Below are 57,671 nucleotides of genomic sequence, written 5' to 3' on the forward strand. Positions count from 1 at the left end.
CTGATCGGCCTCGACCGCGACAAGGAGGCCCTGCGGCTCTCCGGCGAGCGACTCGCGCCCTTCGGCGACCGGGCCACCCTCGTCCACGCGATCTACGCCGACCTCGCCGAGGTCCTGGACGGGCTGGGCCTCCCGGCGGTCCAGGGCATCCTCTTCGACCTGGGCGTCTCCTCGATGCAGCTGGACGAGGCCGACCGCGGGTTCGCGTACGCGCAGGACGCGCCGCTGGACATGCGCATGGACCAGACGACGGGCATCAGCGCCGCCGAGGTCCTCAACAGCTACGCGCCGGGCGAGCTGGTCCGGATCCTGCGCCAGTACGGCGAGGAGAAGCAGGCCAAGCGGATCGTGTCCGCGATCGTCCGGGAGCGGGAGAAGGAGCCGTTCACCAACAGCGCCCGGCTGGTCGAGCTGATCCGTGACTCCCTCCCGCAGGCTGCCAAGCGGACCGGCGGCAACCCGGCGAAGCGGACCTTCCAGGCGCTGCGCATCGAGGTCAACGGCGAGCTCTCCGGGCTGGAGCGGGCCATCCCGGCGGCGGTGGACAAGATCGCGGTCGGCGGCCGGATCGCGGTGCTCTCGTACCACTCGCTGGAGGACCGCCTGGTCAAGCAGGTCTTCGCGGCCGGCGCGACCTCCACGGCCCCGCCCGGACTGCCGGTGGTGCCGGAGAAGTACCAGCCCAAGCTGAAGCTGCTCACGCGCGGCGCCGAGCTGCCCACCGAGGAGGAGATCGCCGAGAACCGGCGGGCCGCCCCGGCCAGATTCCGCGGCGTCGAACGCATCCGGGAGGCGCGACTGTGACCAAGGCCGGGAAGGTCGCCACGCTGACCCGCGGGCAGGCGGCCCGCCTCGGCCGGGCGCTCGGCGGCCGCCCGGCCCGCCCACGCCCCGGCGGGCAGGCGGCCCGGATGCCGTTCGTCCTGCTGGTCGTGGCCCTGCTCGGCGGCGGCCTGATCAGCCTGCTGCTGCTGAACTCGGCACTGAACGAGGGCTCCTTCCAGCTCAGCAAGCTGAGGAAGGAGACCACCGCCCTCACCGACGAGGAGCAGGCGCTGCAGCGCGACGTGGACGCCTACTCCGCACCCGACGCACTCCAGCGCCGGGCGCACGAACTGGGCCTGGTCCCCGGCGGCAGCCCGGTCTTCATCGGCCAGGACGGCAAGATCGCCGGCAACCCGGCGGTGGCCGAGGCGCCGCCGCCCACCCCGACCGCCCCGGCGAGCCCGGCCGCACCCCCGGCGTCGGCCCCGGCCGCCTCCGGGGCCGCGGCCCAGCCGGCCCCGTCCGCCGCGCCCTCCGCGGCCGGTGGTTCCCCGCAGCCCAGCCAGACCCCCGGAAGGTGACGCCGTGATCCACCCTTCCCACCCAGCCTCGCCGGCGTTCGAGGCGCGGGGTCCGGGGCGGAGCCCCAGGATCCCCGCCCCGGCGGTGGCCGCGTGAGCCCGCAGGAGCCGCCCCGGCGGCGGGTGCCCGGACCGGCCAGGCCGCCCCGCCCGGGCGACCGGGCCAGGGCCGGCGCCCGCCCGGCCTCGCGCCCGGCGACCCGGCGGCCGACGGGCCCCCGTACCCCGCACACGATCCGGCTCGGAAGCCCACGACCCCGGCTGCGGCTGGTCAGCGTCGGTCTGACCCTCGTCATGCTGGCCTTCGTGGTCCGCCTGCTCCAGGTACAGGCCGTCGACGCCTCGGCCTTCTCCGCCGAGGCCTCCAAGAACCGCTACACCAGCGTCAAGCTGGCCGCCGAGCGCGGTGAGATCACCGACCGCCGCGGCGTGGCGCTGGCCACCAGCGTCGACGCGTACGACATCACCGCCGACCCGAAGATGTTCACCCCGCAGGACAGCAAGGCCCCGGACGCCCCGCAGCAGGCCGCCGCCCTCCTCGCGCCGATCCTCGGCAAGGACGCCAAGGAACTCACCCAGCGGCTGAGCACCAAGAACTCCCGGTACGTCGTCCTCGCCCAGCGCCAGACCCCGCAGGTCTGGAACCAGATCAAGGACCTCAAGCGGGTCTTCGCGGACAAGGCGGCGGCCGACAAGCGCAGCAACGGCCCCGGCGCCAACGTCCTCGCCGGCGTGTTCAAGGAGACCAGCAGCAAGCGCGTGTACCCGAACGGCGACCTCGCCGCCGGGATACTGGGTTACGTCAACGCCGAGGGCAAGGGCGCCGGCGGCCTGGAGTCCTCCCTGGACAAGAAGCTGTCCGGCAAGGACGGCGAGATCACCTACGCCCAGTCCGGCGGCCGCCAGGTCCCCACGGCCGACTCCAACGAGAAGCCCGCCGTCCCCGGCGAGGACATCGAGCTGACCATCGACCGGGACATCCAGTGGGCGGCGCAGAGCGCCATCGCCGAGCAGGTCCAGAAGTCCGAGGCCGACCGCGGCTACGTCATCGTCCAGGACACCCGCACCGGCGAGGTCCTGGCCATGGCCAACGCGCCCGGCTTCGACCCCAACGACCTGACCCGCGCCCGCTCCGCCACCATGGGCAACGCCGCGCTCCAGGACGTGTACGAGCCCGGATCCACCGCCAAGGTCATGTCGATGGCCGCCGTGCTGGAGGAGAAGAAGGCCACCCCGGAGACCCGGGTCGAGGTCCCCAACCGGCTGCACCGCGGCGACCGGTTGTTCAAGGACGACATCGACCACCCGACCTGGTACCTGACCCTCAACGGGGTCCTCGCCAAGTCCTCCAACATCGGCACGATCCTCGCCACCGGCCAGCTCGGACCCACCCAGCCCGAGGCCAACGAGGTCCTGCACTCCTACCTGACCAAGTTCGGCATCGGCCGGCCCACCGGCCTGAACTACCCGGGCGAGTCCCGCGGCATCCTCGCCGCCCCCAAGGACTGGTCCACCTCCCAGCAGTACACGATCCCCTTCGGCCAGGGCCTCTCCCTCAACGCCATGCAGGCGGCCTCCGTGTACTCGACCATCGCCAACGGCGGGGTCCGCGTCGAACCGACGCTCGTCCGCGGCACCAAGGGCCCCGACGGCCGCTTCACCCCGGCCCCGGCCCCCGAACAGAGCCGCGTGGTCAGCGCGGACACCGCCAAGACCCTCGCCGAGATGCTCGAATCCGTCGTCGACGACCAGGAGGGCACCGGCACCAAGGCACGGATCCCCGGCTACCGGGTCGGCGGCAAGACCGGCACCTCCAACCGGGTGGATCCGGCCACCGGCCGCTACAAGGGCTACACCGCCTCCTTCGCCGGATTCGCCCCCGCGGACAACCCCCGCATCACCGTCTACTGCGCCATCCAGAACCCCACGAAGGGCAGCTACTTCGGCGGCCAGATCTGCGGCCCCATCTACAAGAAGGTCATGGAGTTCGCGCTCAAGACCCTCCAGGTGGCGCCCACGGGAACCGCGCCCGCCGGGCTTCCCGTCACCTACGACGCCGCTCCTGCGCCCGCTCCCCAGCCCGCCCCGCAGCCCAGTCCGCAGCCCGGTCAGTGACCCATCGGCCAGGCCGGCCCGCCAGAAAAGCGTGAGGCACCATCAGTGACAACGATCACCCCGAAACCCGGGAACCCGACGACCGCCGACGCCGAGGCCGGGGCCTCACTTCGCGAGCGGCCCGCCGCGCCCGGTACGCTCACCGCCGTGTCCCACGCTGATCAGCCCAGAACGACCCAGAAAGCCCCGGCAACGCCGCCGGGAGCGCCCCGGCCCGCGTCCGCCAGCCCGAGCCCGCTGGGCGAGCTGGCCACCCTGCTGGGCATCCCGGCGCCCGGCGCGGCGCAGATCACCGGCATCACGCACGACTCCCGTGCGGTGCGACCCGGTGACCTGTACGCCGCCCTGCAGGGAGCCAGGACGCACGGCGCCGACTTCGCCGCCCAGGCGGCCGCCCTCGGCGCCGCCGCCGTGCTGACCGACCCCGCGGGAGCGGAACGCGCCGCGGTGACCGGTCTGCCGGTCCTGACCGTCGAGGACCCGCGCGGCCGGATGGGAGAACTCGCCGCCGCGATCTACGGGCGCCCCGGTGAGGACCTGCTCCAGATCGGCATCACCGGCACCTCCGGCAAGACCACCACGGCGTACCTCGTCGAGGGCGGTCTGCGCGCGGCGGGCCGCAGCACCGGACTGGTCGGCACCGTCGAGATGCGCATCGGCGACGAGCGCATCAAGTCCGAGCGGACCACCCCCGAGGCCACCGACCTCCAAGCCCTCTTCGCGGTCATGCGCGAACGCGGGGTCGAGGCCGTGGCCATGGAGGTCTCCAGCCACGCGCTGGTGCTCGGCCGGGTCGACGGCTGCGTCTTCGACGTCGCCGTCTTCAACAACCTGAGCCCGGAACACATGGAGTTCCACTCCGACATGGAGGACTACTTCCAGGCCAAGGCAGGGCTCTTCACCGCCCGCCGGGCCCGCCTGGGCGTGGTCAACCTCGACGACGAGTACGGCCGCCGACTGGCCAAGGAGGCGACGATCCCGGTCGTCACCTTCTCCGCCGCCGGCGACCCGGCCGCCGACTGGCGTGCCGAGGACGTGGTCTTCGGCGCGGCGACCTCCACCCTGACCCTGCTGGGCCCCGAAGGACAGCGCGTACGGGCCACCGCGCCGCTGCCCGGCCCGTTCAACGTCGCCAACACCGTCGCCGCGATCGTCACGCTCGCCGCCGCCGGCCTCGACCCGCAGACCGCCGCCGACGGCGTCGCCGCGGTCCCCGGGGTCCCCGGCCGGCTGGAGCGGGTGGACGCGGGACAGCCGTTCCTCGCCGTCGTCGACTACGCGCACAAGACGGACGCCGTGGAATCGGTGCTGCGCGCGCTGCGCGAGGTCACCGAGGGCAAGCTGCACATCGTGCTCGGCTGCGGCGGCGACCGCGACACCACCAAGCGCGGCCCGATGGGGGCCGCGGCCGCCCGGTTCGCCGACGTGGCCGTCCTGACCTCCGACAACCCGCGCTCCGAGGACCCGCTCGCGATCCTCGCCGCGATGTTCGAGGGCGCCGTGTCCGTACCGCCCGCCGAGCGGGGCACCGTCCTGGTCGACGCCGACCGGGCCGCGGCCATCGCGGCCGCCGTCGCCCGCGCCCGACCCGGTGACACCGTGCTGGTGGCCGGCAAGGGACACGAGCAGGGCCAGGACACCGCCGGTGTCGTACGCCCCTTCGACGACCGCACGGTGCTCCGCGCCGCGATCGAGCGCCAGGCCGTCCTCGACCGGACCGCCGCGCCCGACGAAACGACTCAGGTCCGACAGGCCGAGGTGAACCAGTGATCGCCCTTTCCCTCGCCGAGATCGCCGACATCACCGGCGGGCGACCCCACGACATACCGGATCCGTCCGTCCAGGTCACCGGCCCCGTGGTCTACGACTCCCGCGAGGTCCGGCCGGGCAGCCTGTTCGCCGCCTTCGTCGGTGAGCGGGTCGACGGCCACGACTACGCGGAACGCGCCGTGGCCGCCGGGGCCGTGAGCGTCCTCGCGACCCGCCCCGTCGGCGTACCGGCCATCGTCGTCCCCGACGTGGTGGCCGCCCTCGGCGCACTCGCCCGCGCCGTGGTCACCCGCCTGGGCACCGACGTCGTGGCCCTCACCGGATCCGCCGGCAAGACCTCCACCAAGGACCTCATCGCGCAGGTGCTGCAGCACCACGCGCCGACCGTGTGGACCCCCGGGAACCTCAACAACGAGATCGGCCTGCCGATCACGACGCTGCGCGTCACCGAGGAAACCCAGCACCTGGTCCTGGAGATGGGCGCCCGCGGCATCGGCCACATCCGCTACCTCACCGGACTGACGCCCCCACGGATCGGTCTGGTCCTCAACGTGGGCACCGCCCACATCGGCGAGTTCGGCGGCCGCGAGCAGATCGCGCAGGCCAAGGGAGAGCTGGTCGAGGCCCTGCCGAGCGAGGCCGAGGGCGGCGTCGCCGTCCTCAACGCCGATGACCTGCTGGTTCGTGAGATGGCCGGGCGCACGAAGGCCCGTACGGTCCTCTTCGGCGAGGCAGAGGACGCCGAAATCCGGGCCACCGAAGTCCGCATGACGGACAGGGGGCAGGCTTCCTTCACACTGCACACACCGACCGGGTGCAGTGACGTGACCTTGCGGCTGTACGGTGAGCACCACGTGTCGAACGCGCTCGCCGCGGCCGCCGTCGCCCATGTACTGGGCATGTCCGCACAGGAGATCGCCACGGCGCTCTCCGGGGCGGGCACGCTGTCCCGGTGGCGGATGGAGGTCACCGAGCGGGCGGACGGTGTGACGATCGTCAACGACGCCTACAACGCGAACCCGGAGTCCATGCGGGCCGCACTCCGCGCGCTCGCCGCGATGGGTGGTGCCGGCAGGGCGGACGGGGGACGCACGTGGGCGGTGCTCGGCCCGATGGCCGAGCTCGGAGACGACGCTCTCGCCGAGCACGACGCGGTCGGACGACTTGTCGTCCGGCTCAACGTGAGCAAGCTCGTCGCGGTCGGGGGCAGGGAAGCCTCCTGGCTGCAACTGGGCGCATATAACGAGGGTTCGTGGGGTGAGGAGTCGGTGCTCGTGTCCGACGCACAGGCGGCGGTCGACCTGTTGCGCAGTGAACTGCGCCCGGGTGACGTCGTGCTGGTGAAGGCTTCCAGGTCGGCCGGTCTGGAGCGGGTGGCCCAGGGCCTTCTCGACAGCACTGTCGAGGGCGAGGTCGCCGACCGATGAGGCAGATTCTGTTCGCCGGTGTCATCGGCATGTTCCTGACCGTCGTGGGCACCCCGCTGCTGATCAAGCTGCTGGCCCGCAAGGGTTACGGCCAGTTCATCCGCGACGACGGCCCCCGCGGTCACGCCGGGAAGAAGGGCACGCCCACCATGGGCGGTATCTCCTTCATCCTGGCGACGCTCGTCGCGTACGCCCTGACGAAGGTCCTCACCGGCTCGGAACCGAGCTTCTCGGGCCTGCTCGTCCTGTTCCTGATGGCGGGCATGGGCCTCGTCGGGTACCTGGACGACTACATCAAGATCGTCAAGCGGCGTTCGCTGGGTCTGCGGGCCAAGGCGAAGATGTCCGGCCAGCTGATCGTCGGTATCGCCTTCGCGGTGCTGGCCCTGCAGTTCAAGGACTCCCGCGGGCTGACCCCGGCCTCCACCAGGCTGTCGTTCGTCACGGACTTCGGCTGGTCGATAGGTCCGGTGCTGTTCGTGGTCTGGGCGCTGTTCATGATCCTGGCGATGTCCAACGGCGTGAACCTCACCGACGGCCTGGACGGTCTGGCGACCGGCGCCGCGGTGATGGTCTTCGGCGCCTACACCTTCATCGGCGTCTGGCAGTTCCAGGAGTCCTGCGCCTTCGCGGCGGACCTCACCAACCCGAACGCCTGCTTCGAGGTGCGCGATCCGCTCGACCTCGCGGTCGTCGCCTCCGCCCTCATGGGCGCCTGCTTCGGCTTCCTGTGGTGGAACACCTCGCCCGCCAAAATCTTCATGGGTGACACCGGCTCGCTCGCCCTCGGTGGCGCGCTCGCGGGCCTCGCCATCTGCTCCCGTACGGAGTTCCTGATGGCGCTCCTCGGCGGCCTGTTCGTGCTCATCACGATGTCGGTCGTCATCCAGGTCGGTTCCTTCAAGATGACCGGCAAGCGCGTCTTCCGGATGGCGCCACTTCAGCACCACTTCGAGCTCAAGGGCTGGTCCGAGGTACTCGTCGTGGTCCGCTTCTGGATCATCCAGGGCATGTGCGTGATCGTTGGTCTCGGTCTCTTCTACGCGGGATGGGCAGCCGACAAGTGAGTTCTTCCGAGCCGGCCGGCGTACTCGGCCCCGACGCCCTGGGCCGGTTCGGCCTGCCGGGCCGGATCACCGTGGCGGGGCTCGGCATCAGCGGCATCAGCGCCGCCCGCGCACTGGCGGGGCTGGGCGCGCGCGTGACCGTCGTCGACAACGGCGACGGTGACGCGCACCGGGCCAGGGCCGCCGAGCTCGTGGAGCTCGGCATCGAGGTCCGCCTCGGCTACCTGCCCGACGGCGCCCGGGCGGGCGAGACCCTGCCCGAGGGCACCGAACTGGTCGTCACCTCGCCGGGCTGGCAACCGGAGAGCCCGCTCTTCCTGGCCGCCGCCGCGGCGGGCATCGACGTCGTCGGTGACGTCGAGGTCGCCTGGCGGCTGCGCGGGGCCGGCGCGGAGCTCCGTGCCGCCCGCAGGGCCGCGGCCGGCGACGGGGACCCGGCCGGGCCCGCCGAATGGCTCGCGATCACCGGCACCAACGGCAAGACCACCACCACCCAGATGCTGGCGTCGATCCTGAAGGCCGCCGGGCTGCGCACCGCCGCCGTCGGCAACATCGGCACCCCGATCATCGACGTGGTGCTCGGCGAGCAGGAGTACGACGTGCTCGCCGTCGAACTCTCCAGCTACCAGCTGCACTGGGCGCCCTCGCTGCGCGTCCACTCGGCGGCCGTGCTCAACCTGGCCCCGGACCACCTCGACTGGCACGGCTCGATGCAGGCGTACGCCGCCGACAAGGGCCGGATCTACCAGGGCAACACGATCGCCTGCGTCTACAACGTCGCCGACCCGGCCACCGAGAACCTGGTCGAGGAGGCCGACGTCGAAGAGGGCTGCCGGGCGATCGGGTTCACCCTCGGTGCCCCCGGCCCCTCCATGCTCGGCGTCGTCGACGGCATCCTCGTCGACCGGGCCTTCGTGGAGAACCGGCAGAAGAACGCCCAGGAGCTCGCCGAGGTCGCGGACGTCAACCCGCCCGCCCCGCACAACATCGCCAACGCGCTCGCCGCCGCGGCCCTGGCCCGCGCCTTCGGCGTGGAGGCCCGTGCGGTCCGCGACGGGCTGCGCGACTTCCGCCCGGACGCCCACCGCGTCGCGTACGTGGACGAGGTCGCCTCGGTCACTTACATCGACGACTCCAAGGCCACCAACACGCACGCGGCCGAGGCCTCGCTCGCGGCCTTCGAGCCGGTCGTGTGGATCGCCGGCGGCCTCGCCAAGGGCGCGACCTTCGACGAGCTCGTGCGGAACGCCGCGAAGCGGCTGCGCGGCGCCGTGCTGATCGGCGCCGACCGGGCGCTCATCGCCGATGCGCTGGCGCGACACGCCCCCGAGGTCCCGGTCGTCGACCTCGACCGGACCGACACTGGGGCGATGCTCGCAGCGGTCCGGGAAGCCGCCGCGCTCGCCGAGCCCGGCGACACGGTCCTGCTGGCACCTGCCTGTGCCTCGATGGACATGTTCGCGAACTACAACAAGCGTGGGGACGCATTCGCCGACGCGGTGCGCGAACTGGCCGCCGAGAACGCTGCGGACACGGCCTAGGCCGGGGCTCCGGGACAGGTTCCCTCCGGCCGGCAGCTCGCCTCGTACGAGTGGAGGGGAAGATCACAGATGCCGGCCAAGCAGATGCTCCCGGGGCGGCGGCCGTCCGCCGTGAAGGCGCAGGGCCGCAAACGCCCTGCGGTGGGTTCGAAGCGGCCCACCGGGGGCGGGCCGCTGGCCCGCATCCGGCGTACGCGACAGCAGGTGCAGAAGGCCTGGGACCGCCCGCTCACCGCCTATTACCTGATTTTCGGTAGTTCCCTGCTCATCACCGTGCTCGGTCTGGTGATGGTGTACTCGGCCTCGATGATCAAGGCCCTCCAGCTCGGCCTCGGCGACGCGTACTTCTTCAAGAAGCAGTTCCTGGCCGCCGTCATCGGCGGCGTCCTCCTGCTGGCCGCCTCCCGGATGCCGGTCAAACTGCACCGCGCGCTCTCGTACCCGGTGCTCGCCGGCACGCTCTTCCTGATGGTCCTGGTCCAGGTCCCGGGGATAGGCGTCTCCATCAACGGCAACCAGAATTGGATCTCCCTTGGCGGTCCGTTCATGTTGCAGCCCAGTGAGTTCGGCAAGCTGGCACTGATCCTGTGGGGCGCCGACCTGCTGGCACGCAAGGGTGACAAGGGGCTGCTGAGCCAGTGGAAGCACCTGCTGGTGCCGCTGGTCCCGGTGGCCTTCCTGCTGCTCGGGCTGATCATGCTGGGCGGGGACATGGGCACCGCGATGATCCTCGGAGCCATCCTGTTCGGTCTGCTCTGGCTGGCCGGGGCCCCGACCCGGATGTTCGTCGGGGTGCTCGTCTTCGCGGGTGCGATCGTCGCACTGCTCATCAAGACGAGCCCGCACCGGATGGACCGGCTGGAGTGCCTCGGTGCGACAGAACCGGGCAAGAACGACCTTTGCTGGCAGGCCGTTCACGGGATCTACGCCCTCGCATCGGGCGGATGGTTCGGTTCGGGCCTGGGGGCAAGTGTGGAAAAATGGGGGCAACTACCCGAAGCCCACACCGACTTCATCTTCGCCATCACCGGGGAGGAACTGGGTCTGGCGGGGACGCTGTCGGTTCTCGCCCTGTTCGCGGCCCTAGGCTATGCGGGTATCCGCGTGGCCGGACGCACGGAGGATTCCTTCGTACGGTTTGCCGCGGGAGGCGTGACCACCTGGATCACGGCCCAGGCCGTGATCAACATCGGTGCGGTGCTCGGCCTGCTGCCGATCGCCGGAGTCCCGCTCCCGCTGTTCTCCTACGGAGGATCAGCCCTGCTGCCGACCATGTTCGCGGTCGGACTGCTCATCGCCTTCGCGCGTGAGGAGCCGGCGGCGCGCGCGGCCCTCGCGATGCGACAGCCGAAGACCGGCTGGTGGCGGACCGGGGTGAGATGGAAGTCGATGAGACGGCGCGTCAAGAAGCGTCCGTCCGGAGAGCGGTGAATTTCGGTGCATGTCGTACTCGCCGGTGGGGGGACCGCCGGCCACATCGAGCCGGCGCTCGCCCTCGCGGACGCCCTGCGCAGGCAGGACCCTTCAGTGGGCATCACCGCCCTCGGCACGGAGCGCGGACTGGAAACCCGCCTGGTGCCGGAACGCGGCTACGAGCTGGGCCTGATCCCCGCCGTACCGCTGCCCCGCAAGCCGACCCCGGAACTGATCACCGTCCCCGGACGCCTGCGCGGCACCATCAAGGCCGCGGAGGAGATCCTGCTGCGCACCAAGGCCGACTGCGTCGTCGGCTTCGGCGGCTACGTGGCCCTGCCCGGCTACCTCGCGGCCAAGCGCCTCGGGGTGCCGATCATCGTCCACGAGGCCAACGCCCGGCCCGGACTGGCCAATAAGATCGGCTCCCGCTACGCGCACGCCGTCGCCGTCTCCACCCCCGACAGCAAGCTGCGCGGAGCCCGCTACGTCGGCATCCCGCTGCGCCGTTCCATCTCCACCCTCGACCGGGCCGCGGTCCGCCCGGAGGCGCGCGCCGCCTTCGGCCTGGACCCCAACCTGCCCACGCTGCTCGTCTCCGGCGGCTCGCAGGGTGCCCGCCGCCTCAACGAGACCATGCAGCAGGTCGCGCCGACCCTCCAGCGCTCCGGGATCCAGATCCTGCACGCCGTCGGGCCGAAGAACGAACTGCCGCGTGTCGACAACATGCCCGGGATGCCGCCGTATGTGCCGGTACCGTACGTGGACCGGATGGATCTCGCGTACGCCGCCGCCGACATGATGCTGTGCCGCGCGGGAGCGATGACCGTCGCCGAACTCGCCGCCGTCGGGCTCCCCGCCGCCTACGTCCCGTTGCCGATCGGCAACGGTGAACAGCGGCTCAACGCCCAGCCGGTGGTCAAGGCCGGCGGCGGCCTGCTCGTGGACGACGCGGAGCTGACGCCCGACTGGGTGCTGGGTCAGATCCTCCCGGTGCTGTCCGACCCGCACCGCCTGTACGAGATGTCCCGCGCCGCCGGCGAGTTCGGCCGCCGGGACGCCGACGAGCTCCTGGTCGGCATGGTGTACGAGGCGATCGCGGCCCACAGGTCCCGCTGAGGCGGGTAGCGCAGACGCAGGAGGCACAGGAGTGGCCGGAGGGACGACCGCGCGGCGCGGAACACCGTTTTCTGATCGGTCCGGCCCGGCTGCCCGCGAGGGCACCGGCGCTCCCAAGCCCCCCAAGCCCCCGAAGGCCCCCAGGGGCTCCAAGGCCCCCAAGCCGCCGAAGTCGGCGCAGAGGCCCGGCCCTGGGGGTCCCGGCGTACGCCTGCGCCGAGGCCCCCTGCTGGCCCTGGTGGCCGCCGCGGTGGTCCTCCTCGCCGCGGGCGGCACCTGGGTGCTCTACGGGTCCTCCTGGCTCCGTGTGGAGAAGGTCGCCGCCACCGGCATGGACGTGCTCACCGCCGAACAGGTCCTCGGCGCCGCGGCCGTCCCGGTCGGCGCGCCCCTGGTGAGCGTCGACACCGAAGAGATCGAGGGCCGGGTCCGCGGCCGGCTGCCCCGCGTCGATTCGGTCGACGTGGTGCGCGCCTGGCCGCACGGGATCGGTCTGAAAGTGACGGAACGCAAACCCGTCCTGCTCATCGAAAAGGACGCCAAGTTCGTCGAAGTGGACGCATCGGGTGTGCGATTCGACACGGTTCCGAAAGCACCCGCGGGCGTTCCGGTCCTCGAATTGAACGCCGGTCGATCGCCGAGCGCCCGACGCTTCGACGAGGAACGGCTGCTGCACGAGGCCGTCCTCGTCGCGGGCGCCCTCCCGGAGTCGATCGCCAAGCAAACCGTGCAGGTCAAGGTGGGTTCCTACGATTCGGTCGTCCTGCAGCTCACCGGGGGCCGGTCCGTGACGTGGGGGAGCGGTGAACAGAGCGACGCGAAGGGGCGTGCTTTGAACGCTTTGTTGAAAGCCGCTCCCAAGGCCGCGCACTTCGACGTGAGCGTCCCCACCGCCCCTGCTGCGGCCGGGAGTTGACGTCCGGTCCAACAGCGGCGCACCCTGGTTGGCCAGCGATACGGGTGATCACATAGGGTGAAAAGAAAAACGGGAGGTTCGGCGTGTTCGTTGAACACGCGCTACTTGTCGACTTAGTGTCCTGTTCGGAAGAGTCCGAGGAACAGGCACACCCCTAACCCTAAACTTCAGGGTGAGGGTTCGGGTCGGCGCGTTCGGACCGTCCCTATTTCGGCATCAGTCGTCGCAACGCAGGCCCGCGAGGCGGCGACACGTAACTCGAGGCGAGAGGCCTTCGACGTGGCAGCACCGCAGAACTACCTCGCAGTCATCAAGGTCATCGGTGTCGGCGGCGGTGGTGTCAATGCCATCAACCGAATGATCGAGGTCGGTCTCAAGGGCGTCGAGTTCATCGCCATCAACACGGACGCCCAGGCGCTGTTGATGAGCGACGCCGACGTCAAGCTCGACGTCGGCCGTGAACTCACCCGTGGCCTCGGCGCCGGCGCCAACCCGGCCGTCGGTCGCAAGGCGGCAGAGGACCACCGCGAGGAGATCGAGGAGGTCCTCAAGGGGGCCGACATGGTCTTCGTCACCGCCGGTGAGGGCGGCGGCACCGGCACCGGCGGCGCACCTGTCGTCGCCAACATCGCGCGCTCGCTGGGCGCCCTGACGATCGGTGTGGTCACCCGACCGTTCACCTTCGAGGGCCGGCGCCGCGCGAACCAGGCGGAGGACGGCATCGCCGAGCTCCGCGAAGAGGTCGACACCCTCATCGTCATCCCCAACGACCGACTGCTGTCCATCTCGGACCGCCAGGTCAGCGTGCTCGACGCCTTCAAGTCGGCCGACCAGGTCCTGCTCTCGGGCGTCCAGGGCATCACCGACCTCATCACCACCCCGGGTCTGATCAACCTCGACTTCGCCGACGTCAAGTCCGTGATGTCCGAGGCCGGCTCGGCCCTGATGGGCATCGGCTCGGCCCGCGGCGACGACCGCGCGGTGGCCGCCGCCGAGATGGCGATCTCCTCGCCGCTCCTGGAGGCGTCCATCGACGGCGCCCGTGGCGTGCTGCTCTCCATCTCCGGTGGCTCGGACCTCGGTCTCTTCGAGATCAACGAGGCCGCGCAGCTGGTCAGCGAGGCCGCGCACCCCGAGGCGAACATCATCTTCGGCGCCGTCATCGACGACGCGCTCGGCGACGAGGTACGGGTCACCGTCATCGCGGCCGGGTTCGACGGCGGACAGCCCCCGGCCCGCCGGGACAACGTCATCGGCGCCGCGTCCACCAAGCGTGAGGAGCCGGCCCCGGCTCCGGTCCGCGCCGCCGAGCCGGCCCGCCCGGCCTTCGGCGGACTCGGCTCGGTCACCCCGCGCGAGGACCCCCCGGCTCCGGTCGAGCCGGCCCCGGTCGAGGTCCAGGCCCCCGCGCCGCAGGTCCCCACGGCCCGGCCGTACCAGGACAGCCCGGCCGAGGAACTGGATGTCCCGGACTTCTTGAAGTGACACCGGAGCAGCATCACGTGGGCGGCGCCCACTTCGCCTTCACCGACCGGTGGGGCGGAGTGAGCGCCGTTCCGTACGAGGAGCTCAATCTCGGCGGCGCGGTCGGAGACGACCCGGCCGCCGTTCTCGCGAACCGGGCCTCGGCGGCGAAGTCCCTGGGACTGCTGCCGGACCGGGTGGTCTGGATGAACCAGGTGCACGGCCGGGACGTGGCGGTGGTGGACGGGCCCTGGGGCCCGGACGAGGAGATCCCCGCGGTGGACGCGGTGGTGACCGCCCGTCGGGGGCTCGCCCTCGCCGTGCTCACCGCCGACTGCACACCGGTCCTGCTCGCGGACCCCGTCGCCGGGGTCGCGGCGGCCGCCCACGCCGGGCGGCCGGGACTGGTGGCCGGGGTGGTGCCCGCCGCCGTCGAGGCGATGGTCGCCCTCGGCGCCGACCCCGGGCGGATCGTCGCCCGTACGGGACCCGCGGTCTGCGGACACTGCTACGAGGTGCCCGCCGAGATGCGGGACGCGGTGGCCGAGGTGGTGCCCGCCGCCCGGGCCGAGACCAGCTGGGGGACACCGGCCGTCGACGTGGTCGCCGGGGTGCACGCCCAGCTCGTGGAGGCGGGGGTGGTGAACAGCGGCCGATCCGCGGTCTGCACACTGGAGTCGCGGGACCACTTCTCGTACCGCCGCGACCGGGTGACCGGCCGGCTTGCGGGATATGTCTGGTTGACGGAGCTTTCCCGGGGGACGACCCCCGGACCCCCGGGGGAACAGAAGAATGACGGATCGTAAGTCGGAGCTCGCCGAGAACCTGGCGCGGGTGGAGGAACGTATCTCGTCCGCCTGCGCCGCGGCGGGGCGCGGACGGGACGAGGTGACGCTCATCGTGGTCACCAAGACCTACCCCGCGAGCGACGTACGACTGCTGGCGGACCTGGGCGTCCGTCATGTTGCGGAGAATCGTGACCAGGATGCCGCCCCCAAGGCTGCGGCCTGCGCGGATCTGTCCCTCAGCTGGCACTTCGTCGGTCAGTTGCAGACGAACAAAGTCCGTTCCGTGGCGGGATACGCGCACGTGGTGCAGTCGGTCGACCGGCCGAAACTCGTGACCGCCCTCTCGGCGGCCGCGGTGAACGCCGGCCGCGAGCTCGGGTGCCTCGTGCAGATCGCCCTCGACGCCGAGTCGGGGGAGCGCGGCGCCCGCGGCGGCGCGGCGCCGGAGCAGCTCGCGGAGTTGGCGGACCTCGTCGCCGAGGCCCCCGGACTGCGCATCGACGGCCTGATGACGGTGGCTCCGTTGTCCGGCCACTACGCGGGACGCGAACAGGCCGCTTTCGAGCGGTTGGTGGAATTGTCATCCCGCGTGCGCGTGGACCATCCGGCTGCCACGATGGTGTCGGCCGGGATGAGCGCAGACCTGGAACAGGCCGTGGCGGCCGGTGCGACACATGTACGCGTCGGCACTGCGGTACTCGGCGCGAGACCCCGGCTCGGGTAACGTCGCGAAGAAAGTCGGACCACAGCAGAAAATATGGTCATTCCCGCTGATGGGCGGGCAGACCTAGTGGATCGCGGGCAGTTGGTGACATTCGTGACACGGCGGCACCTGCGACAGGGCGATCCACCACAGAGCGGAGGACTCGGAGAATGGCCGGCGCGATGCGCAAGATGGCGGTCTACCTCGGCCTCGTGGAGGACGACCGGTACGACAACCCGGGGTACGACCCCGACGACGAGTTCGAGCCCGAGCCGGAGATGGAACGGGCTCGGGAACGGGATCGCCGACAGCAGCCCGTGCACCAGGCGCCCGTTCCGGACGAACCGGTACGAGTCGCACAGCCTCCGGCGCAGCGCGAACCTATCCCAATTCCGGTGGAAAACGGACGTCCTGCGCGAATCGCCCCCGTGGCATCCATCACACCTGATCGCACGAACCTGGAGAAGAACGCCCCCGTGATCATGCCCAAGGTCGTCTCCGAGCGGGAGCCGTACCGCATCACGACGCTGCACCCCCGGACCTACAACGAGGCCCGTACCATCGGGGAACACTTCCGTGAGGGCACTCCGGTGATCATGAATCTCACGGAGATGGACGACACGGACGCGAAGCGTCTCGTGGACTTCGCCGCCGGACTCGTCTTCGGTCTGCACGGCAGCATTGAACGCGTGACACAGAAGGTGTTCCTGCTGTCGCCTGCTAACGTCGATGTCACGGCGGAGGACAAGGCCCGCATCGCGGAGGGCGGGTTCTTCAACCAAAGCTAGACCGATCCGTCAGACACGGGGCCGGGAACACAGCGGGAGCAGGGGAGAGGGAAGCGCGGGATGGGTGTCGCACTGCAAGTGATCTACTTCGCCTTGGGGTGCTTCCTCGTCGTGCTGATCTTCCGCCTGGTCATGGACTACGTGTTCCAGTTCGCACGTTCCTGGACACCCGGCAAGGCGATGGTGGTCGTACTCGAGGCCACCTACAGCGTCACCGATCCACCACTCAAGCTTCTTCGGCGGGTCATTCCGCCGTTGCGTCTCGGGGGCGTGGCACTCGACCTGTCCTTCTTCGTTCTGATGATCATCGTTTACATCCTCATCAGTTTCGTGCGCACCGCTGCGAGCGGCTTGTGAACGATGTGCTTCCCCGCGGGCGCGGGGACAGTCCCGATACGGTCTTGCCGACTGCCGACGACTACGTAGAGGTGAAGAAGACATGCCGCTGACTCCCGAGGACGTGCGGAACAAGCAGTTCACGACCGTCCGCCTCCGAGAAGGCTATGACGAGGACGAGGTCGATGCCTTCCTCGACGAGGTCGAGTCCGAACTGACGCGCCTGCTGCGCGAGAACGAGGACCTGCGCGCCAAGCTGGCAGCCGCCACGCGTGCCGCCGCGCAGAACCAGCAGCAGCAGGGCATGCGCAAGCCGGAACCCCAGGACCAGCGAGGCCCCGGCGCCCCCGTGCCCGCGGCCATATCCGGCCCGCCGCAGCAGCAGCAGCAGATGGGCCCGCCGCAGCTTCCGGGCGGCGCCCCGCAGCTTCCGCCGGGCCCCGGCGGCCAGGGCCAGCAGGGCCCCGGCCCGATGGGCGGCCCCATGGGCGGTCCCATGCAGCAGCACCCCATGGGTGGACCCCAGGGCATGCAGCAGCAGCCCATGGGCGGCCCCCAGGGCATGCAGCAGCAGCAGTCGATGGGCGGCCAGAACCCGCTCGGCCAGCAGATGCAGCCCATGGGCCAGCAGATGCAGCCGATGGGGCAGCAGATGCAGCCCATGGGTCAGCCGATGCACCAGCAGCAGCCGCAGCTCCCGCAGCAGGGCCCCGGTGGCGACAGCGCCGCCCGCGTCCTGTCGCTGGCGCAGCAGACCGCCGACCAGGCGATCGCGGAGGCCCGCTCCGAGGCCAACAAGATCGTCGGCGAGGCCCGGTCGCGCGCCGAGGGCCTGGAGCGCGACGCCCGCGCCAAGGCCGACGCGCTGGAGCGGGACGCGCAGGAGAAGCACCGCGTCGCGATGGGCTCCCTGGAGTCCGCCCGCGCCACGCTGGAGCGCAAGGTCGAGGACCTGCGGGGCTTCGAGCGTGAGTACCGTACGCGTCTGAAGTCCTACCTGGAGTCGCAGCTGCGCCAGCTGGAGACCCAGGCCGACGACTCGCTGGCTCCGCCGCGGAACCCGGCCGGTCCCGCGCTGCCGCCGTCGCCGTCGCCCTCGATGGCTCCGGCCGGTGCGATGGGCCACTCCATGGGCGGTCCCTCGATGGGTGGCCCGTCCCCCATGGGCGGTCCCTCCCCGATGGGTGCCCCGTCCTACGGCGGCAACCAGCAGCAGATGTCCCCGGCGATGACCCAGCCGATGGCTCCGGTGCGGCCGGCTGCGCCGCAGCCGATGCAGGCGCCGTCGCCGATGCGGGGCTTCCTGATCGACGAGGACGACAACTAGGCGCCGCCGCGGATTCTGCGGTCGGCAGCCGCGCTCTACGGGCCGGGCCCGGTTCCCCTTCGGGGGCACCGGGCCCGGCCCGTTCCCGTACCCGGGCGGTGGCCCTGGCCGGGCGGTGCCGTGGCCCTGGCCGGGCGGTGCCGTGGCCCTGGCCGGGCGGTGCCGTTGCCCTGGCCGGGCGGTGCGGGTTGGTTTCCCGGGTGCGGCCCGGTGGCCGCGCCTCAAACGCCGGCGGGGCTGGGTTTGGCCGCGGCCTCGGTGGGTGGGCCTCAAGCGCCGGCGGGGCTGGGTTCGGCTGCCGGCGGGGCTTGGGTTGGGCTTCGGGTGGGGCGGGGCCTCTCCGGGGGCTCTCCTCGGCTCGCGCGGCGCGGCCATGGTTGTGTTGTGCGGCCCAGGTTGCGCGCTCGTCCTGCGGGGAGCCCCCGGAGTGTCCCCGCCCCACGGCCGCGGGCAGGCAGGTGGGGGTGCGGGGACGGTGGGGGGTGTCCCCGCAGGACGAGCGCGCACCGCCGGGTACAGCCGAGACCCGGGGTATCGCGCGAGCCGAGGAGACACCCGCCGCCGGCCCCGCACCCCCACCCCACCGGCCCGGCGGCCCAACCCCAGCCCCGCCGGCGCTTGAGGCGCACCCACCGGGCCGCAGCCGAACCCAGCCCGGCCAGGGCAAAGGCGCACCCACCGGGCCCCACCCGGGAGGGGACGGGCAGACGAAAGCGGCCCGTCCCCCCACCCGGGAGGGGACGGGCCGCTTCGGCCGGGGTTACGCCTTGCGGAGGCGGAAGGTCAGGCCCAGGGGCTCGTCCGTGAACGGGTCACCGTACGCGGCGTCCGCCTCGCCGGACGCGAAGTCCGTCGCCAGGACCTCGTCCGCGATCAGAGACGCGTGGTCCGTCAGGGCCGTGACGACCTCCGGGTCCGCCGAGGACCAGCGCAGCGCGATGCGGTCGGCCACATCGAGGCCGGAGTTCTTCCGGGCCTCCTGGATCAGGCGGATCGCGTCACGGGCCAGGCCCGCCAGCCGCAGCTCCGGGGTGATCTCCAGGTCCAAGGCGACCGTCGCGCCCGAGTCGGACGCCACCGACCAGCCCTCGCGCGGGGTCTCCGTGATGATGACCTCCTCGGGGGTGAGGGTGACCGGCTCGCCGTTCACCTCCACCGAGGCCTCGCCGGACCGCAGCGCCAGGGACAGCGCCGCCGCGTCGGCCGCGGCCACCGCCTTCGCGACGTCCTGGACGCCCTTGCCGAAGCGCTTGCCCAGCGCCCGGAAGTTCGCCTTGGCCGTCGTGTCCACCAGGGACCCGCCGACCTCCGACAGGGAGGCCAGGGAGGAGACGTTCAGCTCCTCCGTGATCTGCGACTGCAGCTCCGGGGAGAGCGCGTCGAAGCCCACCGCGCCGACCAGGGCCCGGGAGAGGGGCTGGCGGGTCTTGACGCCCGACTCGGCCCGCGTCGCCCGGCCCAGCTCCACCAGGCGGCGGACCAGCTGCATCTGCTGCGACAGGGTCGGGTCGATCGCCGAGGTGTCCGCCGTCGGCCACGTCGACAGGTGGACCGACTCCGGGGCGTCCGGGGTGACCGGGACGATCATGTCCTGCCAGACCCGCTCCGTGATGAAGGGGGTCAGCGGGGCGAGGAGCCGCGTGACCGTCTCCACCACGTCGTGGAGGGTGCGCAGCGCGGCCGCGTCGCCCTGCCAGAAGCGGCGGCGCGAGCGGCGCACGTACCAGTTGGACAGGTCGTCCACGAAGGCGGAGAGGAGCTTGCCCGCGCGCTGGGTGTCGTACGACTCCATGGCCTCGGTGACCTCGGCCACCAGGGTGTGGAGCTCGGAGAGCAGCCAGCGGTCCAGGACCGTACGGTCGGCCGGGGCCGGGTCCGACGCGGACGGCGCCCAGTTCGAGGTACGGGCGTACAGGGCCTGGAAGGCCACCGTGTTCCAGTACGTGAGGAGGGTCTTGCGGACGACCTCCTGGATCGTGCCGTGGCCCACGCGGCGGGCCGCCCACGGGGAGCCGCCGGCCGCCATGAACCAGCGCACCGCGTCCGCGCCGTGCTGGTCCATCAGCGCGATCGGCTCGAGGGTGTTGCCCAGGTGCTTGGACATCTTGCGGCCGTCCTCGGCGAGGATGTGGCCCAGGCAGACCACGTTCTCGTAGGAGGACTTGTCGAAGACCAGGGTGCCGACGGCCATCAGCGTGTAGAACCACCCGCGCGTCTGGTCGATGGCCTCCGAGATGAACTGCGCCGGGTAGCGCTTCTCGAAGATCTCCTTGTTCTTGTGCGGGTAGCCCCACTGCGCGAACGGCATCGAGCCCGAGTCGTACCAGGCGTCGATGACCTCGGGGACGCGCACGGCCTCCAGCGAGCAGCCCTCGTGGGTGCAGGTGAAGGTGACGTCGTCGATGTAGGGGCGGTGCGGGTCCAGGGCGGAGAGGTCCGTTCCCGTCAGCTCGCCCAGCTCCGCGCGGGAGCCGACGCAGGTGAGGTGGTTCTCCTCACAGCGCCAGATGGGCAGCGGGGTGCCCCAGTACCGGTTCCGGGACAGCGCCCAGTCGATGTTGTTGTTCAGCCAGTCGCCGAAGCGGCCCTGCTTGACGGAGTCCGGGAACCAGTTGGTCTTCTCGTTCTCCCGCAGCATCGCGTCCTTGACGGCGGTGGTGCGGATGTACCAGGACGGCTGCGCGTAGTAGAGCAGGGCCGTGTGGCAGCGCCAGCAGTGCGGGTAGCTGTGCTCGTAGGCGATGTGCTTGAAGAGCAGGCCGCGGGAGTCGAGATCGGCGGTCAGCTTCTCGTCGGCCTTCTTGAAGAAGACGCCGCCGACCAGCGGGACGTCCTCCTCGAAGGTGCCGTCGGGGCGGACCGGGTTCACGACGGGCAGGCCGTACGCGCGGCAGACCGCGAGGTCGTCGGCGCCGAAGGCGGGGGACTGGTGGACCAGACCCGTGCCGTCCTCGGTCGTGACGTACTCGGCGTTCACGACGTAGTGGGCCTCGGCCGGGAACTCGACGAGGTCGAAGGGGCGCTGGTAGGTCCAGCGCTCCATCTCCTTGCCCGTGAAGGTCTGGCCGGTGGCCTCCCAGCCCTCGCCGAGGGACTTCTCCAGCAGCGGCTGGGCGACGACCAGCTTCTCTTCGCCGTTCGTGGCGACGACGTACGTGACCTCGGGGTGCGCGGCGACGGCCGTGTTGGACACCAGGGTCCACGGGGTCGTCGTCCAGACCAGCAGCGCGGCCTCGCCCGCGAGCGGGCCGGAGGTCAGCGGGAAGCGGACGTAGACCGAGGGGTCGACGACCGTCTCGTAGCCCTGCGCCAGCTCGTGGTCCGAGAGGCCGGTGCCGCAGCGGGGGCACCAGGGGGCGACGCGGTGGTCCTGGGTGAGCAGACCCTTGTTGAAGATCTCCTTCAGCGACCACCACACGGACTCGACGTACTCGGGGTCCATGGTCCGGTAGGCGTCGTCCAGGTCGACCCAGTAGCCCATGCGGGTCGTGAGCTCGGTGAACGCGTCGGTGTGGCGGGTCACGGACTCGCGGCACTTGGCGTTGAACTCGGCGATGCCGTACGCCTCGATGTCCTGCTTGCCGTTGAAGCCCAGCTCCTTCTCGACGGCGAGCTCGACGGGCAGGCCGTGGCAGTCCCAGCCGGCCTTGCGGGCCACGTGGTAGCCGCGCATGGTGCGGAACCGGGGGAAGACGTCCTTGAAGACGCGGGCCTCGATGTGGTGCGCGCCGGGCATGCCGTTCGCGGTGGGCGGGCCCTCGTAGAAGACCCACTCGGGGCGGCCCTCGGACTGCTCCAGGGTCTTGGCGAAGGTCTTGCTCTCGCGCCAGAAGTCGAGGACGGCGTGCTCGAGGGCAGGCAGGTCGACCTGGGCGGGTACCGGGCGGTACTGCGGCGGTGTGGTCATGAGGCTGAACTCTTCCTCCGGCGGGGTGTCATTCCGTCCGGAGGGACGAGAGTCGCTCCTGAAGATCCAGGACGCCTGCTCCCGCGGTACCACCCTCCTTGGCCGCCGGACGGATCCGGTGGCCCCCTCATTGGGGTGCGAAGCCGGTTCTACTCGCCGTCCTGGGATCCGGGGATCCCGCGCGGGCTTTCTTCCGGCGGCTCAGGGGTGATCCTTCGCATCGCGCTCGCCCCCGGGCTCTCACCGTCCCCGGGTCGCTCCTGGCTGCGTACGACGCTACTCGTCCCCGTCCATGCCTTTCGCTGGGCCCAGTGTACGGGCCCGGGGGGCGCTCGGCAGACCGGTTTACGGGGGCCCGTGCGGGGGCCGCCGGCCCGGCGTGGCGGGGCCGGCGGGAGGGTCCGCGCGCGAGCTCCGCGGGCCCCCGGCGTGACCCGAATGGGCCTGCGGCGGCGGTGACGACCCGGGTGGGGCGGGAGTGGCGGATTACCAGGGCTCCTGATGGGCACAACGGATGCAGGTTGACCTCGCCGGATGCGTGCCCCGTTGCCGCGGGGCCGGTGTCGATTTATCGTTCCGGCACGATTCGCGAGCAAAGATCACAGTATGTGAAGGGGCCGCGGCCATGGTGGCGAAGAAGACCGCCGGGAGTACTGCCAAGAAGGCTGTCGGGAAGGCCGCCGGGAAGGCGGCGGACTCCGAGGACGCGGCCCCCGCCAAGAAGGCGACCGCTGCCCGGAAGACCGCCACCGGAGCGCCGGCTCCGGACGGGAAGGCGACCGCCGTCAAGAAGACGACCGCCGTCGAGAAGCGGACGGCCACGGCCAAGAAGGCCGCGGCCGAGGGGGCGGCACCTGCCGCTGAGAAGACGGGAGTCCGGAAAGTGGTTGCCAAGAAGAGCACAGGTACGGCGAGGAAGACGGCCGCGGCCGCCACCAGCGGGCTCCCCAAGGCGCGGGCCACGGCGGGCCTGGCCCCCGGCGAGCTCGCCGTACGGCCCGGGGAGGACCCATGGACCCCCAAGGAGGTCGAGGACGCCCGTGCGGAGCTCCTGTCGGAGGTGCTGCGCCTGCGGGCCGAGCTAGACGCCTCCGAAGCGGCGATCACCGGCCTGATGCGGGACTCCGGGGACGGCGCGGGCGACGACCAGGCCGACACGGGCACCAAGAACATCACGCGGGAGTCCGAGCTGGCGCTCGCGGCGAACGCCACCTCGATGCTGGAGCAGACCGAGCGGGCCCTGGAACGGCTGGAGGCGGGTACGTACGGGCTCTGCGAGAACTGCGGGCAGCCCATCGGCAAGGCCAGGATGCAGGCCTTCCCACGGGCCACGCTGTGCGTCGACTGCAAGCAGAAGCAGGAACGGCGGCACTGACGGCACCACCCGCGAGGTCGGGGAGGTGGGGCAGGCGGTCCGCGGGGGCCCTGACGTACCCTCGTGTTCCGTCAGGGTCCAGGAGGAGCCTGGTTCGAGCTAGTTCGAGGGACTCACGTGGCAGAGGCGGAGCGCATCATCGGTACGCCGGAGGTCGGGGACGACACCCAGCCGGAGTCCGCCGGGCCCAAGGGGCGCCGTCGGATCACGGCTCTGCTCGTCGTGGCGGTGCTCGCCTACCTGCTCGACCTCGGCAGCAAGATGCTGGTCGTGGCGAAGCTGGAACACCAGCCGCCGATCGAGATCATCGGTGACCTGCTGAAGTTCGAGGCCGTCCGCAACCCGGGCGCCGCCTTCGGCTTCGGCGAGGCCTTCACCATCATCTTCACCTGCATCGCGGCCTCGGTGATCGTGGTGATCGTGCGGCTGGCGCGCAAGCTCTACAGCCTGCCGTGGGCGATCGCCCTGGGCCTGCTGCTGGGCGGCGCGCTGGGCAACCTGACCGACCGGATCTTCCGTTCGCCCGGCGTGTTCCGCGGCGCGGTGGTCGACTTCATCGCGCCCGCCCATTTCGCCGTCTTCAACCTCGCGGACTCGGCGATCGTGTGCGGCGGCATCCTGATCGTCCTGCTGTCCTTCAAGGGCCTGGACCCGGACGGGACCGTCCACAAGGACTGATCGAAGGCTGATCGCGGAACGGTCCGACCGCCCCGTCCTGCATACTCGACGGGTGAGTACGATTCCCGAGATCCGCACCCTGCCCGTTCCCGATGGCCTCGAAGGCGAGCGCGTCGACGCCGCCATCGCCCGTATGTTCGGTTTCTCCCGGACGAAGGCGGCCGATCTCGCGGCCGCGGGGAAGGTGTCGGTCGACGGCAGTGTCGTCGGGAAGTCCGAGCGTGTGCACGGTGGCGCCTGGCTCGAAGTCGAGATGCCCGAGCCGGCCCGGCCGGTCGAGCTCGTCGCCGAGCCCGTCCCGGGCATGGAGATCATCCACGACGACGACGACATCGTCGTCATCATGAAGCCGGTGGGCGTCGCCGCCCACCCGAGCCCCGGCTGGACCGGCACCACCGTCATCGGTGGCCTCGCCGCGGCCGGCTACCGCATCTCCACCTCCGGCGCCTCCGAACGCCAGGGCATCGTGCACCGCCTCGACGTCGGCACGTCCGGCCTGATGGCCGTCGCGAAGTCCGAGCGCGCCTACACCTCGCTGAAGAACCAGTTCCGCGAGCGGATCGTGGACAAGCGCTACCACGCGCTGGTGCAGGGCCACCCGGACCCGATGAGCGGCACGATCGACGCGCCGATCGGCCGCCACCCCAGCGCGGACTACAAGTGGGCCGTGATCCAGGACGGCAAGGCGTCCGTCACCCACTACGACCTGATCGAGGCCTTCCGCGCCGCCTCGCTGCTGGACATCAAGCTGGAGACCGGGCGTACGCACCAGATCCGCGTCCACATGTCCGCGCACCGGCACCCCTGCGTCGGCGACCTGACCTACGGCGCCGACCCGACCGTCGCCAAGCGGCTCGGCCTCACCCGGCAGTGGCTGCACGCGGTGCGCCTCGGCTTCGAGCACCCGGCGGACGGGCAGTGGGTCGAGTTCGAGAGCACCTACCCGGCGGACCTGCAGCACGCGCTGGACGTGATCCGGGCGGAGAGCGAGTGACCTCGCCGGTCGCGGGCACGGTCGAGGTCCGGGTCGCCGTCTCGGAGGAGGACCTGACGTCCTGCTTCGCGGTGCGGTCCGAGGTCTTCGTGGTCGAGCAGTCGGTACCGGAGTCGATCGAGTACGACGCGTACGACGCGGACGCGGTGCACGTCCTGGCCGTGGACGCGGACGGCGTGCCGCTGGGCACGGGCCGGCTGCTGTACGGACCGGCGGCCCTCGGCAAGACGGGCGACCTGACGGTCGGCTCGCTGGGCCGGCTGGCCGTGGCCAAGGCCGCGCGCGGGCTGGGTGTGGGTGTGGCGCTGGTCCGCGCGATCGAGGCGGAGGCCGCCCGCCGGGGGCTGACCGCGGTCGACCTGGGCGCGCAGACGCATGCGCTGGGCTTCTACGAGCGGCTCGGCTACGTGGCCTACGGCCCGGAATTCCAGGACGCGGGCATCCCCCACCGGGCCATGCGCCGCCCCCTGCCGTAGCCGAGGCGACGGTGCGTGCAGCCACTGCCGGGGCGCCGCTCCGGACCCCGCGCCTCAATCGCCGGCGAGGCTGAAGAGAGCGTCGGCCGGGCCATTCATAGCCCCGCCGGCGTTTGAGGCGCGGGCGCGGAGCGCCCTAGGGGTTCGGGGCGCAGCCCCGACACGGCCCCCACCCGCACGAGCCGAGCGCAGCGGACTGGCAGGGTGGGGGAGTGGATCAGCTTGCTCTGCTGTTCGTGCTCCTCCTCGGGGCGGTGGTCACGGTGCCGCTCGGGGACCGGCTCAAACTGCCCGCGCCCGTCCTGATGACCGTCGGCGGGGTGATCCTCGCCCTGGTGCCGGCCGTGCCGAACGTCGAGATCCCGCCCGAGTTCATCCTGCCGCTGGTGCTGCCGCCCCTGCTGTACGCCTCCGTGCAGCGCACGTCCTGGCGGCAGTTCGCCGCCAACGTCCGGCCCATCCTGCTGCTGGCCGTGGCCCTGGTGTTCGTCACCACCGCCGCGGTGGCGGCCGTGGCCAACGCCGTCGTTCCCGGGCTGCCGATCGCCGCAGCCCTCGCCCTCGGCGCGCTCGTCGCCCCGCCGGACCCGGTGGCCGCCACCGCCGTCGCGGGATCGCTCGGGCTGCCCCGCCGCATGGTGTCGATCCTGGAGGGCGAAGGGCTCTTCAACGACGTGACGGCGATCGTGCTCTACCACGTGGCCGTCGCCGCCGTCGTGAGCGGCAGCTTCTCCTGGCCGGACGCCCTCGGGGAGTTCGTGCTCTCGGCCGTGGTGGCCGTGGCGGTCGGGCTCGCGCTCGGCTGGGTCACCAACCGGCTCATGGGGCGGCTCGGCGACGCCACCCTGCAGATCGGGCTGACCCTGTTGGTGCCGTTCGTCGCGTACGTGGTGGCCGAGGAGCTCCAGGGGTCGGGGGTGCTGGCCGTGCTGACGACGGCCCTGTTCCTCGCCGAGTACGCGAGCGACGCCGACGACGTGCTGGGGCGCCTCGCCGGGCACACCTTCTGGGAAGTCGTCGACATGCTGGTCACCGGCGTGGCCTTCGGGCTGATCGGGCTGGAGCTGCACAACGTGTTCGGCACGGCCGAGGACCGGGTGTGGGAGATGGCCGGGTGGGCGGCGATCGTGGTCGCGGTGGTCGTCGGTGTACGGCTGGTGTGGCTGCTGCCGGCCGGCTGGCTCGCCCAGAGGCTGCACCAGCGGCGCGACTACGACGAGGAGATCCCGCTGAGCTGGCGGGAGAGCGTGGTCATGTGGTGGGCGGGGATGCGCGGGGTGGCCTCGGTGGCCCTGGCCCTGGCCATTCCGCTCAAGACGGACGCCGGCGATCCCTTTCCCGGGCGGGACCAGATCATCTTCATCGCGTTCGCGGTGATCATGACGACCCTGGTGTGTCAGGGGCTGACCCTGCCGTGGCTGGTGCGACGGCTGGGGGTGGAGGCCGACACGGACGCAGACCGGGACGCGGAACGGCGGCTGGCGATCCGCGCCGCCAAGGCCGCGAAGCAGCGCCTGAAGGAGATCGAGGCGGTGGAGGACCTGCCGGAGGACCTGGTCGAGCAGTTGTACCGGCGCGCGTACGACGTGGGGGCCAGGATCAGCCCCGACATGGTGGACGAGGAACGGCGTGAGGCGTACGCGAAGCGGGTGGAGCGGCTCCACGACATCCAGCGGATCCAACGCGAGATGATGTCGGCCGCCCGCCACGAGGTCCTGGCCGCCCGCAGCGAATCCGGCTCCGACCCGGAGATCGTGGACCGGGTCCTACGACACCTCGACGTACGCAGCCTGCGGGCCCCTTGAGGCGGTGCGGCCCGGGCCGGTCACCTCGGCGTCCCCGGCGCCGACCCGTCTCCCGCCGCCGGGCCGGACTCCGCGGCCGGGGCCGTGGCGATGCGGGGGAGGGCGTGCGGGTGTTCGGCCACCAGCCAGGTGATCATGCGCTCGCGGACCGCGCAGCGCAGGGTCCAGATGTCGTCCGCGTCCTTCGCCGTGACCACCGCGCGGATCTGGATCGTGTGCGGTGTGGTGTCCGTCACGGCCAGCCCGCCGCCGCGGCCGTCCCACTCCGGGAGTTCCGCCAGGATGTGCCGGAGCCGCTCCCGCATCAGGTCGACCGGGGCGCCGTGGTCCAGGTGCCAGAAGACCGTGCCGGTCATCTGCGCGCCGCCGCGCGACCAGTTCTCGTAGGGCTTGCCGGTGAAGTAGGACACCGGCATCGTGATGCGCCGTTCGTCCCAGGTGCGGACCGTCAGGAAGGTCAGGGTGATCTCCTCGACCCGGCCCCACTCCTTGTCCACCACCACGGTGTCCCCGATGCGGACGGTGTCGCCGAAGGCGATCTGCAGGCCGGCGAAGAGGTTGCTCAGCGAGGCCTGGGCTGCGATGCCCGCCACGATGCCGAGGACGCCCGCGGAGGCCAGCAGCGAGGCGCCGAGCGCGCGCATCGGCGGGAACGTCAGCAGCATCGCCGCCGCCGCGACCACGACCACCACCGCCGTGACCACCCGATGGATCAGCGTGACCTGGGTGCGGACCCGGCGTACCCGGGCCTCGTCCTCGGTCACCGCCGCGTAGCGCGCGTACGTGGAGTCGACGGCGGCCGTCGCGATGCGTACCGCGAGCCAGGCCGCCGAGGCGATCAGCACCAGGGTCAGGAACCGGCCGACGCCGAAGGCGTGGTCGGGCAGGATCCCGGCGCGTCGGTAGGAGGCCCGGAGCAGCGAGGCGCACAGGACGACCTGGAAGGGCAGCCGGCAGTGGCGCAGCAAGCCCCACAGGGGGGTCTCGGTGTGCCGGGCGTCGGCCCGGCGCAGCAGCAGGTCCAGCAGCCAACCCGCGATCAGGGTGGCGACCAGGGCGCCGCCGACGACCGTGACGGGGCGCAGGACGTTCTCCATCTCCATGGGAACGAACGTAGTGCGTGGCGGCCGGCACGATGGAGGCATGAACATCATGCTTTTCCATTCGACGTACGGGCTGCGGCCCGCGGTGCACGCGGCGGCCGACCGGCTGCGCGCGGCCGGGCACCAGGTCCAGGTGCCGGATCTCTTCGAGGGACGCACCTTCGGGACCGTCGAGGAGGGCATGGCCCACCGGGACGAGATCGGCCGTGACGAACTGCTGAAGCGCGCGGTGCTGGCCTCCGCCCCCCACTCGGACCAGGGACTGGTCTACGCGGGCTTCTCCTTCGGCGGTTCCGTCGCCCAGCACCTGGCGATGGCCGACGAGAAGGCGCGCGGGCTGCTGCTCCTGCACGGGACGGCGGACCTGGAGGACGGCGCCTCGGTGGACGAGCTGCCCGTCCAGCTGCACATCGCGGACCCGGACCCCTTCGAGCCGCACGACTGGCTGACGGCCTGGTACCTGCGGATGCAGCGCGCGGGGGCCGACGTCGAGGTCCACAGCTACCCCGGTGCCGGGCACCTGTTCACCGACCCGGATTTGGACGACTACGACGCCGAGGCCGCCGAGCAGCTCTGGAAGGTCGCCGTCGGCTTCCTCGACAGTCTGTAGGCGCGCGAACGACGAGGGCCCGGCCCGGCGGATGCCGGACCGGGCCTTCGTCGTCGGTGCGTCAGCCCGCGCGGTAGGCGGTCCAGCTGCTCGACATGCGAGCCACCTGGCCGGCGGTGAACTGGTACATGCAGGAGTCGTACGTGTAGTCCATGAAGTTGCGGATCGGGTCCACGCCCGGCTTGCTCGCGCAGCTGTCGCGCCCGGTCGGGCACTCGTACGCGGCGCTCTTCTCGGCCGGGGTGTCGGAGACGTAGTCGCCGTTGCCGTTACAGCCGCCCTGGAAGGTGTGGTAGAGCCCCAACCAGTGGCCGACCTCGTGGGTGGCGGTGTCACCCTCGTTGTAGTTGGCCGAGGAGCCGCCCGGCAGCGAGCTGTCGAGCACGACCACGCCGTCCATCTTGGGGCTGGAGGCGTACGAGGTCGGGAAGGTCGCCCAGCCCAGCAGGCCGCCGGAGAGCTTGGCGGTGTAGAGGTTGAGCGCGCCCGGGCCGCCCTTGCGCAGGGTGTTCTTCATGTCCTTCTCGGCCTGCGAGCCGGAAGCCAGGTTGTACCAGGTGCCGTTGTCCGTGTAGTCGGTGGCCGCCAAGGTGAACTGGAAGTTCGTGTTGACGTTGCCGGTGCCCTGGCCGCCGTAGGCCGCGTTCAGGACCGCGAGCTGCTTGCCGACGTCCGTGGCCGTCAGCTTGCCGGTGGTGCCGGAGTGCACGACGTGGACGTACACGGGGATGTTCACGACGGCCTCGGCGGCCGTCAGGCTGCGCTGCGGCTGGTTCTTGAGTGCCTTGTCCAGCTTCGCCTTGAGGTCTGCGTCCATCGACTTCGCCTGCGCGTCGCTGATCGCGTTGGGCTCGTCCGCGTGCTCGTCGTGGGCGCGGGCGACGCGGGCGTTCGCGGCGCCGGAGGAGGCGGGCTGGTCGGCGCAGACCTCGGCGGGGGACTTGGCGGCGGCCGCGAGCGTGGTGGGGGCGGCGAGCGGCGTGAATGCCAAGGTTCCGGCCAGGACCGCCGTGCCCATCAGGCGGCGGCAGAGAAGGGGGGATATGCGGGCAACTGCGCGCACGTGTGCTCCTCGCGTGGGGGGTTGTGGGGGGTGGTGGCCTGAAGGATCTTCTTCAGCTGGCGCGAAGCTTATGTGTGCATGACATATTCAGGTCAAGTGCCTTACGTAAAAGATTTGTTGCCTCTGATGCACATGGGGCGCCTGGTATGTACCAGGCGCCCCATGTGGCCGGAAAATCGACGGTCGATCAGCGGACGGGCTGATGCACCCGCTCCACCTTCTGGGTCCCGTTCAGCGTCCGGTACGACCGGCTCCACGCGGAGGTGGCACCCTGCTGCCGCTTGTCGGACACCACGAAGTAGTCCATCTGCGAGCGCTCCGCCGTCACGTCCAGCACCCCGTAGCCGTGCGCGTCCATGTCGAGCCACTTCACGTGCCAGTTGGCGGCCTTGATGGCCGACTCGGCCACCAGTGAGAGGGTGTCCGGCAGGACGTGCAGCATGTCGTCGAGGTTGTCGGAGGTCACCGAGGTGACCACGAACTCGGTCGCCGCCGTCCCCGAGCCCGGGTAGGTGGCCATGTTCATCGGGACCTCGTTCGCCCACGCCATGTGGATGTCGCCGGTCAGGAACACGGTGTTCTTGATGCCCCGGTCCTTCAGGTGGCCGAGCAGTTCCTTGCGGTCGTCCGTGTACCCGTCCCACTGGTCCACGTTGATCGCGAGGCCGCCCTCGGGCAGGCCGAGCAGCTTGGCCAGCGGCTTCAGCAGGTGCGCGGGCAGCGAGCCGAAGGCCACCGGGGAGATCATCACCGAGGTGCCGACCAGCTTCCAGGTCGCCTCCGACCCGGCGAGGCCCGACTTGAGCCAGTCCAGCTGGGCGCGCCCGGTGATGGTGCGCTCCGGGTCGTCCACCGAGCCGCTGCCGACCTTGGTCTGCTGCGAGCGGAAGGAGCGCAGGTCCAGCAGGTGCAGGTCGGCGAGGGTGCCGAAGCGCAGCCGCCGGTAGACGGTGCCCGCGATGGAGGCGCGTACGGGCATCCACTCGAAGTAGGCCTGCTTGGCGGCGGCCGCGCGGGCCGCCCACTCGCCCTCGGCGCCCGGCGTGTGGTTCTCGGCGCCGCCGGCCCAGGCGTCGTTGGCGAACTCGTGGTCGTCCCAGATGGCGATGATCGGGTGCGCGTGGTGCAGGGCCTGCAGGTCGGCGTCCGTCTTGTACTTGCCGTGGCGGGTGCGGTAGTCGGCGAGCGAGACGATCTCGTGCTTCGGCTCGTGCGGGCGGACGACGTACTTCGCCTCCGGGTATCCCCCGGACTGGTACTCGTAGATGTAGTCGCCCAGGTGCAGGATCGCGTGCAGGTCCGTGCGGGCCGCCAGGTGGCGGTAGGCGGAGAAGTAGCCGGACTCCCAGTTGGCGCAGGAGACCACGCCGAAGCGGACCCCGTCGGTCGTCGCCTCGTGGGCCGGGGTGGTCAGGGTGCGCCCGACGGGGGAGACGGTGGCGCCGGCGGTGAACCGGTACCAGTACGGCGTCTGCGGCTGGAGCCCGCGCACGTCCACCTTGACCGTGTGGTCGGTGGCGGCGCTCGCGGTGACGGTGCCGGAGCCGACGATGCGGGAGAAGCCCTTGTCGGCCGCCACCTCCCAGTTCACCTGGGTGGCCGAGCCGAGCCCGGAGCCGGGTACGGCCTCGGGGGTCGGGGTGACGCGGGTCCACAACAGGACCCCGTCGGGCAGCGGGTCGCCCGAGGCGACGCCGTGGAGGAAGGCGGGCGCGATGCCCGCCGCGTGGGCGGCCGAGGCGCCCAACGAGGTGAGGGGAGCCAGCGCGGCCGTGGCCGCTGCGGCCAGAACGACCGTGCGGCGGCGGGGAGTTGCCGCGGACTGGGAAGAGGCGAGATGACTGGTCACGGGCGATCATATTACCGACGGGTACACCCCCCGGGCCAGGTGCGGGAATGCAAAGGGCGGGCGAACTCTGGGAGTTCGCCCGCCCTTGGAAGCGGCCGGTCCGGACGGTGATTTCCGGTTTTCCGGATTTATGAATGACCGGTTTTCCGCATTACGTCAGGATCAGCCCTGCAGGGCCTTGTCGATCGCCGCCGTGTACTGCTCCGCCGTCTGCGGAGTGTCGATCTTCTTGCCGTCCATCTTCAGGGCCGGCGTGCCCTTCACCCCGGACTTGTCGAAGACCTTCGACATCTCCAGCGCCCACCGGTCGTACGTACCGTCCTCGACGGCCTTCTTGAACTCGGCGTTGCCCTTGAGCGCCGGGACCGTGTCCGCGACCTTCAGCAGGTAGTCGTCCTTGGCGAAGCTGTCGACGGTCTCCTCGGGGTGCAGGTCCTTGGAGTACAGCGCGGCCTTGTAGTCGAGGAAGGCCTGCGGGCTGACGTTCAGCGCCGCGCCCAGGGCGCTCAGCGCGTTCTTCGAGCCCTCGCCCTTGACCGCGTTGTCGATGAAGGTGGCGCCGATGTACTGGAGCTTGTACTTGCCCGCGTCCACGTCCTTGTGGATCTGCTCACCGGAGGCCTGCTCGAAGGCGGCGCAGGCCGGGCAGCGGGAGTCCTCGTACAGCTCCAGCGTCTTCTTCGCGTCGGGCTTGCCGATGACGACCGTGGTGCCGTTCTCGCCCTCGGCGTTCTTCGGCTTGACCAGCTCGGCCGTGGCGGCCTTCTCCCACTGGCCGGGCTGGTTCATCTGGACGACCCCGTACGCGATGGCGCCGATCACGCCGAGCGCGACCAGCACCCCGCCCGCCACGATCACCTGGCGGCGCACCTTGTCCTTCTTGGCCTGGGCCTCGCGCTCGGCGCGCAGACGCTCGCGGGCCGCTGCCTTGTTCGCGTGGCTGTTGCGTGAACTCATCATGATCTCCGTGGGGTGTGACGTGTGGAAGGGACTGCCGTACGTGCGTCAGGCGCGGGCGAGCGCGCCGAGCACGGGGGGTCCCCGCCGTCCCACGGAGTGTGCCGGGAAGCGGGTACGGGCCCCGGCGGCCGAGCGGGCCGACCGCGGCAGCACCCGCGCCGGCCGGTGGGCCACCACGCCCGAAGCCGCGGCCAGCAGCAGCGGCCGGAACGCGAAGGCCGCCACCGCCCGCAGCAGCCGGCCCAGCGCCCGCTCGCCGTGGCGCAGCCAGGCGGCGGCCAGCAGCCCGACCGAGACATGGGTGCCGAGCAGCGCCCAGGGCGTGTACGGCCCGGGCGAGGCCAGCAGCGCGGCCGCGTCGACCGGCCCGGTCACCTCGGCCAGCGGCCCGCCCACCGGCGCCCCGCCGCACAGGGCGTCCAGGCCCATGGCGCGCAGCGGGCCCGCGACGGGCCCGCCGGCCGCGCCGTAGCAGAGGTGCTGCCCGGTGGTGAAGACGGTGTCGGCGGCCAGCTCCAGCGGTACCAGCAGCCCGGCGATGGGACCGAAGCCGCGTTCCCGGCCGGCCAGCGCGTAGGCGATCGCGAACACACCCACGAAGGCCCCGGCCACCAGGGTGGGCGGCAGCGGGACCCGGGACATCAGGACGTGCGAGCCGGACGAGAGCAGTACCACGAGCGCGCTGAACAGCGCGGCCCGCAGCCCCCTGAGTCCCGTCCCGGAAATGTCCATCCTCGCGAGTGTGCCATGCGTTCCTGTGGAACAGCGGCTCAGGGAGTGAGACGCCCGTTACGGAAGAGGTCCACGAAGATCTGGTGGTCGGCGCGCGCCCGGGCCCCGTACGCGTGGGCGAAGTCCACGAGCAGCTCCGCGAAGCCCTCCTCGTCGGCCGCGATCGCCGCGTCGATGGCCCGCTCGGTGGAGAACGGCACCAGCGTCTGCCCGCTCTCGTCCGCGTCGGCCGCCCCGTGCATGGTCGCCGTCGCCCGGCCCAGGTCCGCGACGACGGCCGCGATCTCCTGCGGGTCGTCCAGGTCCGACCAGTCCAGGTCCACCGCGTACGGGGAGACCTCCGCCACCAGCTGTCCGGCCCCGTCGAGCTCCGTCCAGCCCAGCCACGGGTCGGCGTGCGCCTGCAGGGCGCGCTGGGAGATGACCGTCCGGTGACCCTCGTGCCGGAAGTACTCCCGCACCGCCCGGTCCGTGATGTGCCGGGAGGCCGCCGGGGTCTGCGCCTGCTTGAGGTAGATCACGACGTCGTTCTCCAGGGCGTCGCTGTGCCCCTCCAGCAGGATGTTGTAGGAGGGCAGGCCCGCCGAGCCGATGCCGACGCCCCGGCGCCCCACCACGTCCTTGACCCGGTAGGAGTCCGGCCGCACCAGCGACTCGTCGGGGAGGGTCTCCAGATACCCGTCGAAGGCGGCCAGCACCTTGTAGCGGGTGGCGGCGTCCAGCTCGATGGAGCCCCCGTCGGCCGTGAAGCGGCGCTCGTAGTCCCGTATCTCCGTCATGGAGTCCAGGAGGGAGAAACGGGTGCGGGAACGGGCCGAGCGCAGCGCGGCCAGCAGCGGGCCCTCGGCGGTGTCCAGCGTGAAGGAGGGCACCTCCTCGTTCTTCGCCCCCGCGGCCAGCATGTGGATCCGCTCCCGATAGGCGCCGGCGTAGATCCGCACCAGCTCGCTTATCTGGTCGTCGCTGAGCGCCTTGGTGTAGCCGATCAGCGCGACGGAGGCGGCGAACCGCTTCAGGTCCCAGGTGAAGGGGCCGACGTACGCCTCGTCGAAGTCGTTGACGTTGAAGATCAGCCGACCGTTGGAGTCCATGTACGTGCCGAAGTTCTCGGCGTGCAGGTCTCCGTGGATCCACACCCGGCCCGTCCGCTCGTCCAGGTACGGGCCGCCGTGCCGGTCCCGCTCCAGGTCGGAGTAGAAGAGGCAGGCGGTACCCCGGTAGAAGGCGAAGGCCGAAGCCGCCATCTTGCGGAATTTGACCTGGAAGGCAGCGGGGTCGGCGGCGAGCAGCTCACCGAACGCGGTGTCGAACACGTCGAGGATCTGCTCGGCGCGCTGCTCGTCGGTCGTCTCGGGGACCGCCATGGCGGGTTCCTCCTGGTGCACGGGCTGTTTCAGGTTCCGACCGACTGGACGTCGGATCGGCCCTCCTGGTTCTGCAACGCCCGACCGTACCGGTCAGTGCCCGCGATCTGTCAGCCGGCCGACGTAGGATTCGAAGCTGCCCCCTCACCCCCCGCCGCCGGAGGACCCGCGCCGTGACAAAGCCGCCGTTCACGCACCTGCACGTCCACACCCAGTACTCGCTGCTGGACGGTGCCGCGCGGCTGAAGGACATGTTCAACGCGTGCAACGAGATGGGCATGACGCACATCGCCATGTCCGACCACGGCAACCTGCACGGCGCCTACGACTTCTTCCACACCGCGCAGAAGGCCGGCATCACGCCGATCATCGGCATCGAGGCGTACGTCGCCCCCGAGTCCCGGCGCAACAAGCGGCGCATCCAGTGGGGCCAGCCGCACCAGAAGCGCGACGACGTCTCCGGTTCCGGTGGTTACACCCACAAGACCATCTGGGCGTCGAACGCCACCGGCCTGCACAACATCTTCCGGCTGTCCTCCGACGCGTACGCCGAGGGCTGGCTCACGAAGTGGCCGCGGATGGACAAGGAGACCATCTCCAAGTGGTCCGAGGGCCTGATCGCCTCCACCGGCTGCCCGTCCGGCGAGGTGCAGACCAGGCTGCGCCTCGGCCAGTTCGACGAGGCCGTGCAGGCCGCCTCCGACTACAAGGACATCTTCGGCGAGGGGCGCTACTTCCTGGAGCTGATGGACCACGGCATCGAGATCGAGCGCCGGGTCCGCGACGGGCTGCTGGAGATCGGCAAGAAGCTCGGGATCCCGCCGCTGGTGACGAACGACTCGCACTACACGTACGCGAGCGAGGCCACCGCCCACGACGCGCTGCTGTGCATCCAGACCGGTAAGAACCTCTCGGACCCGGACCGCTTCCGCTTCGACGGCACCGGCTACTACCTGAAGTCGACCGACGAGATGTACGCGATCGACTCCTCGGACGCCTGGCAGGAGGGCTGCGCCAACACCCGGCTGGTCGCGGACCAGGTCGACACCGAGGGCATGTTCAAGTTCCGGAACCTGATGCCGAAGTTCGACATCCCGGACGGCCACACCGAGGTCAGCTGGTTCCGCGAGGAGACCATGCGCGGCATGCACCGCCGCTACCCCGGAGGCATCCCGGAGGACCGGATGCAGCAGGCCGAGTACGAGATGGACACGATCATCTCGATGGGCTTCCCCGGCTACTTCCTCGTCGTCGCCGACTTCATCATGTGGGCCAAGAACCAGGGCATCGCCGTGGGCCCGGGCCGAGGCTCCGCGGCCGGTTCGATCGTCGCGTACGCCATGGGCATCACCGACCTCGACCCGCTCACCCACGGCCTGATCTTCGAGCGCTTCCTGAACCCCGAGCGCGTCTCCATGCCCGACGTCGACATCGACTTCGACGAGCGTCGGCGCGTCGAGGTGATCCGGTACGTGACCGACAAGTACGGCGCCGACAAGGTCGCCATGATCGGCACGTACGGCACCATCAAGGCCAAGAACGCGATCAAGGACTCGGCCCGCGTGCTGGGCTACCCGTACGCGATGGGCGACCGCCTCACCAAGGCCATGCCCGCCGACGTCCTCGGCAAGGGCATCCCGCTCTCCGGCATTCTCGACCCGCAGCACCCCCGCTACGGCGAGGCCGGCGAGATCCGCGGGATGTACGAGAACGAGCCGGACGTGAAGAAGGTCATCGACACCGCCCGCGGTGTGGAGGGCCTGGTCCGCCAGATGGGCGTGCACGCCGCCGGCGTGATCATGTCCAGCGAGACCATCACCGACCACGTACCCGTCTGGGTGCGGCACACCGACGGCGTCACCATCACCCAGTGGGACTACCCGAGCTGCGAGTCGCTCGGCCTGCTGAAGATGGACTTCCTCGGCCTGCGCAACCTCACGATCATGGACGACGCCGTCAAGATGGTGAAGGCCAACAAGGGGATCGACATCGATCTCCTGGGCCTCCCGCTCGACGACCCCAAGACCTTCGAACTCCTCGGCCGAGGCGACACCCTCGGCGTCTTCCAGTTCGACGGCGGCCCCATGCGCTCCCTGCTGCGCCTGATGAAGCCCGACAACTTCGAGGACATCTCCGCCGTCTCGGCCCTGTACCGGCCGGGCCCGATGGGCATGAACTCGCACACGAACTACGCCCTGCGCAAGAACAAGCAGCAGGAGATCACCCCGATCCACCCCGAGCTGGAGGGGCCGCTCGAAGAGGTGCTCGCGGTCACCTACGGCCTGATCGTCTACCAGGAGCAGGTCCAGAAGGCCGCCCAGATCATCGCCGGGTACTCGCTCGGCGAGGCCGACATCCTGCGCCGCGTGATGGGCAAGAAGAAGCCCGAGGAGCTGGCGAAGAACTTCGTCATCTTCGAGGAGGGCGCCCGGGGCAAGGGCTTCAGCGACGCGGCGATCAAGGCCCTGTGGGACGTCCTGGTCCCCTTCGCCGGCTACGCCTTCAACAAGGCCCACTCGGCCGCGTACGGCCTGGTCTCCTACTGGACCGCCTACCTCAAGGCGAACTTCCCGGCCGAGTACATGGCCGGCCTGCTCACCTCGGTCAAGGACGACAAGGACAAGTCCGCGATCTACCTGAACGAGTGCCGCCGCATGGGCATCAAGGTGCTCCCGCCGAACGTGAACGAGTCCGAGCCGAACTTCGCGGCCCAGGGCGACGACGTGATCCTCTTCGGCCTCACCGCGGTGCGCAACGTCGGCACCAACGTCGTCGAGTCGATCATCCGGACGAGGAAGGCCAAGGGGAAGTTCTCCTCCTTCCCCGACTTCCTGGACAAGGTCGAGGCCGTCGTCTGCAACAAGCGCACCGTCGAATCGCTGATCAAGGCCGGGGCCTACGACGAGATGGGCCACACCCGCAAGGGGCTGGTCGCGCACCACGAGCCGATGATCGACAACGTGGTCGCGGTCAAGCGCAAGGAGGCCGAGGGACAGTTCGACCTCTTCGGCGGAATGGGTGACGAGAACGCGAGCGACGAGCCCGGCTTCGGTCTCGACGTGGAGTTCTCCGACGTCGAGTGGGAGAAGTCCTACCTGCTCGCCCAGGAGCGCGAGATGCTCGGCCTCTACGTCTCCGACCACCCGCTCTTCGGCCTGGAGCACGTGCTCTCCGACAAGACGGACGCCGGTATCTCCCAGCTGACCGGCGGCGAGCACTCCGACGGCGCCGTCGTCACCATCGGCGGCATCATCTCGGGCCTCCAGCGCAAGATGACCAAGCAGGGCAACGCCTGGGCCATCGCCACCGTCGAGGACCTGGCCGGCTCCATCGAGTGCATGTTCTTCCCCGCGACCTACCAGCTCGTCTCCACCCAGCTGGTCGAGGACACCGTGGTCTTCGTCAAGGGCCGCCTCGACAAGCGCGAGGACGTCCCCCGCCTGGTCGCCATGGAGATGATGGTCCCCGACCTCTCCTCGGCCGGCACCAACGCCCCGGTGGTCCTCACCATCCCCACCGTCAAGGTCACGCCGCCGATGGTGACCCGTCTGGGCGAGATCCTGCGCCACCACCAGGGCAACAGCGAGGTCCGCATCAAGCTCCAGGGGCCGCGGACCACCACCGTGCTCCGCCTCGACAAGCACCGGGTCAAGCCCGACCCGGCGCTCTTCGGCGACCTCAAGGTGCTGCTCGGACCGTCCTGCCTGGCCGGATAGCGCACCCGTAGGACCCACGCGGAAGGGCCCGCCCGGAGTGTCGGGCGGGCCCTTCCGCATTCGAGTACGGCCGTCAGTTGTGGCCGAACTTCTTCTCCTTGCGCTTGTGCGCCATGTCCATCGGGCTCGGAGCCGAGGAAGGCATCGACTCGGTCTCCGACGTGCCCTTGGTCGGATCCTGTCCCGACCGGGGCTGCTGCTTGGCGGGCTGCTTCTGGTTCTTGTTCTTGGCCATGGTGGAACCTCCGTGAGGGTCTAGGGGCCAGGACCGCCTTCACACTCACACAACGCCAGAAACCGCGCATTTTGGATCATTACTGCGCGTAGCCGATGGCTCCCGCCCCGCCCACAGTGAGATCCGCCACGCCGATGATCGAGTTCCGGCCTTCAACACCCTTGGGGTCGGGCAGACTCGGGGAACCGCCGCAAAGCACAGAGGACCCCCAGGGAAGAGGGTGGAACGCGTGGACCGCTGCGTCGTCCTGGTGGACGCCGGCTACCTGCTGGGTGCCGCCGCCAGCCTTCTCGCCGGGGAGCCCTCCCGTTCCCGGATCACCATCGACCATGCCGCCCTCATCCAAGGCCTGCGCGAGCGGGCCGAGGCCGACACCGAGCAGCCCCTGCTGCGCATCTACTGGTTCGACGGAGCGCCCGACCGGGTACCCCAGCCCGAGCACCGGCGGCTGCGCGTCATGCCCCGCGTCACCGTCCGCCTCGGCGCCCTGACCCGAAGCGACGGCCGCTGGGCGCAGAAGGGCGTCGACGCCGCCATGCACGCCGAGCTCACCGAGCTCGCCCGCAACCGGGCCTGCTCCGACGTCGTACTCGTCACCGGCGACGGGGACCTGCTGCCCGGCCTGATGTCCGCCAAGGAACACGGGGTCGCCGTCCACCTGTGGGCCGTCCAGGCCGCCGACGGGGACTACAACCAGTCCGAGGACCTCGTCGCCGAGGCCGACGAACGCCGCGTCCTGGACCGGGCCTGGATCACCCGGGCCGTCCGCGCCAAGGACCTCACCGGACTGTGCTCCCCGCCGCCCGCCCCGCGCCCCGACATCGCCGCCATCCTCTCGGCCCCGCTGCCCGAGGCCGCGCTCGCCGAGGCCGCCCGCAACGGAGCCGCCGCCACCGGGCAGGAGGACCGCGACGGGGTCCCCGTACCGGCGCCCGCCACCCCCGGCGGCAAACCGGTACCCACACCCAAGGACCTCGCCGGCGCCCTGCGCGCCACCGGCCCGCAGAGCGGCCCGCAGACCGGGCCGAGCGGCGCCCACGCCCCCGCCAGCGCCCTGCGCTGGTCCTCCGACAAGGGCTGGATCGACCGGGCCGGACCGCTGGGCGAGCCCGCCGAGACCGCCTCGCTGCCCACCCTCGCCCAGCTCACCAGCGCCGAACAACGCTGGGCGGACCGCGAGGAGGACATCACCACCGTCGGCGGCGACCCGTTCGAGGTGGGACAGGTGTTCGCCCGACGCTGGATGGAACGGCTCCCGGAGACCGTGCACCTGCAGAAGCTGGCCACCATGTACCCGCGGATCCCGCACCGGATCGACGGCGAACTGCTGCGCTACGCCGCCCGGTTCGGGCTGCTCGCGCACAAGGACGACCAGATCGACGAGCACGACCGGTACGCCATCCGCGCCGGATTCTGGAGGGAGATCGACGTCCGCGCCGCCGCCGAACACGTGGCCGCCGTACCGACCTCCGCGCCCGGATCCACCCCCGGCGAGCTCGCCGCCCCGCTGACCCCGACGGCCGAGTAGGGCCGGGAACCCCGTAGGCTGCTCCCTCGTGAGTACGGGCACAGCACAGGCGGGGAACAGCACGGCGGCGGCCGCGGGAGCGGCGCCGGACGTCATCTGCGCGGTGCGTGACCTCGTCAAGACGTATCCCGCGGTACGCGGCCGGCGCGGAGCACCCGCCCTGCCCGAGACCCGCGCCAACGACGGGATCTCCCTCGACGTCCGGCGCGGCGAGATCTTCGGCCTGCTCGGCCCCAACGGCGCCGGCAAGTCCACCCTGGTCCGCCAGCTCACCGGCCTGATGCGGCCCGACTCCGGCTCCGTGACCCTGCTCGGCCACGACCTCGTACGCCACCCCGAGCGGGCCTCCCGGCTGCTCGCCTACCTGGGGCAGGAGTCCACCGCCCTGGACGAGCTCACGGTGGCGCTCGCCGTCGAGACCACCGGCCGGCTGCGCGGGCAGGGCGTCCGCGCCGCCCGGGCCGCGCGCGACGGCGTACTGGAGGAGCTCGGGCTGGCCCCGATCGCCGGCCGGCCCCTGAAGAAGCTCTCCGGCGGCCAGCGCCGCCTCGCCTGCTTCGCCACCGCACTGGTGGGGGAGCGGCCCGTACTGGTCCTCGACGAGCCCACCACCGGCATGGACCCGGTCGCCCGACGGGCCGTGTGGTCCGCCGTCGACCGGCGGCGCGCCCAGCACGGCGCCACGGTCCTGCTCGTCACCCACAACGTCATCGAGGCCGAGACCGTCCTGGACCGGGTCGCCGTCATCGACCAGGGCAAGGTCATCGCCTGCGACACGCCGTCCGGCCTGAAGGCCACCGTCTCGGGCGAGGTCCGACTGGAACTGGTGTGGCGCGAAGCCGCCCCGCTGGAGGTCCCGGAGGTCGCGCGGCTGCGCGACCGGGCCGTCGAGTCGGGACGCCGCTGGGTGCTCCGGCTGGCCCCGGACGAGGCGAGGGCGGCGGTGGCCTCGGTCACCGGCAGCCCGGCCTTCGCCGCGCTCGACGACTTCACCCTGGCGACCCCCAGCCTGGAAGACGTGTACCTGGCCCTCGGTGGCAAGACGAAAGGGCTGGTGAAGTCGTGAGCGACCGCTCGACGGGAGCCGTCCGGGCCGTGCTCGTGCCCGACGCCGCCTCCGCACCCGCTCCGGGGGCCGCGCCGGCCGACGCCACCACGGGCCGCGCGCCGACGGCACCGCAGCCCGCGCCACTGGCACCCGGCGCGCGGTTCTTCCCCTCTCTGGCCGCCGTCTACCGGGCCCAGCTGTCCCGGGCCCGCGTGGCCCGGATCCCGCTGCTGTTCGTCGCCACCTTCCAGTCCGTCGGGATCATGATCCTGATGCGGGGCGTGGTCGACGGAGGCTCCGAGGCCCGCGCCGTCGTCGCCGGCTCCTCGGTGCTCGTCGTCGCCTTCGTCGCCCTGAACCTGCTCGCCCAGTACTTCGGGCAGCTGCGGGCCGGCGGCGGGCTCGACCACTACGCCACCCTGCCCGTACCGCCCGCGTCGGTGGTCCTGGGCGCGGCCGCCGCGTACGCCTCCTTCACGCTGCCGGGGACCTTGGTCACCGCGGTCTTCGGATGCCTGTTGTTCGGGCTGCCGATGAGCGGGCTGTGGATCCTGGCCGCGGTGGTACCGCTGGCCGGGGCCGCGCTGGCCGGCCTCGGCGCGGCACTGGGACTGCTGGCACCGCGGCAGGAGCTGGCCACCCTCGCGGGGCAGCTCGGCATGTCTGCGGCGCTGCTGCTCGGGGTGCTGCCGCCGGAGCGGATGCCGGACGTGATCGTGTGGGCCCGGGACCTGCTGCCGTCCACGTACGGGGTCGAGGCGTTCGCGCGGACCTTCGAGGCGTCGCCGGACTGGGCCGCCGTCGTCTTCGACCTGGGCGTGTGCGGGGCCGTCGGGGTCCTCTCGCTGTCCGTCGCGACCTGGGCGTACCGCCGGGCGGCCGTCCGCTGACACGGTCCGCCGACGCCGCTGCCGGGCACACCTGGCACGATGTGGGGGTGACCGAAGCCGTGACCCCGCAGTCCCCCCTCGACCCGCCGCCGCTCCAGCCCGAGAAGCCGGGAGCCGCCGCCCGGGCGATCACCCCGGAGGACATCCGGGACGGGGCCCTCGTCGCCCTGCTCGTCGGGGCGGCCGGACTGCTCCTCGGCCTGCTGTGGGTGTGGCTGGCCCCCCGGGTGCAGTACGTCTCCAACGGGGAGGCGGTGTTCCTGCGCAGCCCCGAGAGCGAGGCACGCATCGCCTCCGACGGCACCTTCTTCCTGCTGGCGCTCGGGCTGGGCGTGCTCAGCGCCGTCGCCACCTTCCTGTGGCGGCGGGCCGGCGGCGTGCCGCTGGTGATCGGGCTCGCGGTCGGGTCCGTCTTCGGGGCGCTGGTGGGGTGGCGGTTCGGGCTGTGGCTGGGGCCGTCGTCGGACCTGGTCGCCGCCGCGAAGAAGGCGGGCGAGGGGGTTTCCTTCGACGCGCCGCTGGAGCTGCTCGCGCACGGGGCGCTGCTGGCGTGGCCGATGACCGCCGTGCTGGTGCACCTGGGGATGACCGCGCTGTGGACACCGCGGGATCCGGATCCCGTGCCGGTGGCCGGCTGGTCGGGCTACTACCAGGCGCCGCCGTCCGCCGACGCGGCCCCCGCGACCCCGGAACCTCCCCGAGCCTGACCGCGCGGGGCGCTGCCCGGCACAGCCGGGTTCCCCGGGGCTCCGCCCCGCCCCCGCGCCTCGAACGCCCGGCGGGGCTGGATCTGCAGCGCTCGGGCCGGATACGGCTAGGCGCGGGCGATCGGGGCCAGGGTGGCTGCCGTGAGGGTGGTCAGGTCCGACGGGGAGAGTTCGATCTCCAGGCCGCGGCGGCCCGCCGAGCAGCAGATCGTGGGGTGCGCCGCCGCCGAGGTGTCGATCACCGTACGGAGGCGCTTGCGCTGACCGAGCGGGGAGATGCCGCCGCGGACGTAGCCCGTGGTGCGCTCCGCCAGGGCCGGGTCGGCCATCGCCGCCCGCTTGCCGCCGACCGCCGTCGCCAAGGCCTTGAGGTCCAGCGACCCCGAGACCGGGACCACCGCCACCGTCAGCACCCCGTCCACGTCCGCGACCAGTGTCTTGAACACCTGGGCGGGCGAGACGCCGAGCGCCTGCGCCGCCTCCTCCCCGTACGAGGGATGGGCCGGGTCGTGCTCGTACGCGTGCGTGGTGAACGCGACGCCCGCCGCCGTCAGGGCGACGATCGCCGGGGTACCTGCCGCCTGCTTGGACTTCTTCGCCATCGGTATGCGCTCAGTTCGGGCTCGTCGGGGCACGGGTCAGCTCCACCGCCGGCAAGGACGGGAGATGACGGATCACCGCGGTCTCCGTGCGCAGCAGCTTCAGCTCCTCCGCCAGCCGCGTCGCGGTGTCCGGGGCCTGGAGCAGGCGCTGCTTCGCCGGGATGTCCAGCACGGCCGCCGCTGCCACCAGGTAGGAGACCACCGAGGGCTCGTCGGGGAGCTCCGCGCCCGTCAGGGACCGTTCCCGGGCCCCGGCCAGCCGCTTCTGGTAGTTGCGGAACGCCCGCAGCACCCCCTCCGCCAGCACGCCCGCGCCGTCGCCCGCGTCCTCCGGGAGCTCTTCCAGCTCCGCGGTCAGGAACGGGCCCGAGGCGTCGACCGAGAGCAGGCGGACCCGCGTCGTACCGGTCGCCAGGACCTCGAAGCTGCCGTCCTCCCGTTCCCGGATCGTCGCCGCGTCGGCGATGCAGCCCACCCGGTGGAAGGCCTGGATCGGGTCGGAGCCGAAGCCCGCGGCCGGGCCCCGCTCGGGCAGGGCCGTCTGGTCCGGCAGGCCGGGCGCGGTCGGCGCGACCTCCCGGCCGTCGCGGATCGCGACGACCGCGAAACGGCGCGGCTCGTCCTCGCCCGTCTTCAGCAGCTCGCGCATCATGGCGCGATAACGCGCCTCGAAGATGTTCAGCGGGAGGACGAGTCCCGGGAACAGCACCGAGTTCAGCGGGAAGAGGGGCAGGCGAACGGTGGTCACCTGCCACAGGGTAATCGCCCGGGACCCTTAGGGTGTCCGGCGTTTGAGGGGCGGACAGCGGCACGTGCGTGAACCACCGGACGACCCCCGCCGTCGTCGTCCCGGCCGTCATCCTCCCGCCATCCGCGCGTCATCCCCGCCGCAGCAGCCGCGAGGCCCCCGCGGCCACCGTCGTGGCCAGGATCCAGCCCATGACGACCAGGCCCGCCGCGCCCCACTGCCAGCCCCCCTCCAGCTTCCACTGTCCCTGCTGACCGAGGTCTATCACCGGAAGCAGCAGGTCCAGCGCGTACAGGGCGGCGCTCCACTGCGGGTGCTCGTCCGCCTTGATCGCGGGCGGGTCCAGCTGGGAGAACATCAGCGCCCCCGCCGCCCACAACACCGCCATCCACAGCGCGGCCCGGCCCGGCCGGTAGCCGTAGACCACCGTCCAGTCCTGGAGGTACCCCCACGCCTTCGGGGCCGCCGGCAGCGTGGCCCGGCGCCGCCGCTGCTTGGCCAGCAGCACCTCACGGGCGTCCTGGTCCTCGCCGCTGGCCCGCAGGACCGCGGCGAGTCGCTCGTACGGCTCCGGCGAGTACTCGGGAGTGGCCGCCGCCACCCACTCCAGGCGGCGCGAGAGCGGGAAGTGACCCCGGGGCGCGAGGTTCTCGTAGACGAACCCCTCGATGGACAACCCGCCCGGGCCCGGCCAGCTCGTGGAGGTGTCGACGAGCTTGACCACCTTGGCCCCGGACACCACCACCCGCCCGTACTCCGGCCGCTCGCCGACGAAACGGAACTCGGGGGTCTGGATCCGGCGCAGGGATATCTCCTGCTCGTCGGTGAGCGTGAACCGGGCGCCGTAGAAGTCGATGGCGTCCCCGAACCGGCCGTCGTCCAGCCGCAGCCCGCCCACGCACTCGAAGTACCGGGCCCGCCGGCCCCGTACCGGCGTCGGTCCCAGCCCGTACGGGGGAGTGGAGGTGCCCCCGTACGCCGCGTAGTCCAGCGCGATGGAGGTCAGGTACAGGGTCCGCTCGACCGTCAGCTGCGGGGCGTTCAGCGCGAACCGCCCGGACGGATTGCGCAGGTGGGCCCCGCGCAGGTTCATCGACACGCCGACCTTGGCTCCGCGCAGGCTCATCTCCCCGTGCGTCTCCAGCAGCTCGCCCTGTAAGTCCTGCGCGACGGACAGCCCGTCGGCGGCGATCGCCCGCCCCTTGTTGTCCCGCTGCACCACGGCCTGGCTGACCAGCAGGTCGGTGCCGATCTGCGCGTCGGTCAGCCGGATCCCGCGCGCCACCCGGCAGCGCGGCAGGTGCAGATCGCCCTCGGTGTGCAGCCGGGCGGCCTCCAGCCGCGGTATCGCGCAGTTCACCAGCCGCAGCGTGCCGAAACGGGCCTCGGACAACTGGATCTCGCTGTCGAAGCGGCAGGACTGGAGCTCCACGTACGGGGCCACCGTGCCCCCGGACAGCTCCAGCCGCCCGCTGATCCGCACCCCGCGCAGCTTGAGCGAGGCCACCCGGCCCGGCACCGGCGGCGGTCCGTGCAGCAGCAGCCGGGCGACCACCCGGGCGCGGACGCTGCGCTCGGGGCCCCAGACGTGCTCGGCGTGCGGATCGTCCCGGTCGGCGGCGCGGGCGCTGAGATCGCAGATGCTGCCCGTGCGGTACGCGTCCCACATACGGCGTTCGGCAGAGGTGAGATCCGCCGGTTCCTCGTCGGTGCGCGCCTCGGTCACGGCGGCCCCCCTCCGCTGTCATCTACGTGTAGGGGAACGCTATCGGGCCCCTGTGACATCCGGGGCCTGTATCAGCCAGTGATACGGGCGGACGGTGGCGTGAAGCGGTCTGAGAGAATTGTGAGGTGATCTCTCGTATCGACCTGCGCGGTGACGCCCTCCCCGAGGGTGGCGCCCTGCGCGATCTGCTGCCCCGTGCCGAGTTCGACGTAGAAGCTGCCCTGGAGAAGGTGCGGCCCATCTGCGAGGACGTCCATCATCGTGGCACGGCGGCGCTGATCGAGTACGCGCGGAAGTTCGACGGTGTCGAGCTCTCGCAGGTCCGAGTGCCCGCGCAGGCCCTCAAGGCCGCCCTGGAGCAGCTGGACCCGGCCGTCCGCGCCGCCCTGGAGGAGTCGATCCGGCGCGCCCGGATCGTGCACCGCAATCAGCGCCGCACCGAGCACACCACCCAGGTGGTCCCCGGCGGCACCGTGACCGAGAAGTGGGTTCCGGTGGAGCGCGTGGGGCTGTACGCCCCGGGCGGCCGCTCGGTGTACCCCTCCTCCGTCGTCATGAACGTCGTACCGGCCCAGGAGGCGGGCGTCGAGTCGATCGCGCTGGCGTCCCCGCCGCAGAAGGAGTTCGACGGACTCCCGCACCCCACCATCCTCGCCGCGTGCGCGCTCCTCGGCGTGGACGAGGTGTACGCGGCCGGCGGTGCGCAGGCCGTGGCGATGTTCGCGTACGGGACCGAGGACTGCCCGCCCGCCAACATGGTGACCGGCCCCGGCAACATCTGGGTCGCCGCCGCCAAGCGCTACTTCACCGGGAAGATCGGCATCGACACCGAGGCCGGCCCGACCGAGATCGCCGTCCTCGCCGACTCCACGGCCGACCCGGTGCACGTCGCCGCCGACCTGATCAGCCAGGCCGAGCACGACCCGCTGGCCGCCGCCGTCCTCGTCACGGACTCCGCGGAGCTCGCGGACGCCGTCGAGAAGGAGCTAGAGCCGCAGGTCGCCGCGACCAAGCACGTCGAGGACCGGATCAAGCCCGCGCTCGCCGGCAAGCAGTCCGCGATCGTGCTGGTCGACAGCCTGGAGGACGGCCTCAAGGTCGTCGACGCGTACGGCGCCGAGCACCTGGAGATCCAGACCGCCGACGCCGCCGCCTGGGCCGCCCGCGTACGCAACGCCGGCGCGATCTTCGTCGGCCCGTGGGCCCCGGTCTCGCTCGGCGACTACTGCGCCGGCTCGAACCACGTCCTGCCCACCGGCGGCTGCGCCTGCCACTCCTCCGGCCTGTCCGTGCAGTCCTTCCTGCGCGGCATCCACATCGTCGACTACACGCGCGACGCCCTCGCCGAGGTCACCCACCACGTGGTGACGCTCGCCGAGGCCGAGGACCTGCCCGCGCACGGCGCCGCCCTGAAGGCGCGCTTCGGATGGAAGGTGCCCACCCAGTGAGCTTCGGCATCGACGACCTGCCCATCCGGGACGAGCTGCGCGGAAAGAGCCCCTACGGCGCCCCGCAGCTCGACGTGCCCGTCCAGCTGAACACCAACGAGAACCCGTACGAGCTGCCCGCCGAACTCGTCGCGCGCATCGCCGAGCGCGTCGCCGAGGCGGCCCGCACCCTCAACCGCTACCCCGACCGGGACGCGGTCGAGCTGCGCACCCAGCTGGCCGCCTACCTCACCCGTACGGCCAAGCACCCGGTCGCACGGGAGAACGTCTGGGCCGCCAACGGCTCCAACGAGGTCATCCAGCAGCTGCTGCAGACCTTCGGCGGACCCGGCCGCACCGCCCTCGGTTTCGAGCCCTCCTACTCGATGCACGCGCTGATCTCCCGCGGCACCGGCACCGGATGGATCTCCGGCCCGCGCCGCGAGGACTTCACGATCGACGTGGAGGCGGCGGAGCGGGCGATCACCAAGCACGCCCCCGACGTCGTCTTCATCACCTCGCCCAACAACCCCACGGGCACCGCGGTCGAGGCCGAGACGGTCCTCGCCCTCTACGAGGCCGCGCAGGCGACCAAGCCGTCCCTGGTGATCGTGGACGAGGCGTACGTGGAGTTCAGCCACCGGGACTCGCTGCTGCCCCTCATCGAGGGCCGCCCCAACATGGTGGTCTCCCGGACCATGTCCAAGGCCTTCGGCGCGGCCGGTCTGCGCCTGGGCTACCTGGCGGCGCACCCCGCCGTCGTCGACGCCGTCCAGCTGGTGCGCCTGCCGTACCACCTGTCGGCCGTCACCCAGGCCACCGCACTGGCCGCCCTGGAACACACCGACACCCTGCTCGGCTACGTCGAGCAGCTCAAGGCCGAGCGTGACCGCCTGGTCGTGGAACTGCGGGCCATCGGCTTCGAGGTCACCGATTCCGACGCGAACTTCATCCAGTTCGGGAAGTTCGAGGACTCGCACACCGCCTGGCAGAAGATCCTCGACCAGGGCGTCCTGGTCCGGGACAACGGCGTACCGGGATGGCTGCGGGTCACCGCCGGCACCCCGACGGAGAACGACGCGTTCCTGGAAGCGGTTCGCGCACTGAAGAAGGAGCAGCACGCATGAGCCGCATCGGACGGGTCGAACGGACCACCAAGGAGACCTCGGTCGTCGTCGAGATAAACCTCGACGGCACCGGCCAGGTCGACGTCTCGACGGGCGTGGGCTTCTACGACCACATGCTCGACCAGCTCGGCCGCCACGGCCTCTTCGACCTCACCGTCAAGACCGAGGGCGACCTGCACATCGACAGCCACCACACCATCGAGGACAGCGCGCTGGCGCTCGGCGCCGCCTTCAAGCAGGCCCTCGGCGACAAGGTCGGCATCTACCGCTTCGGCAACTGCACCGTGCCGCTCGACGAGTCCCTCGCCCAGGTGACCGTCGACCTGTCCGGCCGCCCCTACCTCGTGCACACCGAGCCCGAGAACATGGCGCCGATGATCGGCACCTACGACACGACGATGACCCGGCACATCTTCGAGTCCTTCGTCGCGCAGGCCCAGATCGCCCTGCACATCCACGTCCCGTACGGCCGCAACGCCCACCACATCGTGGAGTGCCAGTTCAAGGCCCTCGCCCGGGCCCTGCGCTACGCCGCCGAGTTCGACCCGCGCGCGGCCGGCATCCTGCCCTCCACGAAGGGCGCCCTCTAGCCGTGAACGGCCTGAACACCATCCTGATCGTCCTCGGCCTGTTCCTGGCCGGGGGCGTCTACTCCTTCCAGAAGCAGAAGATGCCCAAGTCGGTCATCATCCTGCTGGCCCTCGCCTCCGCGATGTGCCTCGCCGCCGGAGTCCTGCGAATCCAGGGAATTTGGGAATGAGCGCAGTCCGCCCCACCAAGAACGTCGTCGTCTTCGACTACGGCTTCGGAAACGTCCGCTCCGCCGAGCGGGCCCTCGCCCGCGTCGGCGCGAACGTCGAGATCACCCGCGACTACGACAAGGCCATGGACGCAGACGGACTCCTCGTCCCCGGCGTCGGCGCCTTCTCCGCCTGCATGCAGGGCCTCAAGGACGCCCGCGGCGACTGGATCATCGGCCGCCGGCTCTCCGGCGGCCGCCCGGTCATGGGCATCTGCGTCGGCATGCAGATCCTCTTCGAGCGCGGCATCGAGCACGGCGTCGAGACCGAGGGCCTGGACGAGTGGCCCGGCACGGTCGGCCCCCTCAAGGCCCCGATCGTCCCCCACATGGGCTGGAACACCGTCGAGGCCCCGGCCGACAGCCAGGCCTTCAAGGGCCTGGACGCCGACGCCCGGTTCTACTTCGTGCACTCCTACGCGGCGCGCGACTGGAGCCTCGAAGTCACCAACCCGGCGATCCGCGCCCCCAGGGTCACCTGGGCCACCCACGGCGAGCGCTTCGTGGCGGCGGTGGAGAACAGGGCCCTGTGGGCCACGCAGTTCCACCCCGAGAAGTCCGGCGACGCCGGCGCCCAGCTCCTCACCAACTGGATCGAGACCCTGTGATGACCGCACCCACGCTCGAACTCCTGCCCGCGGTCGACGTCCGCGACGGCCAGGCCGTCCGCCTCGTGCACGGGGTGTCCGGCAGTGAGACCTCCTACGGCTCCCCGCTGGAAGCGGCCCTCGCCTGGCAGCGCTCCGGCGCCGGATGGCTGCACCTGGTCGACCTGGACGCCGCCTTCGGCACCGGTGACAACCGCGCCCTGGTCGCCGACATCACCCGCGCCATGGACATCAAGGTCGAGCTGTCCGGCGGCATCCGCGACGACGCCTCGCTCGCCGCGGCCCTCGCCACCGGCTGCACCCGCGTCAACCTGGGCACCGCCGCCCTGGAGACCCCCGAGTGGGCCGCCAAGGCCATCGCCGAGCACGGCGACCGGATCGCGATCGGCCTCGACGTCCGCGGCACCACCCTCAAGGGCCGCGGCTGGACCAGCGAAGGCGGCGACCTCTACGAGACCCTCGCCCGCCTGGACTCCGAGGGCTGCGCCCGGTACGTCGTCACCGACATCGGCAAGGACGGCACCCTGACCGGCCCCAACCTGGAGCTGCTGCAGAACGTCTGCGCCGCCACCGACCGGCCCGTCGTCGCCTCCGGCGGCATCTCCTCGCTGGAGGACCTGCGGGCGCTGTCCGCCCTGGTCCCGCAAGGCGTCGAGGGCGCGATCGTCGGCAAGGCCCTGTACGCCAAGGCCTTCACCCTGGAAGAAGCCCTGAAGGTGGTCTCCGCATGAGTTCCGACGCCGTACGCCGCATCTCCTCCGGCGGCCCCTACGAGGACGTCATCGCCTACTCCCGCGCCGTGGCCCTCTCCAACGGCCTGGTCCTGGTCTCCGGCTGCACCGCGGCCGACGCGGGCGGCCCCTACGACCAGACGGTCAAGGCCTTCGAGGTCGCCTTCAAGGCACTCGCCGAGGCCGGCATGGGACCCGAGGACGTGGTCCGCACCCGGATGTACCTCACGCACGCCCGGGACGTCGACGAGGTGGGCCGTGCCCACAAGCAGCTCTTCGACGCGGTCCGGCCCGCCGCGACCATGCTCATCGTCTCCGGCTTCGTCGACCCCGGCATGGTCGTCGAGGTGGAGGTAGAGGCGTTCAAGGCGGTGGCGGAATGACCCTCGCCGTACGCGTCATCCCCTGCCTGGACGTGGACAACGGCCGGGTCGTCAAGGGCGTCAACTTCCAGAACCTGCGCGACGCGGGCGACCCGGTGGAGATGGCCAAGCTGTACGACGCCGAGGGCGCCGACGAGCTGACCTTCCTCGACATCACCGCGTCCTCCGGGAACCGCGAGACCACGTACGACGTGGTGCGCCGCACCGCCGAGCAGGTCTTCATCCCGCTCACCGTGGGCGGCGGCGTCCGGACGGCCGACGACGTCGACAAGCTGCTGCGCGCGGGAGCGGACAAGGTCGGCGTCAACACGGCCGCCATCGTCCGCCCCGAGCTGATCCAGGAGATCGCGGAGCGCTTCGGCCGGCAGGTCCTCGTCCTCTCGGTCGACGCCCGCCGCACCGCGGCCGGCACCTTCGAGGTCACCACGCACGGCGGCCGACAGGGCACCGGCATCGACGCGGTCGAATGGGCGCACCGGGCGGCGGAGCTGGGCGCGGGCGAGATCCTGCTCAACTCGATGGACGCGGACGGTACGAAGGACGGCTACGACGTCGAGATGATCGCGGCGGTGCGCAAGCACGTCACCGTCCCGGTGATCGCCTCGGGCGGCGCGGGCCGCCTGGCCGACTTCGCCCCGGCGATCGACGCGGGCGCGGATGCGGTGCTGGCGGCCTCGGTCTTCCACTTCGGCGACCTCCGCATCGCCGAAGTGAAGTCCGCCCTCCGCGAAGCGGGCCACCCGATCCGCTGACCCCGTCCCGGGGGGCGGGTGCGGTCCCGGGTGCGGCCCGGTGGGTGCGCCCTTGCCCTGGCCGGGCTGGGTTCGGCTGCGGCCCGGTGGGTGCGCCTCAAGCGCCGGCGGGGCTTGGGTTGGGCCGCCGGGCCGGTGGGGTGGGGGTGCGGGGCCGCCGGGGGGTGTCTCCTCGGCTCGCGCGGTACCCCGGGTCTCGGCTGTACCCGGCGGTGCGCGCTCGTCCTGCGGGGACACCCCCCACCGTCCCCACACCCCCACCTGCCTACCCGCGGCCGTGGGGCGGGGACACTCCGGGGGCTCCCCGCAGGACGAGCGCGCAACCTGGGCCGCACAACACAACCATCGCCGCGCCGCGCGAGCCGAGGAGAGCCCCCGGAGGGGCCCCGCCCCACCCGAAGCCCAACCCAAGCCCCGCCGGCAGCCGAACCCAGCCCCGCCGCCGATTGAGGCGCACCCGCCGAGGCCGCGGCCAAACCCAGCCCCGCCGGCGTTTGAGGCGCGGCCACCGGGCCGCACCCGGACAACGAACCCGCACCGCCCGGCCAGGGCCACGGCACCGCCCGGCCAGGGCAACGGCACCGACCGGCCAGGTCAGAGGCCGAGTTCCGCCACCGTCAGCTTCGCCACCGCCGTGCTGTCGCCGTCGAGCGAGACCGACGCCGACGCCTGCCGGCCGAAGCAGAACAGCGTCAGTTCACCCGGCTCGCCCGTCACGGTGACCACCGGCGCGCCCTTGTGAGCCACCACCGTCCGCCCGTCGGGACGCCTCAGCACCAGGCCCACCGGCGAGCGCCGACCCGTCAGCCGGGCCAGCTTCTCCAGCCGGGACCACAGCGAGTCGGAGAAGACCGGGTCCAGTTCCCGCGGTGACCAGTCCGGCTGCGCCCGGCGGACGTCCTCCGCGTGGACGTAGAACTCCACCGCGTTCGCCGCCTCGTCGATCTGCTTCAGCGCGTACAGCGACATCCTCGGCGGGCCGGTCCTGATCAACTGGATCAGTTCCTCGTACGGCTTGGCCGTGTACTCCTCCATCGCCTTGTCCAGGCGGGCCTTCAGCACGTTCAGCAGCAGGCCGCCCGCCGCGTCGGGCCGCCGTTCGCGCACCACCACGTGCGCGGCCAGGTCGCGGCAGGTCCAGCCGGCGCACAGCGTGGGGGCCTCCGGACCGGCCGCCTCCAACAGGTCCGCCAGGAGCAGGCGTTCACGCTTCGCATGGGTAGACATGCGGGCCAGCCTACGGCGGGAACCCGCCGAACACCCGCTCATCAGGCGGACGGGGATCATCACCCCCGCCCCGGCCCGGCACAATGGCCACATGAGTACGTCCCCCCGCCCCGGCAATCTCGACCCCGCCATCGCCGAGCGCCTCAAGCGTTCCGCGGACGGGCTGATCCCGGCCATCGCCCAGCAGTACGACACCGGTGAGGTGCTCATGCTCGGCTGGATGGACGACGAGGCCCTGCACCGCACCCTGACCACCGGCCGCTGCACCTACTGGTCCCGCAGCCGCCAGGAGTACTGGGTGAAGGGGGACACCTCGGGCCACTTCCAGCACGTGAAATCCGTCGCGCTCGACTGCGACGCCGACACCGTGCTCGTCCGGGTCGACCAGGTCGGAGCGGCCTGCCACACCGGGGCACGCACCTGTTTCGACGAAGATGTCCTCCTCCGCGCAGCCGACTAGGTAGGGTCCCCGAAATGGATCTTGAGACGTTCCGCAAGCTCGCGGCCGACCGCCGCGTCATCCCCGTGAGCCGCAAGCTGCTGGCCGACGGGGACACCCCCGTCGGGCTCTACCGCAAGCTCGCCGCCGAACGCCCCGGCACCTTCCTCCTGGAGTCCGCCGAGAACGGCCGCTCCTGGTCCCGGTACTCCTTCATCGGGGTCCGCAGCGACGCCACCCTGACCGCGCGGGACGGCCGCGCGCACTGGATCGGCACCCCGCCCGTCGGCGTACCCACCGACGGCGACCCCCTCGACGCGCTGCGTGCCACCGTCGAGGCCCTGCACACCCCCCGCGACCTCGCCGCCGGGATGCCGCCCTTCACCGGCGGCATGGTCGGCTACCTCGGCTACGACATCGTGCGCCGCCTGGAGCGCATCGGCGAGCACACCGCCGACGACCTGGAGCTGCCCGAGCTGACCATGCTGCTCACCTCCGACCTGGCGGTCATGGACCACTGGGACGGCACCGTCCAGCTCATCGCCAACGCCATCAACCACAACGACCTCGACACGGGCGTGGACGAGGCGTACGCGGACGCGGTGGCCCGGCTCGACGCGATGGAGGCCGACCTCGCGCGCCCCGCCCCGTACACCCCCACGCCGCTGCCCGCCTCCGAGCTGCCCGAGTTCTCGGCGCTGTGGGGCGGCGAGAAGTACCAGGACGCCGTCGAGGACATCAAGGAGCGCATCCGGGCCGGCGAGGCCTTCCAGGTGGTGCCCTCGCAGCGGTTCGAGACCCCCTGCCAGGCTTCCGCGCTGGACGTCTACCGGGTGCTGCGGGCCACGAACCCGTCCCCGTACATGTACCTCTTCCGCTTCGAGAACGGCTTCGACGTGGTCGGCTCCAGCCCCGAGGCGCTGGTCAAGGTCGAGGACGGGCGGGCCATGGTCCACCCCATCGCCGGCACCCGCCACCGCGGCGCGACCCCGCAGGAGGACAACGACCTCGCCGACGAGCTGATGGCCGACCCCAAGGAGCGCGCCGAGCACCTCATGCTCGTCGACCTGGGCCGCAACGACCTCGGTCGGGTGTGCGAGCCGGGCTCGGTGGAGGTCGTCGACTTCATGTCGATCGAGCGCTACTCCCACGTGATGCACATCGTCTCGACCGTGACGGGGCGCGTCGCCGAGGGGAAGACCGCCTTCGACGTGCTCACCGCCTGCTTCCCGGCCGGCACCCTCTCCGGCGCGCCCAAGCCGCGCGCCATGCAGATCATCGAGGAGCTGGAGCCCTCCCGCCGCGGCCTGTACGGCGGCTGCGTCGGCTATCTGGACTTCGCCGGGGACTCCGACACCGCCATCGCCATCCGGACCGCGCTGCTGCGCGACGGCACGGCGTACGTGCAGGCCGGGGCCGGTGTCGTCGCGGACTCGGTGCCCGAGCTGGAGGACAACGAGTGCCGCAACAAGGCCGCCGCCGTGCTGCGCGCGGTCGGAGCGGCGAACCGCCTCCACAGCTCCTGAGGGCGTAGGGGATAGTGGGGTACGTGAGTGCCGTACCCCCACCCCGAACCGAAGCCGACGCCGAGCCCGAGGCGACCGAGAGTCGAGGCGGCCGCCGCAGCGTGGCCGTCGCCCTGCTGCTCGGCGCACTCGGCGCCACCGTCGTCCTGCTCGCCTCCGGCCGGACCTGGGCCCGGGGCACCGCCGCCATCGGCAGCGACTCGCTCCAGCTGGCCGCCGACGGGCGGGCCGTCACCGGCCTGCCCGCCGCGCTGGCCATCGTGGGCCTCGCCGCGCTGGTCGCCGTCTTCGCCGTACGCGGCAAGGGACGGCTGCTGGTGTCGGGGCTGCTCGCGCTCAGCGGTCTGGGGGCGGGGCTGTCCGCCGTCCTCGGCTCCGACGGCCGCCGGGTCCTGGACGCGCAGGCCGCCCGGACGACCGCCGACAGCGCCGCGCACGTGGCGGGCCTGACCCAGACGTCCTGGCCCTACGTCACGGCCGCCGGCGCGGCCCTGATCCTGGTCGCCGGGCTGCTGGCGCTGCGTTTCGGCCGGAGCTGGCCCTCGATGGGGGGCCGCTACGAGCGTGACGGCAGCCCGCGTGCCCGGACTGTCGCGGCGGTTGATCCGGACCGGCCGGAAGATCTGTGGAAGGCTCTGGACCGCGGCGAGGACCCGACCGGCGACCCGGGCGCCGACCGGGGCCACTGACCCGACCCCCCTGGACGGCGAAGCCGCCCGGTACGGGACAATGGTCGCCGAGCGTCCGACACGGACCGTACGTTCGACACAGCAGCGCGACAGAGCAACGAGGAGCAACTCATGGCGGGCACTAGCCACGGACACACCCCGGCCGCCTGGACCGGTGTCATCATCGCCTTCATCGGTTTCTGCATCTCCGGCGCCTTCATGGTGCTCGCGAACCCGCTCGGCTTCTGGGCCGGACTCGTCGTGGTCGCGCTCGGCGGCGTCGTCGGCCTGGGGATGAAGGCCGCGGGCATGGGCGCGCCGAAGGCCGCTCACAAGGACCTCGCCGAGGTCATCGCCGCGGCCAAGGTTCCCGCCAAGGTCTGAGCGCGCGAGCGACGCGGTTCGAAGCGACGCGGTTCGTCGCGACGCGGCCGAAAAGGCGCGGCCCCGCCGGGCTGCGCCTTTTGTCATGAGCGGAGAGAATCAGCAGGTGGACGCCTCTCGTACCCCCGATGCCCCGCCGTCGCCGGCGCCCGTACCCGCGGAGCCGGGGCGGTCCGCCGAGCGGCCGTCCCGGGCCCGGCGGCTCGCCGTCCCGGCGCTCTACCTGGCCGGGGTCACCGCCGCCTTCGCGTACGTGGGGGCCGTGGATCCCAACGAGCCCGGCCACTACCCGGTGTGCCCGCTGTTCCGCCTGACGGGCCTCCTGTGCCCGGGCTGCGGCGGTCTGCGCAGCGCGCACGCGTTCGCGCACGGTGATCTGGTCGCCGCGCTCGGGGCGAACGCGTTCGCGGTCGTGGGCTACTTCGTCTTCGCGGGGTTCATGGCCCTGTGGCTGGTCCGCGCCTTCCGCGGCGGGCCGACCCCGAGGATCGTCCTGCGTCCCAGGTCCTGGTGGGCGATCGGCGCCCTGGCACTGGTTTTCGTCATTGTCCGAAATCTCTCTTTCGGCTCCGCACTGGCACCCTGAGCCCCCTGGGCAGGCCCTATGAAGCACGGATTCCGAATGTCCAGTTACTGGGACGTCGTCAACCGCGTGCGGAGGGCAACGCCTCCTGCGGATACCATTTGAATGTCGACCTTGCTGTTGTACGTGTCTGCAAGGCGGCCGACCGTCATCGACCCGGAAGGGGGCCGCTCGCGTGAGTGTGCTCGACGAGATCATCGAAGGGGTCCGCGAAGACCTTGCCGAACGGCAGGCCCGCGTGAGCCTCGACGAGCTCAAGGAGCGTGCCGCCAAGGCGCCCCAGGCCAAGGACGGCGTCGCTGCCCTGCGCGGCGACAGCGTCAAGGTGATCTGCGAGGTCAAGCGTTCCAGCCCCTCCAAGGGTGCGCTGGCCGCCATCGCCGATCCGGCCGGGCTCGCCGCTGATTACGAGGCCGGCGGGGCGGCGGTCATCTCCGTCCTCACCGAGCAGCGTCGATTCGGCGGCTCGCTGGCCGACCTGGAGGCCGTCCGCGCCCGCGTGGACATCCCGATCCTGCGCAAGGACTTCATCGTCACGGCGTACCAGCTCTGGGAGGCCCGCGCCTACGGCGCCGACCTCGCCCTGCTGATCGTCGCGGCCCTGGAGCAGGAGGCCCTCGTCTCCCTCATCGAGCGGGCCGAGTCCATCGGTCTCACCCCGCTCGTCGAGGTCCACGACGAGGAGGAGGTGGAGCGCGCGGTCGCCGCCGGCGCCAAGATCATCGGTGTCAACGCCCGCAACCTCAAGGACCTCAAGGTCGACCGCTCCACCTTCGAGCGC

53 protein-coding genes (2 of these 53 only partly in view) are annotated in these 57,671 nt (G+C 71.6%); 41 read left to right on the forward strand and 12 right to left on the reverse strand.

Annotation, left to right across the window (positions count from 1 at the left end; genetic code table 11):
- From rsmH to BCL76_RS27400, 16 genes are all read left to right on the forward strand, one after another.
- On the forward strand, window positions 1-804 hold the 3' portion of the coding sequence (rsmH, locus tag BCL76_RS27325; RefSeq protein ID WP_030772910.1) for a 16S rRNA (cytosine(1402)-N(4))-methyltransferase RsmH. 126 nt of this gene lie to the left of the window's left edge; 804 of the gene's 930 nt are visible here — the last part of the coding sequence; the start codon falls outside the window, past its left edge; the stop codon is at window positions 802-804.
- Window positions 801-1,346 carry a hypothetical protein gene (locus BCL76_RS27330; protein WP_375137970.1) on the forward strand — a complete coding sequence of 182 codons (546 nt, stop codon included), beginning with the start codon at window positions 801-803 and terminating at the stop codon, window positions 1,344-1,346. Before rsmH ends, BCL76_RS27330 begins: the two co-directional genes overlap by 4 nt.
- Window positions 1,347-1,439: 93 nt before the next feature.
- Complete coding sequence (locus BCL76_RS27335; RefSeq protein ID WP_181382757.1) at window positions 1,440-3,461, forward strand: peptidoglycan D,D-transpeptidase FtsI family protein; 2,022 nt, start codon at window positions 1,440-1,442, stop codon at window positions 3,459-3,461.
- Between the two features lie 45 nt (window positions 3,462-3,506).
- A complete protein-coding gene (locus BCL76_RS27340) occupies window positions 3,507-5,231 on the forward strand; it encodes a UDP-N-acetylmuramoyl-L-alanyl-D-glutamate--2,6-diaminopimelate ligase (RefSeq protein WP_109782065.1) in 1,725 nt (574 codons plus the stop codon).
- Entirely contained in the window at window positions 5,228-6,658 is a 1,431-nt protein-coding gene (locus tag BCL76_RS27345) for a UDP-N-acetylmuramoyl-tripeptide--D-alanyl-D-alanine ligase (RefSeq protein ID WP_109782066.1), read from the forward strand. The genes BCL76_RS27340 and BCL76_RS27345 overlap by 4 nt, the downstream gene beginning before the upstream one ends.
- Window positions 6,655-7,725, forward strand: a complete 1,071-nt coding sequence (gene mraY / locus BCL76_RS27350) for a phospho-N-acetylmuramoyl-pentapeptide-transferase (protein WP_030772923.1) — start codon at window positions 6,655-6,657, stop codon at window positions 7,723-7,725. Before BCL76_RS27345 ends, mraY begins: the two co-directional genes overlap by 4 nt.
- Window positions 7,707-9,266, forward strand: a complete 1,560-nt coding sequence (gene murD / locus BCL76_RS27355) for a UDP-N-acetylmuramoyl-L-alanine--D-glutamate ligase (protein WP_109782067.1) — start codon at window positions 7,707-7,709, stop codon at window positions 9,264-9,266. Before mraY ends, murD begins: the two co-directional genes overlap by 19 nt.
- A gap of 69 nt (window positions 9,267-9,335) precedes the next feature.
- Window positions 9,336-10,697, forward strand: coding sequence for a putative lipid II flippase FtsW (gene ftsW / locus BCL76_RS27360; protein WP_109782068.1), 1,362 nt, complete (start codon window positions 9,336-9,338; stop codon window positions 10,695-10,697).
- A 6-nt stretch (window positions 10,698-10,703) separates the two neighbouring features.
- Window positions 10,704-11,798: an undecaprenyldiphospho-muramoylpentapeptide beta-N-acetylglucosaminyltransferase gene (murG, locus tag BCL76_RS27365; RefSeq protein ID WP_109782069.1), complete on the forward strand. Its 1,095-nt coding sequence runs from the start codon at window positions 10,704-10,706 to the stop codon at window positions 11,796-11,798.
- A gap of 31 nt (window positions 11,799-11,829) precedes the next feature.
- Window positions 11,830-12,714 (forward strand): cell division protein FtsQ/DivIB, encoded by an 885-nt coding sequence (locus BCL76_RS27370; protein ID WP_375137971.1) that lies wholly within the window; start codon window positions 11,830-11,832, stop codon window positions 12,712-12,714.
- Between the two features lie 279 nt (window positions 12,715-12,993).
- Entirely contained in the window at window positions 12,994-14,199 is a 1,206-nt protein-coding gene (ftsZ, locus tag BCL76_RS27375) for a cell division protein FtsZ (protein WP_109782070.1), read from the forward strand.
- Between the two features lie 17 nt (window positions 14,200-14,216).
- The gene (gene pgeF, locus BCL76_RS27380; RefSeq protein WP_109782294.1) at window positions 14,217-14,984 is read left to right on the forward strand and encodes a peptidoglycan editing factor PgeF; all 768 of its coding nucleotides are present in this window, start codon (window positions 14,217-14,219) and stop codon (window positions 14,982-14,984) included.
- Window positions 14,971-15,690, forward strand: coding sequence for a YggS family pyridoxal phosphate-dependent enzyme (locus BCL76_RS27385; RefSeq protein WP_109782071.1), 720 nt, complete (start codon window positions 14,971-14,973; stop codon window positions 15,688-15,690). Before pgeF ends, BCL76_RS27385 begins: the two co-directional genes overlap by 14 nt.
- 149 nt (window positions 15,691-15,839) lie before the next feature.
- Window positions 15,840-16,457 carry a cell division protein SepF gene (locus BCL76_RS27390; RefSeq protein ID WP_030772945.1) on the forward strand — a complete coding sequence of 206 codons (618 nt, stop codon included), beginning with the start codon at window positions 15,840-15,842 and terminating at the stop codon, window positions 16,455-16,457.
- A 60-nt stretch (window positions 16,458-16,517) separates the two neighbouring features.
- The gene (locus BCL76_RS27395; RefSeq protein WP_030012625.1) at window positions 16,518-16,814 is read left to right on the forward strand and encodes a YggT family protein; all 297 of its coding nucleotides are present in this window, start codon (window positions 16,518-16,520) and stop codon (window positions 16,812-16,814) included.
- Between the two features lie 82 nt (window positions 16,815-16,896).
- Window positions 16,897-18,120: a DivIVA domain-containing protein gene (locus BCL76_RS27400; RefSeq protein ID WP_109782072.1), complete on the forward strand. Its 1,224-nt coding sequence runs from the start codon at window positions 16,897-16,899 to the stop codon at window positions 18,118-18,120.
- Window positions 18,121-18,880: 760 nt separating this feature from the next.
- Here BCL76_RS27400 and ileS read toward each other — a convergent pair.
- On the reverse strand, window positions 18,881-22,027 hold the full coding sequence (gene ileS / locus BCL76_RS27405; protein ID WP_109782073.1) for an isoleucine--tRNA ligase: 3,147 nt from the start codon (window positions 22,025-22,027) through the stop codon (window positions 18,881-18,883).
- 625 nt (window positions 22,028-22,652) lie between these two features.
- Between ileS and BCL76_RS27410 the strand changes: the two genes are divergently transcribed.
- The 5 genes from BCL76_RS27410 (at window position 22,653) to BCL76_RS27430 (ending at window position 27,355) form a co-directional block, all read left to right on the forward strand.
- Window positions 22,653-23,402: a TraR/DksA family transcriptional regulator gene (locus tag BCL76_RS27410; RefSeq protein ID WP_109782074.1), complete on the forward strand. Its 750-nt coding sequence runs from the start codon at window positions 22,653-22,655 to the stop codon at window positions 23,400-23,402.
- 135 nt (window positions 23,403-23,537) lie between these two features.
- Window positions 23,538-24,080 carry a signal peptidase II gene (gene lspA, locus BCL76_RS27415; RefSeq protein WP_258309950.1) on the forward strand — a complete coding sequence of 181 codons (543 nt, stop codon included), beginning with the start codon at window positions 23,538-23,540 and terminating at the stop codon, window positions 24,078-24,080.
- A 52-nt stretch (window positions 24,081-24,132) separates the two neighbouring features.
- Window positions 24,133-25,074 carry an RluA family pseudouridine synthase gene (locus tag BCL76_RS27420; protein ID WP_030773314.1) on the forward strand — a complete coding sequence of 314 codons (942 nt, stop codon included), beginning with the start codon at window positions 24,133-24,135 and terminating at the stop codon, window positions 25,072-25,074.
- The gene (locus BCL76_RS27425; RefSeq protein ID WP_109782076.1) at window positions 25,071-25,550 is read left to right on the forward strand and encodes a GNAT family N-acetyltransferase; all 480 of its coding nucleotides are present in this window, start codon (window positions 25,071-25,073) and stop codon (window positions 25,548-25,550) included. Before BCL76_RS27420 ends, BCL76_RS27425 begins: the two co-directional genes overlap by 4 nt.
- Window positions 25,551-25,762: 212 nt before the next feature.
- Entirely contained in the window at window positions 25,763-27,355 is a 1,593-nt protein-coding gene (locus BCL76_RS27430; protein ID WP_109782077.1) for a Na+/H+ antiporter, read from the forward strand.
- Between the two features lie 20 nt (window positions 27,356-27,375).
- On the opposite strand, the gene BCL76_RS27435 is transcribed toward BCL76_RS27430, so the two are convergent.
- Window positions 27,376-28,452 carry a mechanosensitive ion channel family protein gene (locus tag BCL76_RS27435; RefSeq protein WP_109782078.1) on the reverse strand — a complete coding sequence of 359 codons (1,077 nt, stop codon included), beginning with the start codon at window positions 28,450-28,452 and terminating at the stop codon, window positions 27,376-27,378.
- Window positions 28,453-28,498: 46 nt separating this feature from the next.
- On the opposite strand from BCL76_RS27435, the gene BCL76_RS27440 reads away from it, so the two are divergent.
- A complete protein-coding gene (locus BCL76_RS27440; protein WP_109782079.1) occupies window positions 28,499-29,068 on the forward strand; it encodes a dienelactone hydrolase family protein in 570 nt (189 codons plus the stop codon).
- 61 nt (window positions 29,069-29,129) lie between these two features.
- Here the strand turns inward: BCL76_RS27440 and BCL76_RS27445 are convergent, their stop codons facing one another.
- The 5 genes from BCL76_RS27445 to BCL76_RS27465 all read right to left on the reverse strand — a co-directional run bounded on the left by BCL76_RS27445 (window position 29,130) and on the right by BCL76_RS27465 (window position 35,036).
- Window positions 29,130-30,086, reverse strand: coding sequence for a zinc metalloprotease (locus tag BCL76_RS27445; RefSeq protein ID WP_109782080.1), 957 nt, complete (start codon window positions 30,084-30,086; stop codon window positions 29,130-29,132).
- Between the two features lie 232 nt (window positions 30,087-30,318).
- On the reverse strand, window positions 30,319-31,980 hold the full coding sequence (locus BCL76_RS27450) for an alkaline phosphatase D family protein (protein ID WP_109782081.1): 1,662 nt from the start codon (window positions 31,978-31,980) through the stop codon (window positions 30,319-30,321).
- 162 nt (window positions 31,981-32,142) lie between these two features.
- Window positions 32,143-32,937, reverse strand: coding sequence for a DsbA family protein (locus BCL76_RS27455; protein WP_109782082.1), 795 nt, complete (start codon window positions 32,935-32,937; stop codon window positions 32,143-32,145).
- Between the two features lie 48 nt (window positions 32,938-32,985).
- Entirely contained in the window at window positions 32,986-33,672 is a 687-nt protein-coding gene (locus BCL76_RS27460; protein ID WP_109782083.1) for a hypothetical protein, read from the reverse strand.
- Window positions 33,673-33,710: 38 nt separating this feature from the next.
- Window positions 33,711-35,036: a DUF2252 domain-containing protein gene (locus tag BCL76_RS27465; RefSeq protein ID WP_109782084.1), complete on the reverse strand. Its 1,326-nt coding sequence runs from the start codon at window positions 35,034-35,036 to the stop codon at window positions 33,711-33,713.
- A 173-nt stretch (window positions 35,037-35,209) separates the two neighbouring features.
- On the opposite strand from BCL76_RS27465, the gene dnaE reads away from it, so the two are divergent.
- Window positions 35,210-38,752: a DNA polymerase III subunit alpha gene (dnaE, locus tag BCL76_RS27470; protein ID WP_109782085.1), complete on the forward strand. Its 3,543-nt coding sequence runs from the start codon at window positions 35,210-35,212 to the stop codon at window positions 38,750-38,752.
- 73 nt (window positions 38,753-38,825) lie between these two features.
- Here dnaE and BCL76_RS39160 read toward each other — a convergent pair whose 3' ends face one another.
- A complete protein-coding gene (locus BCL76_RS39160) occupies window positions 38,826-38,987 on the reverse strand; it encodes a hypothetical protein (protein ID WP_181382758.1) in 162 nt (53 codons plus the stop codon).
- 220 nt (window positions 38,988-39,207) lie between these two features.
- On the opposite strand from BCL76_RS39160, the gene BCL76_RS27475 reads away from it, so the two are divergent.
- From BCL76_RS27475 to BCL76_RS27490, 4 genes are read left to right on the forward strand one after another with little or no spacing between them, the layout of a single operon-like run.
- A complete protein-coding gene (locus BCL76_RS27475; protein ID WP_258309931.1) occupies window positions 39,208-40,515 on the forward strand; it encodes an NYN domain-containing protein in 1,308 nt (435 codons plus the stop codon).
- Between the two features lie 28 nt (window positions 40,516-40,543).
- Window positions 40,544-41,581, forward strand: a complete 1,038-nt coding sequence (locus BCL76_RS27480) for an ABC transporter ATP-binding protein (protein ID WP_109782086.1) — start codon at window positions 40,544-40,546, stop codon at window positions 41,579-41,581.
- A gap of 29 nt (window positions 41,582-41,610) precedes the next feature.
- Complete coding sequence (locus tag BCL76_RS27485) at window positions 41,611-42,453, forward strand: ABC transporter permease (RefSeq protein WP_181382772.1); 843 nt, start codon at window positions 41,611-41,613, stop codon at window positions 42,451-42,453.
- A gap of 47 nt (window positions 42,454-42,500) precedes the next feature.
- Window positions 42,501-43,160, forward strand: coding sequence for a hypothetical protein (locus BCL76_RS27490; protein WP_258309933.1), 660 nt, complete (start codon window positions 42,501-42,503; stop codon window positions 43,158-43,160).
- Between the two features lie 107 nt (window positions 43,161-43,267).
- Here BCL76_RS27490 and ybaK read toward each other — a convergent pair whose 3' ends face one another.
- The 3 genes from ybaK to BCL76_RS27505 all read right to left on the reverse strand — a co-directional run bounded on the left by ybaK (window position 43,268) and on the right by BCL76_RS27505 (window position 46,236).
- Window positions 43,268-43,762, reverse strand: coding sequence for a Cys-tRNA(Pro) deacylase (gene ybaK / locus BCL76_RS27495; protein ID WP_109782087.1), 495 nt, complete (start codon window positions 43,760-43,762; stop codon window positions 43,268-43,270).
- A 10-nt stretch (window positions 43,763-43,772) separates the two neighbouring features.
- Entirely contained in the window at window positions 43,773-44,510 is a 738-nt protein-coding gene (locus BCL76_RS27500) for an LON peptidase substrate-binding domain-containing protein (protein ID WP_109782088.1), read from the reverse strand.
- 130 nt (window positions 44,511-44,640) lie between these two features.
- Window positions 44,641-46,236, reverse strand: coding sequence for an oxidoreductase (locus BCL76_RS27505; protein WP_375137972.1), 1,596 nt, complete (start codon window positions 46,234-46,236; stop codon window positions 44,641-44,643).
- A gap of 125 nt (window positions 46,237-46,361) precedes the next feature.
- Between BCL76_RS27505 and hisD the strand changes: the two genes are divergently transcribed.
- Genes hisD through hisF form a run of 8 tightly spaced genes read left to right on the forward strand, consistent with a single transcriptional unit; the run spans window position 46,362 to window position 52,063 of the window.
- Window positions 46,362-47,684 carry a histidinol dehydrogenase gene (gene hisD, locus BCL76_RS27510; protein WP_109782089.1) on the forward strand — a complete coding sequence of 441 codons (1,323 nt, stop codon included), beginning with the start codon at window positions 46,362-46,364 and terminating at the stop codon, window positions 47,682-47,684.
- Window positions 47,681-48,790: a histidinol-phosphate transaminase gene (locus BCL76_RS27515; RefSeq protein ID WP_109782090.1), complete on the forward strand. Its 1,110-nt coding sequence runs from the start codon at window positions 47,681-47,683 to the stop codon at window positions 48,788-48,790. The genes hisD and BCL76_RS27515 overlap by 4 nt, the downstream gene beginning before the upstream one ends.
- Window positions 48,787-49,380, forward strand: a complete 594-nt coding sequence (hisB, locus tag BCL76_RS27520; RefSeq protein ID WP_030009963.1) for an imidazoleglycerol-phosphate dehydratase HisB — start codon at window positions 48,787-48,789, stop codon at window positions 49,378-49,380. Before BCL76_RS27515 ends, hisB begins: the two co-directional genes overlap by 4 nt.
- A 2-nt stretch (window positions 49,381-49,382) precedes the next feature.
- Entirely contained in the window at window positions 49,383-49,550 is a 168-nt protein-coding gene (locus BCL76_RS39165; protein WP_030009964.1) for a hypothetical protein, read from the forward strand.
- Complete coding sequence (hisH, locus tag BCL76_RS27525; RefSeq protein WP_109782091.1) at window positions 49,547-50,197, forward strand: imidazole glycerol phosphate synthase subunit HisH; 651 nt, start codon at window positions 49,547-49,549, stop codon at window positions 50,195-50,197. Before BCL76_RS39165 ends, hisH begins: the two co-directional genes overlap by 4 nt.
- Window positions 50,197-50,928: a bifunctional 1-(5-phosphoribosyl)-5-((5-phosphoribosylamino)methylideneamino)imidazole-4-carboxamide isomerase/phosphoribosylanthranilate isomerase PriA gene (gene priA / locus BCL76_RS27530; protein ID WP_109782092.1), complete on the forward strand. Its 732-nt coding sequence runs from the start codon at window positions 50,197-50,199 to the stop codon at window positions 50,926-50,928. The genes hisH and priA overlap by 1 nt, the downstream gene beginning before the upstream one ends.
- Window positions 50,925-51,311, forward strand: coding sequence for a RidA family protein (locus tag BCL76_RS27535; protein WP_109782093.1), 387 nt, complete (start codon window positions 50,925-50,927; stop codon window positions 51,309-51,311). The genes priA and BCL76_RS27535 overlap by 4 nt, the downstream gene beginning before the upstream one ends.
- Window positions 51,308-52,063, forward strand: a complete 756-nt coding sequence (gene hisF / locus BCL76_RS27540) for an imidazole glycerol phosphate synthase subunit HisF (protein ID WP_109782094.1) — start codon at window positions 51,308-51,310, stop codon at window positions 52,061-52,063. Before BCL76_RS27535 ends, hisF begins: the two co-directional genes overlap by 4 nt.
- Window positions 52,064-52,657: 594 nt before the next feature.
- Here the strand turns inward: hisF and BCL76_RS27545 are convergent.
- Complete coding sequence (locus BCL76_RS27545; protein WP_109782095.1) at window positions 52,658-53,290, reverse strand: TIGR03085 family metal-binding protein; 633 nt, start codon at window positions 53,288-53,290, stop codon at window positions 52,658-52,660.
- 91 nt (window positions 53,291-53,381) lie between these two features.
- Between BCL76_RS27545 and hisI the strand changes: the two genes are divergently transcribed.
- The 6 genes from hisI to trpC all read left to right on the forward strand — a co-directional run.
- Complete coding sequence (hisI, locus tag BCL76_RS27550) at window positions 53,382-53,750, forward strand: phosphoribosyl-AMP cyclohydrolase (protein ID WP_030724538.1); 369 nt, start codon at window positions 53,382-53,384, stop codon at window positions 53,748-53,750.
- Between the two features lie 14 nt (window positions 53,751-53,764).
- Window positions 53,765-55,255 (forward strand): anthranilate synthase component I, encoded by a 1,491-nt coding sequence (locus tag BCL76_RS27555; protein WP_109782096.1) that lies wholly within the window; start codon window positions 53,765-53,767, stop codon window positions 55,253-55,255.
- 14 nt (window positions 55,256-55,269) lie between these two features.
- Entirely contained in the window at window positions 55,270-55,944 is a 675-nt protein-coding gene (locus BCL76_RS27560; protein WP_109782097.1) for a TIGR02234 family membrane protein, read from the forward strand.
- A gap of 111 nt (window positions 55,945-56,055) precedes the next feature.
- Window positions 56,056-56,307: an HGxxPAAW family protein gene (locus tag BCL76_RS27565; protein ID WP_109782098.1), complete on the forward strand. Its 252-nt coding sequence runs from the start codon at window positions 56,056-56,058 to the stop codon at window positions 56,305-56,307.
- Window positions 56,308-56,392: 85 nt separating this feature from the next.
- Window positions 56,393-56,893 carry a DUF2752 domain-containing protein gene (locus tag BCL76_RS27570; RefSeq protein WP_109782099.1) on the forward strand — a complete coding sequence of 167 codons (501 nt, stop codon included), beginning with the start codon at window positions 56,393-56,395 and terminating at the stop codon, window positions 56,891-56,893.
- 172 nt (window positions 56,894-57,065) lie between these two features.
- Window positions 57,066-57,671: the 5' portion of an indole-3-glycerol phosphate synthase TrpC gene (trpC, locus tag BCL76_RS27575; RefSeq protein WP_109782100.1), read on the forward strand. It continues 204 nt past the right edge of the window; only the first 606 of its 810 coding nucleotides appear in the window; its start codon is at window positions 57,066-57,068; its stop codon lies beyond the right edge, outside the window.

The sequence above is a fragment of the Streptomyces sp. CG 926 genome, from assembly GCF_003148825.1.
Lineage (GTDB): Bacteria > Actinomycetota > Actinomycetes > Streptomycetales > Streptomycetaceae > Streptomyces.

Excerpts from the sequence above, each read along its gene's own strand:
- BCL76_RS27460 (WP_109782083.1), bottom strand. The coding sequence starts at position 33,672 with ATGGACATTTCCGGGACGGGACTCAGGGGGCTGCGGGCCGCGCTGTTC.
- BCL76_RS27535 (WP_109782093.1), top strand. The coding sequence starts at position 50,925 with ATGAGTTCCGACGCCGTACGCCGCATCTCCTCCGGCGGCCCCTACGAG.
- BCL76_RS27465 (WP_109782084.1), bottom strand. The coding sequence starts at position 35,036 with ATGGCGGTCCCCGAGACGACCGACGAGCAGCGCGCCGAGCAGATCCTC.
- BCL76_RS27570 (WP_109782099.1), top strand. The coding sequence starts at position 56,393 with ATGAGCGGAGAGAATCAGCAGGTGGACGCCTCTCGTACCCCCGATGCC.
- hisH (WP_109782091.1), top strand. The coding sequence starts at position 49,547 with ATGAGCGCAGTCCGCCCCACCAAGAACGTCGTCGTCTTCGACTACGGC.
- BCL76_RS27395 (WP_030012625.1), top strand. The coding sequence starts at position 16,518 with ATGGGTGTCGCACTGCAAGTGATCTACTTCGCCTTGGGGTGCTTCCTC.
- BCL76_RS27410 (WP_109782074.1), top strand. The coding sequence starts at position 22,653 with ATGGTGGCGAAGAAGACCGCCGGGAGTACTGCCAAGAAGGCTGTCGGG.
- BCL76_RS27390 (WP_030772945.1), top strand. The coding sequence starts at position 15,840 with ATGGCCGGCGCGATGCGCAAGATGGCGGTCTACCTCGGCCTCGTGGAG.
- ybaK (WP_109782087.1), bottom strand. The coding sequence starts at position 43,762 with ATGGCGAAGAAGTCCAAGCAGGCGGCAGGTACCCCGGCGATCGTCGCC.
- BCL76_RS27565 (WP_109782098.1), top strand. The coding sequence starts at position 56,056 with ATGGCGGGCACTAGCCACGGACACACCCCGGCCGCCTGGACCGGTGTC.
- priA (WP_109782092.1), top strand. The coding sequence starts at position 50,197 with ATGACCGCACCCACGCTCGAACTCCTGCCCGCGGTCGACGTCCGCGAC.
- BCL76_RS27555 (WP_109782096.1), top strand. The coding sequence starts at position 53,765 with ATGGATCTTGAGACGTTCCGCAAGCTCGCGGCCGACCGCCGCGTCATC.
- hisF (WP_109782094.1), top strand. The coding sequence starts at position 51,308 with ATGACCCTCGCCGTACGCGTCATCCCCTGCCTGGACGTGGACAACGGC.
- murD (WP_109782067.1), top strand. The coding sequence starts at position 7,707 with ATGGGCAGCCGACAAGTGAGTTCTTCCGAGCCGGCCGGCGTACTCGGC.
- mraY (WP_030772923.1), top strand. The coding sequence starts at position 6,655 with ATGAGGCAGATTCTGTTCGCCGGTGTCATCGGCATGTTCCTGACCGTC.
- BCL76_RS27445 (WP_109782080.1), bottom strand. The coding sequence starts at position 30,086 with ATGGGCACGGCGGTCCTGGCCGGAACCTTGGCATTCACGCCGCTCGCC.
- BCL76_RS27455 (WP_109782082.1), bottom strand. The coding sequence starts at position 32,937 with ATGAGTTCACGCAACAGCCACGCGAACAAGGCAGCGGCCCGCGAGCGT.
- ileS (WP_109782073.1), bottom strand. The coding sequence starts at position 22,027 with ATGACCACACCGCCGCAGTACCGCCCGGTACCCGCCCAGGTCGACCTG.
- hisI (WP_030724538.1), top strand. The coding sequence starts at position 53,382 with ATGAGTACGTCCCCCCGCCCCGGCAATCTCGACCCCGCCATCGCCGAG.
- BCL76_RS27400 (WP_109782072.1), top strand. The coding sequence starts at position 16,897 with ATGCCGCTGACTCCCGAGGACGTGCGGAACAAGCAGTTCACGACCGTC.
- hisB (WP_030009963.1), top strand. The coding sequence starts at position 48,787 with ATGAGCCGCATCGGACGGGTCGAACGGACCACCAAGGAGACCTCGGTC.
- BCL76_RS27435 (WP_109782078.1), bottom strand. The coding sequence starts at position 28,452 with ATGGAGAACGTCCTGCGCCCCGTCACGGTCGTCGGCGGCGCCCTGGTC.
- BCL76_RS27385 (WP_109782071.1), top strand. The coding sequence starts at position 14,971 with ATGACGGATCGTAAGTCGGAGCTCGCCGAGAACCTGGCGCGGGTGGAG.
- BCL76_RS39160 (WP_181382758.1), bottom strand. The coding sequence starts at position 38,987 with ATGGCCAAGAACAAGAACCAGAAGCAGCCCGCCAAGCAGCAGCCCCGG.
- BCL76_RS27545 (WP_109782095.1), bottom strand. The coding sequence starts at position 53,290 with ATGTCTACCCATGCGAAGCGTGAACGCCTGCTCCTGGCGGACCTGTTG.
- ftsW (WP_109782068.1), top strand. The coding sequence starts at position 9,336 with ATGCCGGCCAAGCAGATGCTCCCGGGGCGGCGGCCGTCCGCCGTGAAG.
- BCL76_RS27440 (WP_109782079.1), top strand. The coding sequence starts at position 28,499 with ATGAACATCATGCTTTTCCATTCGACGTACGGGCTGCGGCCCGCGGTG.